51 protein-coding genes and 1 tRNA gene (2 of these 52 running past the window's edge) are annotated in these 57671 nt (G+C 62.8%); 19 read left to right on the forward strand and 33 right to left on the reverse strand.

The genetic code is table 11. The features are described from left to right. Positions 1–750, reverse strand: partial view of an aldo/keto reductase family protein gene (locus QMK32_RS03390; protein WP_283472970.1) — the 5' portion only. The gene continues 252 nt to the left of window position 1, outside the view; the window shows 750 of its 1002 coding nt (coding positions 1–750); the start codon lies at positions 748–750; the stop codon falls past the left edge of the window. Between the two features lie 107 nt (positions 751–857). On the opposite strand from QMK32_RS03390, the gene QMK32_RS03395 reads away from it, so the two are divergent. Together QMK32_RS03395 and QMK32_RS03400 are read left to right on the forward strand one after the other, a co-directional pair. Further along, entirely contained in the window at positions 858–2474 is a 1617-nt protein-coding gene (locus QMK32_RS03395) for a sigma-54-dependent Fis family transcriptional regulator (RefSeq protein ID WP_283472971.1), read from the forward strand. 84 nt (positions 2475–2558) lie between these two features. Further along, a complete protein-coding gene (locus QMK32_RS03400; RefSeq protein ID WP_269302445.1) occupies positions 2559–3668 on the forward strand; it encodes an NDMA-dependent alcohol dehydrogenase in 1110 nt (369 codons plus the stop codon). A 76-nt stretch (positions 3669–3744) separates the two neighbouring features. Here the strand turns inward: QMK32_RS03400 and QMK32_RS03405 are convergent, their stop codons facing one another. After that, positions 3745–4890, reverse strand: coding sequence for an acyl-CoA dehydrogenase family protein (locus tag QMK32_RS03405; protein WP_502943525.1), 1146 nt, complete (start codon positions 4888–4890; stop codon positions 3745–3747). A 70-nt stretch (positions 4891–4960) separates the two neighbouring features. Further along, positions 4961–5782, reverse strand: a complete 822-nt coding sequence (locus tag QMK32_RS03410) for an SDR family oxidoreductase (RefSeq protein WP_283472973.1) — start codon at positions 5780–5782, stop codon at positions 4961–4963. 92 nt (positions 5783–5874) lie between these two features. On the opposite strand from QMK32_RS03410, the gene QMK32_RS03415 reads away from it, so the two are divergent. After that, the gene (locus tag QMK32_RS03415) at positions 5875–7005 is read left to right on the forward strand and encodes an NADH:flavin oxidoreductase (protein WP_502943526.1); all 1131 of its coding nucleotides are present in this window, start codon (positions 5875–5877) and stop codon (positions 7003–7005) included. A 24-nt stretch (positions 7006–7029) separates the two neighbouring features. Here the strand turns inward: QMK32_RS03415 and QMK32_RS03420 are convergent, their stop codons facing one another. After that, entirely contained in the window at positions 7030–7905 is an 876-nt protein-coding gene (locus tag QMK32_RS03420; protein ID WP_283472976.1) for a LysR family transcriptional regulator, read from the reverse strand. Between the two features lie 70 nt (positions 7906–7975). Between QMK32_RS03420 and QMK32_RS03425 the strand changes: the two genes are divergently transcribed. The 4 genes from QMK32_RS03425 to QMK32_RS03440 all read left to right on the forward strand — a co-directional run bounded on the left by QMK32_RS03425 (position 7976) and on the right by QMK32_RS03440 (position 11866). Next, entirely contained in the window at positions 7976–8335 is a 360-nt protein-coding gene (locus tag QMK32_RS03425) for a YybH family protein (protein WP_283472977.1), read from the forward strand. A 70-nt stretch (positions 8336–8405) separates the two neighbouring features. Beyond that, complete coding sequence (locus tag QMK32_RS03430; RefSeq protein ID WP_283472978.1) at positions 8406–10076, forward strand: phospholipase D family protein; 1671 nt, start codon at positions 8406–8408, stop codon at positions 10074–10076. A gap of 36 nt (positions 10077–10112) precedes the next feature. Further along, the gene (locus QMK32_RS03435; protein ID WP_283472979.1) at positions 10113–10574 is read left to right on the forward strand and encodes a hypothetical protein; all 462 of its coding nucleotides are present in this window, start codon (positions 10113–10115) and stop codon (positions 10572–10574) included. A gap of 272 nt (positions 10575–10846) precedes the next feature. Next, a complete protein-coding gene (locus tag QMK32_RS03440; protein ID WP_283472981.1) occupies positions 10847–11866 on the forward strand; it encodes an LLM class flavin-dependent oxidoreductase in 1020 nt (339 codons plus the stop codon). Between the two features lie 360 nt (positions 11867–12226). On the opposite strand, the gene QMK32_RS03445 is transcribed toward QMK32_RS03440, so the two are convergent. The 6 genes from QMK32_RS03445 to QMK32_RS03470 form a co-directional block, all read right to left on the reverse strand. Beyond that, a tRNA-Thr gene (locus tag QMK32_RS03445) sits at positions 12227–12299 on the reverse strand. Positions 12300–12444: 145 nt separating this feature from the next. Beyond that, a complete protein-coding gene (locus QMK32_RS03450) occupies positions 12445–13632 on the reverse strand; it encodes a DNA polymerase III subunit delta' (RefSeq protein ID WP_283472982.1) in 1188 nt (395 codons plus the stop codon). Between the two features lie 73 nt (positions 13633–13705). Then, complete coding sequence (locus QMK32_RS03455) at positions 13706–14221, reverse strand: DUF3558 domain-containing protein (RefSeq protein WP_283472983.1); 516 nt, start codon at positions 14219–14221, stop codon at positions 13706–13708. A 168-nt stretch (positions 14222–14389) separates the two neighbouring features. Further along, positions 14390–17389, reverse strand: a complete 3000-nt coding sequence (topA, locus tag QMK32_RS03460) for a type I DNA topoisomerase (RefSeq protein WP_283472985.1) — start codon at positions 17387–17389, stop codon at positions 14390–14392. 144 nt (positions 17390–17533) lie between these two features. Next, positions 17534–18121, reverse strand: a complete 588-nt coding sequence (locus QMK32_RS03465) for a hypothetical protein (protein WP_269302419.1) — start codon at positions 18119–18121, stop codon at positions 17534–17536. A gap of 177 nt (positions 18122–18298) precedes the next feature. Continuing rightward, positions 18299–18502: a cold-shock protein gene (locus QMK32_RS03470; RefSeq protein ID WP_084345600.1), complete on the reverse strand. Its 204-nt coding sequence runs from the start codon at positions 18500–18502 to the stop codon at positions 18299–18301. A 433-nt stretch (positions 18503–18935) separates the two neighbouring features. Here QMK32_RS03470 and QMK32_RS03475 point away from each other — a divergent pair, with 433 nt between their 5' ends. The 6 genes from QMK32_RS03475 (at position 18936) to QMK32_RS03500 (ending at position 26285) form a co-directional block, all read left to right on the forward strand. After that, positions 18936–21293, forward strand: coding sequence for a DEAD/DEAH box helicase (locus QMK32_RS03475; protein ID WP_283472987.1), 2358 nt, complete (start codon positions 18936–18938; stop codon positions 21291–21293). Positions 21294–21532: 239 nt separating this feature from the next. After that, a complete protein-coding gene (locus QMK32_RS03480) occupies positions 21533–22633 on the forward strand; it encodes an ABC transporter substrate-binding protein (RefSeq protein ID WP_283472989.1) in 1101 nt (366 codons plus the stop codon). Continuing rightward, the gene (locus tag QMK32_RS03485) at positions 22633–23541 is read left to right on the forward strand and encodes an ABC transporter permease (protein WP_283472991.1); all 909 of its coding nucleotides are present in this window, start codon (positions 22633–22635) and stop codon (positions 23539–23541) included. Before QMK32_RS03480 ends, QMK32_RS03485 begins: the two co-directional genes overlap by 1 nt. Then, the gene (locus QMK32_RS03490) at positions 23529–24425 is read left to right on the forward strand and encodes an ABC transporter permease (RefSeq protein ID WP_283472992.1); all 897 of its coding nucleotides are present in this window, start codon (positions 23529–23531) and stop codon (positions 24423–24425) included. The genes QMK32_RS03485 and QMK32_RS03490 overlap by 13 nt, the downstream gene beginning before the upstream one ends. Positions 24426–24427: 2 nt before the next feature. Next, a complete protein-coding gene (locus tag QMK32_RS03495) occupies positions 24428–25504 on the forward strand; it encodes an ABC transporter ATP-binding protein (protein WP_283472993.1) in 1077 nt (358 codons plus the stop codon). A 16-nt stretch (positions 25505–25520) separates the two neighbouring features. Beyond that, positions 25521–26285, forward strand: a complete 765-nt coding sequence (locus tag QMK32_RS03500; RefSeq protein ID WP_283472994.1) for a GntR family transcriptional regulator — start codon at positions 25521–25523, stop codon at positions 26283–26285. Positions 26286–26368: 83 nt separating this feature from the next. On the opposite strand, the gene QMK32_RS03505 is transcribed toward QMK32_RS03500, so the two are convergent. Further along, positions 26369–26926: an HD domain-containing protein gene (locus QMK32_RS03505; RefSeq protein WP_283472996.1), complete on the reverse strand. Its 558-nt coding sequence runs from the start codon at positions 26924–26926 to the stop codon at positions 26369–26371. Beyond that, complete coding sequence (gene tmpA / locus QMK32_RS03510; RefSeq protein ID WP_283472997.1) at positions 26926–28050, reverse strand: 2-trimethylaminoethylphosphonate dioxygenase; 1125 nt, start codon at positions 28048–28050, stop codon at positions 26926–26928. The genes QMK32_RS03505 and tmpA overlap by 1 nt, the downstream gene beginning before the upstream one ends. A gap of 447 nt (positions 28051–28497) precedes the next feature. Between tmpA and QMK32_RS03515 the strand changes: the two genes are divergently transcribed. Both QMK32_RS03515 and QMK32_RS03520 read left to right on the forward strand, forming a co-directional pair. Further along, positions 28498–30102 carry an ABC transporter substrate-binding protein gene (locus tag QMK32_RS03515; protein WP_283472999.1) on the forward strand — a complete coding sequence of 535 codons (1605 nt, stop codon included), beginning with the start codon at positions 28498–28500 and terminating at the stop codon, positions 30100–30102. A 488-nt stretch (positions 30103–30590) separates the two neighbouring features. Beyond that, on the forward strand, positions 30591–30872 hold the full coding sequence (locus tag QMK32_RS03520) for a hypothetical protein (RefSeq protein WP_283473001.1): 282 nt from the start codon (positions 30591–30593) through the stop codon (positions 30870–30872). 348 nt (positions 30873–31220) lie between these two features. Here QMK32_RS03520 and QMK32_RS03525 read toward each other — a convergent pair whose 3' ends face one another. The 12 genes from QMK32_RS03525 to ssd all read right to left on the reverse strand — a co-directional run bounded on the left by QMK32_RS03525 (position 31221) and on the right by ssd (position 42154). Beyond that, positions 31221–32843, reverse strand: a complete 1623-nt coding sequence (locus QMK32_RS03525; protein ID WP_283473003.1) for an ABC transporter substrate-binding protein — start codon at positions 32841–32843, stop codon at positions 31221–31223. 97 nt (positions 32844–32940) lie between these two features. Continuing rightward, positions 32941–33927, reverse strand: coding sequence for an ABC transporter ATP-binding protein (locus tag QMK32_RS03530; protein ID WP_283473005.1), 987 nt, complete (start codon positions 33925–33927; stop codon positions 32941–32943). After that, the gene (locus tag QMK32_RS03535) at positions 33927–35069 is read right to left on the reverse strand and encodes an ABC transporter ATP-binding protein (protein ID WP_283473006.1); all 1143 of its coding nucleotides are present in this window, start codon (positions 35067–35069) and stop codon (positions 33927–33929) included. The genes QMK32_RS03530 and QMK32_RS03535 overlap by 1 nt, the downstream gene beginning before the upstream one ends. Before the next feature lie 67 nt (positions 35070–35136). Continuing rightward, the gene (locus QMK32_RS03540; protein ID WP_283473008.1) at positions 35137–36279 is read right to left on the reverse strand and encodes an ABC transporter permease; all 1143 of its coding nucleotides are present in this window, start codon (positions 36277–36279) and stop codon (positions 35137–35139) included. Continuing rightward, positions 36272–37228 carry an ABC transporter permease gene (locus QMK32_RS03545; protein WP_283473011.1) on the reverse strand — a complete coding sequence of 319 codons (957 nt, stop codon included), beginning with the start codon at positions 37226–37228 and terminating at the stop codon, positions 36272–36274. Before QMK32_RS03545 ends, QMK32_RS03540 begins: the two co-directional genes overlap by 8 nt. 309 nt (positions 37229–37537) lie before the next feature. Then, entirely contained in the window at positions 37538–37885 is a 348-nt protein-coding gene (locus QMK32_RS03550) for an Rv3654c family TadE-like protein (protein WP_283473013.1), read from the reverse strand. Beyond that, positions 37882–38178, reverse strand: a complete 297-nt coding sequence (locus QMK32_RS03555) for a TadE family type IV pilus minor pilin (protein WP_269302877.1) — start codon at positions 38176–38178, stop codon at positions 37882–37884. Before QMK32_RS03555 ends, QMK32_RS03550 begins: the two co-directional genes overlap by 4 nt. 20 nt (positions 38179–38198) lie before the next feature. Then, on the reverse strand, positions 38199–38402 hold the full coding sequence (locus QMK32_RS03560; protein ID WP_283473015.1) for a DUF4244 domain-containing protein: 204 nt from the start codon (positions 38400–38402) through the stop codon (positions 38199–38201). An 80-nt stretch (positions 38403–38482) separates the two neighbouring features. Beyond that, the gene (locus QMK32_RS03565; RefSeq protein WP_502943514.1) at positions 38483–39058 is read right to left on the reverse strand and encodes a type II secretion system F family protein; all 576 of its coding nucleotides are present in this window, start codon (positions 39056–39058) and stop codon (positions 38483–38485) included. Next, positions 39055–39786 (reverse strand): type II secretion system F family protein, encoded by a 732-nt coding sequence (locus QMK32_RS03570; protein WP_349307544.1) that lies wholly within the window; start codon positions 39784–39786, stop codon positions 39055–39057. The genes QMK32_RS03565 and QMK32_RS03570 overlap by 4 nt, the downstream gene beginning before the upstream one ends. A 62-nt stretch (positions 39787–39848) precedes the next feature. Next, positions 39849–41030 carry a TadA family conjugal transfer-associated ATPase gene (locus tag QMK32_RS03575; RefSeq protein WP_283473019.1) on the reverse strand — a complete coding sequence of 394 codons (1182 nt, stop codon included), beginning with the start codon at positions 41028–41030 and terminating at the stop codon, positions 39849–39851. Then, positions 41027–42154 (reverse strand): septum site-determining protein Ssd, encoded by a 1128-nt coding sequence (gene ssd, locus QMK32_RS03580; RefSeq protein ID WP_283473020.1) that lies wholly within the window; start codon positions 42152–42154, stop codon positions 41027–41029. Before ssd ends, QMK32_RS03575 begins: the two co-directional genes overlap by 4 nt. 321 nt (positions 42155–42475) lie before the next feature. On the opposite strand from ssd, the gene QMK32_RS03585 reads away from it, so the two are divergent. Next, on the forward strand, positions 42476–43309 hold the full coding sequence (locus QMK32_RS03585) for an HAD-IB family hydrolase (RefSeq protein ID WP_283473021.1): 834 nt from the start codon (positions 42476–42478) through the stop codon (positions 43307–43309). Between the two features lie 394 nt (positions 43310–43703). Here the strand turns inward: QMK32_RS03585 and QMK32_RS03590 are convergent, their stop codons facing one another. The 5 genes from QMK32_RS03590 to QMK32_RS03610 all read right to left on the reverse strand — a co-directional run bounded on the left by QMK32_RS03590 (position 43704) and on the right by QMK32_RS03610 (position 49859). After that, positions 43704–44459: a Fic family protein gene (locus QMK32_RS03590; RefSeq protein ID WP_269302361.1), complete on the reverse strand. Its 756-nt coding sequence runs from the start codon at positions 44457–44459 to the stop codon at positions 43704–43706. A gap of 61 nt (positions 44460–44520) precedes the next feature. Continuing rightward, positions 44521–46257, reverse strand: coding sequence for an ABC transporter ATP-binding protein (locus QMK32_RS03595; RefSeq protein ID WP_283473022.1), 1737 nt, complete (start codon positions 46255–46257; stop codon positions 44521–44523). After that, positions 46254–47213: an ABC transporter permease gene (locus tag QMK32_RS03600; RefSeq protein ID WP_283473023.1), complete on the reverse strand. Its 960-nt coding sequence runs from the start codon at positions 47211–47213 to the stop codon at positions 46254–46256. The genes QMK32_RS03595 and QMK32_RS03600 overlap by 4 nt, the downstream gene beginning before the upstream one ends. Further along, positions 47206–48132 carry an ABC transporter permease gene (locus QMK32_RS03605; RefSeq protein ID WP_283473024.1) on the reverse strand — a complete coding sequence of 309 codons (927 nt, stop codon included), beginning with the start codon at positions 48130–48132 and terminating at the stop codon, positions 47206–47208. Before QMK32_RS03605 ends, QMK32_RS03600 begins: the two co-directional genes overlap by 8 nt. Before the next feature lie 98 nt (positions 48133–48230). Then, the gene (locus QMK32_RS03610) at positions 48231–49859 is read right to left on the reverse strand and encodes a peptide ABC transporter substrate-binding protein (RefSeq protein WP_283473025.1); all 1629 of its coding nucleotides are present in this window, start codon (positions 49857–49859) and stop codon (positions 48231–48233) included. A gap of 482 nt (positions 49860–50341) precedes the next feature. On the opposite strand from QMK32_RS03610, the gene acs reads away from it, so the two are divergent. Next, on the forward strand, positions 50342–52315 hold the full coding sequence (acs, locus tag QMK32_RS03615; RefSeq protein ID WP_283473027.1) for an acetate--CoA ligase: 1974 nt from the start codon (positions 50342–50344) through the stop codon (positions 52313–52315). Positions 52316–52366: 51 nt separating this feature from the next. Here acs and QMK32_RS03620 read toward each other — a convergent pair whose 3' ends face one another. After that, entirely contained in the window at positions 52367–53731 is a 1365-nt protein-coding gene (locus QMK32_RS03620) for an MFS transporter (RefSeq protein ID WP_283473179.1), read from the reverse strand. Between the two features lie 256 nt (positions 53732–53987). Between QMK32_RS03620 and QMK32_RS03625 the strand changes: the two genes are divergently transcribed. Both QMK32_RS03625 and QMK32_RS03630 read left to right on the forward strand, forming a co-directional pair. After that, on the forward strand, positions 53988–54491 hold the full coding sequence (locus tag QMK32_RS03625) for a phage holin family protein (RefSeq protein ID WP_269302348.1): 504 nt from the start codon (positions 53988–53990) through the stop codon (positions 54489–54491). A 26-nt stretch (positions 54492–54517) separates the two neighbouring features. Further along, positions 54518–55447: an alpha/beta fold hydrolase gene (locus tag QMK32_RS03630; protein WP_283473030.1), complete on the forward strand. Its 930-nt coding sequence runs from the start codon at positions 54518–54520 to the stop codon at positions 55445–55447. Positions 55448–55472: 25 nt separating this feature from the next. Here the strand turns inward: QMK32_RS03630 and QMK32_RS03635 are convergent, their stop codons facing one another. The 3 genes in view from QMK32_RS03635 to QMK32_RS03645 are tightly spaced (each overlapping or abutting the next) and all read right to left on the reverse strand, a layout consistent with a single transcriptional unit that may run on beyond the window. Continuing rightward, positions 55473–56663: a MarP family serine protease gene (locus QMK32_RS03635; RefSeq protein WP_283473032.1), complete on the reverse strand. Its 1191-nt coding sequence runs from the start codon at positions 56661–56663 to the stop codon at positions 55473–55475. After that, positions 56660–57373, reverse strand: a complete 714-nt coding sequence (locus QMK32_RS03640) for an NUDIX hydrolase (protein WP_283473035.1) — start codon at positions 57371–57373, stop codon at positions 56660–56662. Before QMK32_RS03640 ends, QMK32_RS03635 begins: the two co-directional genes overlap by 4 nt. Next, positions 57370–57671: the final stretch of a TlpA family protein disulfide reductase gene (locus QMK32_RS03645; protein ID WP_283473036.1), read on the reverse strand. 373 nt of this gene lie beyond the right edge of the window; only the last 302 of its 675 coding nucleotides appear in the window; its start codon lies beyond the right edge, outside the window; the stop codon is at positions 57370–57372. The genes QMK32_RS03640 and QMK32_RS03645 overlap by 4 nt, the downstream gene beginning before the upstream one ends.

The raw sequence follows: 57671 nt of genomic DNA on the forward strand, positions 1-57671 counted from the left end.
CCGGGTGAGCGTCTTGTCTTCGAGGTAGCGGGAGATCATCTTGTCTCCGCCCTTGTCGTCGGTCGCACGGGAGCCCTCCGGCAGCGGCTGCCCGGGCAGGTACTTGCCGGTGAGCACGCCCTGCGCGATGGGTGACCAAACGATCTGAGAGATACCTAGCTTCTTCGACGTCGGGACCACGTCTTTCTCGATGACCCGCCACAGTGCCGAGTACTGAGGCTGATTGGAGACGATGGAAAATCCGTTTTCCCTGGCCAGCGACTGGCCTCGCCGCAGCTGATCAGCGTCCCACTCCGAGACGCCGATGTACAGCGCCTTGCCCTGACGCACGATGTCGCCGAATGCGGCGATGGTCTCCTCGAGCGGGGTCTCGACGTCGTACCGATGTGCTTGATAGAGGTCGACGTAGTCGGTGCCCAGCCTGCGCAACGACGCGTCGATGCCTTCGAAGATGTGCTTGCGTGACAATCCGGTGTCGTTGGGGCCTTTCGGTCCGACCGGGAAGTAGACCTTGGTGAAGATCTCGAGCGATTCCCGACGTACCCCTTTCAGCGCCTCCCCGAGTACCGATTCTGCAGCGCCGTTGGCGTAGACGTCGGCGGTATCGAAGGTGGTGATGCCCGCGTCGAGAGCCGCGTGCACGCACTTGGTGGCGACGTCGTTCTCCACTTGCGAACCGTGTGTCAGCCAGTTTCCATAGGTGATCTCGGAAACTTTGAATCCGCTGTTGCCCAGAAATCTGTATGCCATGAGAAAAACGCTACCCGCGAACCCGGTTGGTTACAGGAAGAACCGAGTTTGCGCAGAAGCCCCCGGAGCTCGTATGCCTTCGATACCGTCAGGTGAGGGTGCACCGAGTGGAGAACACCGTGGAACTGGTTCGTGAACAGATCGCACAGTCGTGGAACCGAGCCCGGCTCAGCGGCCTCGACCCGTCGGACACGTTGGAGAACTTCAGCGTCTCCGAAGTGGACCGACGCTCACGCTTACTCTCCGCTGCCGACCCGGTCCTCGACCGCATGGACAGCGTCCTGCGCGGCAGCCGCTATTGCGTCATCCTCGCCGACCGAGAAGCCAAGCTCGTCGACATCAGATTCGGTACCGACGCCGTCCGCACTCTAGTGGAGTCGACGGGCACGGTGGTGGGTCGGACTTTCACCGAGAACACCTCCGGCACCAATTCGATCGCGACGGTGTACGAGCTCAGAAAGCCGGTATCGGTTCGTGGCGAAGAGCATTTCATGGAATCGATGAAGATGTTCAGCTGCTACGGATATCCGATCGTCCACCCCATCACCCGCCGAATCGAGGGCGTACTCGACATCACTTTCCTCGAACCGGACGACAATCCTCTGCTCGAGCCGATGCTCGGCAATGCTGTCTCGGATATCCAGGACCGGCTCTTCGAGGAAACCCGGTGGAGCGAACAACTTCTCTTCGGAGCGTTCCAGCGCGCGTCGGCACGCAGGCGCGGAGCACCGGCCGTCGCGATAGCCGACGAAATGTTTTTGGAGAACACCAGCGCGGGCACACTTCTCGATGCTGTCGATCACGCTGCCTTGCGGGCACTGACCGACGATCCCATGCACCGCCAAGGCGTCGTCCGATCGATGACGTTGAGTTCGGGGGTGCGTGCCACCGTGCGATGGGAACGTCCGGCTTCCGGTGCGGGCATCGTGATCGAGATCGATCCGCTACGCGAAGGGTCGTGCAGCAGACCCGCTGCACCGTTGATCCGCGCCGAAAAGAAGCGTGGAGCCACCGTCAGCGTCAGCGGCGAACCCGGCTCCGGGCGAACTACGGTGTTGTCCGATCTGGCCGCTGATGCGAAGTTCTTCGACGCCGTCGATCTGGTGACACGTGACACGACCGAGTGGATGACTCTTGTGGGCGCCGCACTCGCCGACCCTGACGGCGCAGTGGTGATCGAGCATGTCCATCTGCTCACGCCGATCATCGCGCGAAGTCTTTATGTACAGCTCGAGAGCGCGGCTGCGTGGTTTGCCCTGTCTTCGAGTCCCACGTCTGCAGCGTCAGCTGAGCACCGTCAACTCCTCACCGCATGTAGTTCGACGATCGAACTGTCCCCACTCCGAACGCGTAGGCACGAGATCCCCGGTCTGGTGCGCACTTTCCTGGCGCAAGTACCGGGCGGACCCGACCGTCGCATCACCGCAGCTGCGATGACTGCGCTTATGGGCTACGACTGGCCCGGCAATCTGACCGAGTTGAGGAGCGAGGTGACCGAGGTTGCCGCCACACGTTCGGTCGGTGACATCACGCCGCGGGATCTGATCAGGCCGACATCGGGAGCACCCTCCACATGTCTGGGAACCCTTGACGCCGCTATGCGTGAAGCGATCGTTCGCGAACTCGAACGCCACGGAGGTAACAAACGAACCACCGCGGAGAAGCTGGGCATCAGCCGAACGACGCTCTACAAGCGAATGAAAGACCTCGGGATCGTGGGCTGAGAAAAGGTTGTTCAATATCTGAACACTCACCGCGTGTGATCCAGGTCACGATGGTAAAGCGCCACCTACCGGTAGGAGACTTTCGTGAAAATCAAAGCAGCTGTTCTGTTCGAGGCCCATAAGCCGTTCGAGATCATCGAACTCGACATGGACGGCCCAGGCCCCGGTGAGGTACTCATCAAGTACGTCGCCGCTGGTCTGTGCCATTCGGATCTGCACCTCCTCGACGGCGACCTTCCCCCGCGCTTTCCGATCGTCGGCGGCCACGAAGGCTCAGGAATCATCGAAGAAGTGGGCCCCGGCGTCACCAAGGTCAAGCCCGGCGATCACGTCGTGTGCTCGTTCATCCCGAACTGCGGCACCTGCCGCTACTGTTCGACCGGCCGACAGAGCCTGTGCGACATGGGCGCCACCATCCTCGAAGGCAGCATGACCGACGGCAGCTTCCGCCGTCGTGACAGCAAGGGCACCGAGTTCGGCGCCATGTGCATGCTCGGCACCTTCGCCGATCGAGCGACCATTTCCCAGCACTCGGTCGTGAAGGTCGACGACTGGCTGCCATTGGAAATCGCAGTGCTCGTCGGCTGCGGCGTCCCCTCAGGCTGGGGAACCGCCGTCTACGCAGGTGGGGTCCGAGCGGGCGATTCGGTCATCATCTACGGCATCGGCGGCCTCGGCATCAACGCCGTGCAAGGCGCTGTTCACTCCGGCGCCAAGCACGTCATCGTCGTCGACCCACTCGAATTCAAACGAAACCAAGCACTGAAATTCGGTGCCACGCACGCTTTTGCGGACTACGCATCAGCACAGGAGAAGCTCACCGAGCTCACCTGGGGACAGGGTGCCGATCAAGCGCTGATCCTCGTTGGGACCGTCGACGAAGAAGTCGTCCAGGCTGCGACCGCCGCGATCGGCAAAGGCGGAACCGTCGTCATCACCGGTCTTGCCGATCCTGCGGCCCTGACCGTGCACGTCTCGGGCACCGATCTCACGCTCAACCAGAAGACGATCAAGGGCACTCTGTTCGGGTCGGCGAACCCGCAGTACGACATCGTTCGACTACTGCGCCTCTACGACGCCGGGCAGCTGAAGCTGGACGAGTTGATCACCACGACGTACAGCCTCGAGCAGGTCAACGAGGGATACCAGGACCTACGCGACGGCAAGAACATGCGAGGTGTCATCCACTTCTAGGCGCCCGAAGCACGTGAGCGGAAATACGTCCCCCAGGACGTATTTCCGCTCATGTGCGTCATCACTCGGATGCGGTTCACATGTATTGGCGTAACTCCATCTTCGCGATGGACATCTTGTGGACCTCGTCGGGACCGTCGGCGAGTCGCAGGGCACGAATGTGGGCGTACATCATGGCGAGTGGGAAGTCGTCGCTGACGCCGCCCCCACCGTGGACCTGGATGGCGCGGTCGATGATCTTCAGAGCCATCTCGGGCGCAGCAACCTTGATGGCTGCGATCTCGGTTCGCGCTTGCTTGTTGCCGACCGTGTCCATCAGGTATGCGGCCTTCAAAGTCAGTAGGCGCGTCATCTCGATATCGATGCGAGCCTCCGCGATCCAGTCCTGAATGTTGGCCCGCGTCGCAATCGGCTTTCCGAACGTGACTCGCGATACCGCACGACGACAAAGCAATTCGAGAGCACGCTCGGCCACACCGATGGTCCGCATCGCATGGTGGATGCGACCAGGCCCGAGACGCGCCTGGCTGATGGCGAAACCTTCACCCGGGCCTTTCAACACATCCTTCGACGGCACTCGAACATTCTCGAAGAGCACTTCGGCGTGACCTTCTCGGTCGATGTAGCCGAAGACCGGCAGATTGCGGACCACAGTGACGCCGGGAGCATCGATCGGGACGACCAACATCGACTGCTGGCGATGGGTGGCCGCATCCGGATCGGTCTTACCCATGACGATGAGCACCTTGCAATTCTTGTGCAACGCGTTGGACGTCCACCACTTGCGGCCGTTCAGGATGTAGTCGTCACCGTCGAGCACCATGCTCATCTCGATGTTGGTGGCATCGGAACTGGCAACTGCAGGTTCGGTCATGGCGAATGCGGACCGAATTGTGCCGTCCAGCAGTGGCTTCAAATATTTTTCCTGGTGCTCCTCGGTCCCGAAAAGCGTGAGGACCTCCATGTTGCCGGTATCGGGGGCGTTGCAATTGCATGCCTCCGGTGCGAGCAGGCTTCGACCCATGATCTCGGCGAGCGGTGCATATTCGAGGTTGGTGAGCCCTGACCCCCATTCAGGGTGCGGGTGAAAGAGATTCCAGAGTCCCCGTGACCGGGCTTCCTTCTTGAGGTCCTCGATGATCTGAGGCTGACCGTGTGGATCGCCGAGTTCTCGCATCTGTTCGCTGTACACGGCCTCCGCCGGGTAGATGTGCGAGTCCATGAACTCGAGCAGGTCGGTTTCGTACTTCTTGGCCCGGTCGGTAGTTTCGAAGAACGACACGTGTTTCCCCTCAGTTGTTTTCGCCCATGAGAGCGGTTTGGTAGCGGCGCATTCCGCGAAGCCACCGGTCGTAATCGGATCCTTTGTTGCGGTACATGTCCAACACGTTGGCGTGCGGGAGAATCAGGAACTGTTCTGCGTCCATCGCGGCGAGCACGATCTCGGCGACATCGGCCGGCTCGAGGACGTCACCGGCGGCCAACACTGCCTTGGTCGCAGCGGTACCCAAGGCACTCCCGGACTCTTGCCCCTCGTACAGCAACTTGGTGTTGACGCCCATGGGGCACAAGCAGCTGACTCTGACACCACGATCGCCGTAGGTAACATTGAGCCACTCCGAGAAGCCCACGGCCGCATGTTTGGTGACCGAGTATGTGGCAGAACCGATTTGAGTGAGCAGCCCTGCAGCAGAAGCAGTACTGACGAAGTATCCCTCACCGCGTTCGATCCACGTGGGAACCAGCAGCTGCGCAGCTCTGATGTGCGCACGAAGATTGACGTCGATGGACAGATCCCAGTCGGCCTCGCTGGCGTCCAATCCCGGCGCACCGCCGATCCCGGCGTTGGCAAAATAAAGGTCTACCGGTCCGAAAGTATCCTCGGCGAGCGCAATGAGTGCAGTGATGTCCTCGACGACGGATGCATCCCCGCCGAGGGACACCGCCGCGCCCGGACTTGTCTGCTCGATACGAGAGACAACCTCCGAAGCAGCCGTTGCGTTCAGATCGGACACGACCACGCGGGCACCTTCGGTGACCAGTCGCTCGGCGAGCGCTCCGCCGATTCCTCCGCCGCCACCGGTGACGATCGCGACCTTGCCTGTAACCTTCATCACCCAGGTATAGCACGCGCCCCGTCGCACATCGACTCGAAGGAATAGCGGCCACGCCCTATCAGTTGGACCGCTACGTGACCCAACCCGCAGTGAGCAACCTCGACCTCGACGCAGCCGGACTCTTCACCCCCATCGAGGTGAAGTCCTTGAAGTTGCGCAATCGTTTCGCGATGGCACCGATGACACGCGCGTTCTCTCCAGGTGGAGTGCCCCGCGAAAACGTCGCCGAGTACTACCGCAGGCGAGCCGCAGGTGGGACCTCGCTGATTATCACCGAGGGCACGCTGATCCCCGACCCGGCCGCAGGCCCGGACTCCCGAGTCCCCCACATCCACGGCGACGAAAGCCTCGAGGGCTGGAAGGGCGTCGTCGACGCGGTACACGCCGAGGGCAGCGCGATCATCCCTCAGCTATGGCATCTCGGTGTCGAACGTGGCGCGACGCCGAGGTTCAACCCCGACGTCGTCACCGTCAGCCCGTCGGGACTCGCTCTCGACGGCTCGCCGGTCGGCCGAGCGTTCACCGCCGCTGATCTGGAAGAACAGAAGCAATTCTGGGTCGATGCCGCAGTGAACGCCAAGAAGACCGGATTCGACGGCGTCGAACTGCACGGTGCGCACGGGTACCTTCTCGATGAGTTCCTGTGGGAGCAGACCAACACTCGCGAGGACGGATATGGCGGTTCGCTGGAGGCGCGTACCCGATTCCCTGCCGAGGTGGTCGCAGCCATTCGCGCTGCCGTCGGGCCGGAGTTCGCGATCGTGTACCGATTCTCGCAGTGGAAATCGGGCCACTACGACGCCCGCCTAGCCCAGACTCCGCAGCAACTCGAAGGCATCCTCGCTCCGCTGGCCGACGCGGGTGTCGATGTTCTGCACCCCTCGACGCGACGCCACTGGGAGCCCGCCTTCCCGGAGCTGTCCGGGGTGGAAGGCGAACGCGGACTTGCCGGTTGGACGAAGTCGATCACCGGATTGCCTACCATCACAGTCGGTTCGGTCGGCCTCGACCAGGTATTCACCGGCGCATGGGGCAAAGATTCCACCGCAGGTACAACCAGTCTCGACCCGCTGCTCGCGCAATTCGAGCGTGGAGAGTTCGACATCGTCGCCGTCGGCCGGGCATTGCTGTCCGACCCGGAATGGGTGAACAAGGTTCAGCAGGGACGTCTCGACGACCGCATCCCGTTCGCCCGCGAGCACATCACCTCGCTGAACTGAGTCAGGCTCGCGGCGCAACATCAGCTAAGCAAAGCGTCTTCGCATGCCCGCGAGAAGTTCCTTCACTGCGGCACTCGGCCTGTCCGACCACACCAGAGCGAGAACTGCGTCGATGGTGACACCGGATATCGGCACCGCAATCAACTGATCGGTGAAAGCGGTTGCCATCGATCGACTGAGTATTCCGACGCCCATGCCGCGCGCGGCCAAGTCCGCGACTGCGGCGGGGGCGCTCGCGGCGAAGGCAATGTCGGCGACGATGCCTTGGTCTGCGCAGGCGTCGTCGAAGACTGCTCTGATTCCGGTGCCCGGGGGCAGGCAGACGATTCGATACGCGCATACCTGGTTCAGGCTCACAGTGCTCTCGGATGCGAGTGGGTGTTGTGCGGGAACGCACGCTGCGAGTCCTTCGGCGATGATGACCATCGAATCAAGCCCCTCGGGTGGCGCCGAGGCGGTGCCGACGAGGGCCAGGTCGAGTGCACCCGATCGTATTCTTGCGATCAGATCGTCCGAATTGCCCTCGGCCAGTGAGATATCGACACCGGGATACTCGAAGTGGAAGTCGGCCAACGCGTCGAACATCGGGGTGACGGTGCATGCGGTGACCATGCCGACGCTGACGCGACCCCGCACGAGCGAATGGACTTCGTCGACGGAAACCTGAAGATCTGCAGCAGACCTCAGGGCAGTCCGGGCATGTTCGATCGCTGCCTTACCGGCGACCGTCAGCGTCGCGACACGACTGCTGCGATCGATCAGTTGTGCGCCCACCTCGCGCTCGAGTGCACGAATTTGGGCACTGATGCCGGATTGACTGACCTTCACCCGTTCCGCAGCACGGGTGAAGTTCGACTCTTCCGCTACTGCCACGAAGTATTCCAGTTGACGCAGCTCCATAAGCCGAGATTCTAGTTTCGATCGCTACAATCTGTTGGACTTCTGGTTCGTGCACTTGCAATCTGGAGACATGACACGAGAGAAAGCACTCACCCCAGAAGATATCACCCGACTTTTCGTCGAGCGGTCCAACACAGGCGATGCGGAAGGCGTCGCCGCGCTGTACGCCGAGGATGCAGTCATGGCCTATCCCACAGGAAAAACAACTGTCGGACGCGTCGCGATCGAAGAACTGTGGGCATCGGTTCTTGCACACGGTCCACGCTTCGAAGCGGAGGAAGTCCTCCCGACGCTCCTCCACGGTGACATTGCGCTGACGTCCACGGCGCCGAAGGACGACGCAGGCGCACGTGCGCAGGTCGTGCAGCGTCAGCCCGACGGGTCGTGGTTGCGCATCATCGATCAGCCCGAGTTCAACTCGACGACCTGAGCAAGACCAGCACGCGCATGCCATCTGGATGCGGCAGATCGTGCGGGACTCTGACAGAATCTCGTGCGTGATGACGCAGCGGGCACGCCGCATGATCGACGTGGTGGCGAAGCGACTCGGACGCAGCATCACCGCCCTTGACGACGAGGTTCGAGATTTCGATTCGGCCCATCCGTGGTTCCTGAGCGCCGAGGAACGCGATAATCCCGATACCCGGATCGCAGCGTGGACCGAGGGCAATCGCGTCACGCCGCTGGTGCACGGGAAGAAGTACTTCGCGCGGCTCGCAGAGGCCTTGTCCGAAGCTGGTCGTGACGACCTGGTCTTCTTCACCGATTGGCGCGGCGATCCGGATCAGCTCCTCACCGACGACGGCGAGACAGTCGACGACGCACTGTCCGGCGTCGCCGAGCGCGGCGGGATCGTCAAAGGCATGGTGTGGCGCTCGCACATGGAGACTCTCGGGTTCGCGGGACGGAAGAACCGCAAGCTCGCCGAGCGACTGGAAGAGTCGGGCGGCGAGGTCGTCCTCGACCAGCGAGTACTGATGCTGGGAAGCCATCATCAAAAATTCGTGGTCATTCGCTATGTCGGCAAAGACCTTCAGGACGTCGCGTTCGTCGGGGGCATCGATCTAGCACGCGCCCGCCGGGACGATGCCGATCACTTCGGCGACCCCATCAGTAGGCCCTTCCCCCCGGAGTACGGCGAGACTCCCGCGTGGCACGACATGCAGGTGCAACTAGAGGGCCCCGCAGTCCGCGACGTCGAGGATGTGTTTCGAGAACGGTGGGAGGACCCGGCTGCCTTGTCGCGGCTGCCCTGGCACGCTCTTCCGGACATTCTCCGGGGAGTGACGCGCGAGCCTTCGGAACTCCCGGAGTCACCTGCCGGCCCCGATCCGCTGGGATCGTGCTCGGTGCAGCTACTCCGGACGTACCCCCGCCGTCGACCGGCGTATCCGTTCGCCACCAAGGGTGAGCGCAGTGCCGCTCGCGCGTATGCGAAAGCTCTTCGTCGCGCTCGCCAGCTGGTGTATGTAGAAGATCAGTACCTGTGGTCCGTCGACGTCGCACGTGTCTTCGCCGCTGCACTACGACGTTCACCCGACCTTCGGCTCGTCATCGTCGTCCCGAAGCATCTCGACGACGACAGCGCGATCACCATCCCGTCGGCGCTGCTCGGTCACTCCGCGGCGCTCGATGTCATTCGAGAGGCCGGTGGCGACCGAGTGTTGGTGCTGGATATCGAAAACGACCGCGGCATACCGGTGTACGTGCATTCGAAGGTCTGCATCATCGACGACGTCTGGGCGGCCGTGGGCTCGGACAACTTCAATCGCCGCTCGTGGACACACGATTCGGAGTTGACGGCCGCGATCATCGACGAGGAGATCGATCGCCGTGAGCCGGTCGACCCGGGCGGTCACGGCGACCGTGCCCGGGTATTCGCACGTTCACTACGCCTCGAGCTGATGCGCGAGCACCTCGATCGCGCGCCGGGGGACGACGCGGATCTTCTCGATCCCGGCTCGTTCTTCGACGTCGTCGGTGCGAGCGCCGATCGGCTCGACGAGTGGCATCACGCACCGGGGGCGGCACCACGGCCTGCGGGAAGGTTGCGCGCACACAACATCGAGGTGCCGCCGGAATGGCAGCAACGGCTCGCATCGTTGGCATACCGGGTGTTCGTCGATCCGGACGGTCGCCCTTTCGGGATGCGGCTGCGCAAGCACTTCTGACTGGGTGTCAGTGCGACCCACTGGAAGCATGAGATCGTGGGGCATGACGAGTGTGTGGCATCAAACTTTACTAAAAACAACCTGATCGTGAAGGTGACACTGACGTACCTTTCGGCCCTGACGGTGCTCTGCACAATGTTGGTGTTGCTGTACTGCGTCCCTCAGCTAGTGGTCTCCGGTGTGATCGAACCGGGGCCGCTGTTCGAGCTGATGGTGGTATTTCCGACGGTGGTCGGTGTGATTGCTTCCCTAATCGGAGCGGTCACGGGGGCTATCGCCCTTCCGCGCGTGCTGCGCGCCGGACAATACGCAAGCGCAGCCATGGCTGCCGGGCAGATCATCACCTGGACAATCGCTTTCGCGATTGTTCTCTGGGCGGGATACTTCGCCACGACAGGGTGGGAGCTGTTGATGCTGCCTCTCGCGCTGTTCATCGGCCAAGTCGTCGTCGCCGGGGGGCTTGTGGCGCGATTCAGACAGACACGTCGTGCCGCTTAGCGCGAAAACTCCACTCGATACCTGCCGGTATTTCTGTTTCGAACATATGCACTAACAGGGTGTGGATGAAACTGTGGATAACTCGAGGACCAAGGCCTTCGGGCTGTGGATGGCTTGTGGATAGATCTAACGGCTATCACTATATTCGCAGGTAGGACAGCATATAATTGAATTACAAGGCTGTGAGTAACTTTTGGTTGAAGCTAGAACCTAAGCTGTGTATGTTGGGGCGTGCAGCCAACTTTTGCCGGACTTCGAGGAAGTAGACGCATATGAAGAACATCGGGTTCTTGTCCTTCGGCCATTGGACGCCAAATCCCCAGTCGCAGACTCGATCGGCCTCCGACGTCCTCCTACAATCCATCGATCTCGCAGTTGCTGCCGAGGAATTGGGTGCCGACGGCGCTTACTTTCGCGTCCACCATTTCGCCAACCAACTTTCCTCACCGTTCCCGCTCCTCGCCGCAGTCGGTGCCAAAACGAGCAAGATCGAGATCGGTACCGGCGTCATCGACATGCGGTACGAGAACCCGTTCTACATGACCGAGGACGCCGGTTCCGCGGATCTCATCTCGGGCGGCCGGCTTCAGCTCGGGATCAGTCGGGGATCGCCCGAGCAGGTCATCGAGGGATACCGCTATTTCGGGCACACACCGCCGGAGGGGTCGGACCACGCAGCGATGGCCCGCGAGCACACCCGACAGTTCCTCGAGCTACTGGAAGGCAAGGGATTCGCCGAGCCGAACCCGTCGCCGATGTTCCCCAATCCCCCCGGACTCTTGCGCCTCGAGCCGTACTCCGAGGGACTGCGCAACCGAATCTGGTGGGGTGCAGGCACCCGGCAGACCGCCGAATGGGCTGCCGAGCAGGGTATGAACCTGATGAGCTCGACCCTCCTCAGCGAAGACACCGGTGTGCCGTTCCATCAGCTCCAGGCCGAGCAGATCGTTCGATTCCGTAAAGCTTGGTCCGACGCAGGCCACTCGCACGAGCCCCGAGTCTCGGTCAGTCGCAGCATCTTTCCCATCGTCAGCGATCTCGACCGCGCCTACTTCGGCCGCGAAGGCACAGGCCGAGACCAGGTGGGCTACCTCGACGGAGGCAAAGCCCGCTTCGGCAAAACCTATGCCGGAGAGCCTGATCAGCTCATCGCGGACCTGGCAGAGGACGAGGCCATCGCCGCCGCCGATACCCTGCTACTGACCATCCCCAATCAACTGGGTGTCGATTACTGTGCCCACGTCCTCGACGCGCTACTCACCGAAGTTGCCCCAGCACTCGGGTGGCGGTAGCACGCCGATTCGCAGACGTTCCGGCGGCGACTTCGCCGTCAGGCGCGCAAGGGGTGGTATCGGTCTGCAGGATCGATGCGGACCGGTATCTGGCACACCACCGCTTCGGTGTTTGCGTAGTACACCGGCAATTTCGTCGGTGCGTTGACCAGGCAGGAACTTGTGCCATCTGTTGGCCGGGTCGATCGTGGCAGCCGCCCTCGGTCCCGCCTTGGCCAGCGGAGCCGCACACCGAATCGGAGGCCCGAATACGTGAGGCGACCGCGTCCCGACGTCGCCGGTCGATCCGACCGGTTGCCCGGATCATCACACGAAATAGCCCCTCACCGGTTCCTGCGGGTGAGGGGCTTTCCGTCTCTGAGCCGCCTAAGAGAATCGAACTCTTGACCTTTTCATTACGAGTGAAATGCTCTACCGACTGAGCTAAGGCGGCGTGCCTTTCGGCGTTCGTGAGTCTAACGGAGCATCCCGCTCAAATGAAAATCGCCTGCTTGAACGGCCACTTCACGCTATCTGTCAGCCTGAATGAACCGTTGAAGCGATGGGGGCAGCCTCGATGAAGCACCCAGGCGATGGGGTCAGCTCAGCGCCGAACCCAACGACGCCACCATGGCGTACACCGCAAACTTCGGTTTGGCGTTGAGGGCCAGAGACTCACGGCAGAGCAGAATGGCCTCGATACTCTTCAGCAGCGCCTCGGGTGAGGCACCTTTGGCCATTCGTTCGATCTGCTCGGCCATGTCGGGGTGATTGAGCACGGCCGTCGACCCGTACGAGCGGGCCAACGCATCGCGATACAGGCCGGCGAGATCGATCAGTGCTCGGTCGTACGAGTCGCGCACGTTGCGGGTGCGGCGCGACTTCTGCCGCGCTTCAAGTTCCTTGATGACCCCCGCAGACCCTCGTAGCGCGCCCGCGGCGCCCTTACCGGTACCGCCGGCACCCAATGCGGTGCGAAGCTCCTCCATCTCGGTCCCGTCGAGCGCAGCGCTGATCTCCGCCGCTTCTGTTTCGGCGGCCTTCACCATCTCCTCGGCTGCGAGATAAGCCTGTGTGGGGCGAGCGGCGGCCGATGCGAGCCCCAGCGCACGCGTCCGTCGAGCACGGGCGTCCTCGTCTTTGGCGAGACGTCGAGCGCGCCCGACATGACCGCCACTGATCGACGCGGCCCACTCCGCCGTCTTCTGGTCCAGCTTGTCGCGGGTCTGCAGCACTCCTGCGATAGCCGACGCAGTAGGCGTCACCAAGGGGATGTGCCGGCAGCGTGACCGCAGGGTCACCGACATGTCCTCCGGATCGGTCGACGGCGCACATAGCAGCATCACGGTCCGCGTCGGCGGTTCCTCGACAACTTTGAGCAGCGCGTTGGCGGCGGCCTCGCTGAGCCGGTCCGCGTCCTCGATCACGACGATCTGCCACCGGCCGGTGCTCGGACGTCTCGACGCTATCGAGACGATGTCACGCATTTCCTTGACGCTGATGCTCAAACCCTGCGGGATGACGCGTCGAACATCGCCGTGGGTTCCTGCCATCGTCGTCGAACAGGCATGGCACTCGCCGCAGCCCGGTGAGCCTTCCGCCGTGCATTGGAGGGCGGCGGCGAAACACAGTGCGGCCACCGAACGTCCTGAGCCGGGAGGCCCGGTGAAAAGCCAGGCGTGAGTCATGGCGGACCCGGTATCGCCGTTGCGTGCGCCGACGGCTGCAGTGGTCAGCTGCAACTCGACGTCCTCTTGGCCGATCAGCCGATCGAATACTCCTGCCATGGGTGGTGATCCTAGTCGTCGAGTACGACGCCGTAGACGGTCGCGGTACTGCCGGATGGACGGATCACCCGACCTAGATGTCTTCCACGAGCATTCTCGCCGCCACGCTCAATCTGATACAGAACGAGCTGAAGTCCTTCTCGATCATGACGAACTGAAGCGCTCGGCCGTCGATATCGACCACGGCCACACAAGAATCACCCATGTAAGCGAAGATTTGAACCCTTCGCGCACCTACGTCGATGTAGGTCAGGTCGGTGACACCGGAGGTTCCCTCGATCGAATCCAGCGGGAGGCCTGCCTTGATCGTGGCAGTGAACGCAACATCCTCACCCGTCCAGACGCACCCGCCCGACATCGGTACGACCGTCTTCGGATCCACACCTACCGCTATCGTCAGCGTGATTTCGTCGAAATCGCATGGGTCGAACTCCGCAGAAGTTACCGCCTCGGTCGACGGCGGCATCGCCGAACTCGATTGGCCTTGCCCATGCCACGGGTCCTCGACGACAGCTTTGCCCTCGACCGATCGAGCGCACCCCGACAACGCGAGAAGACAGCATGCAACTACGGCTAGTTTCTTCCTCACAACCACTTGGACGTAGCGAACGCCCCGCTGGTTCCAGCGTTACCCAGTCGTGCTCGGCCAGCACCCGTCATCTTGAATGGTCCATTCAAGATGACAGATAGCTTGAATTGCCAATTCACGTTGGCAGAGACCGTGAATGGACCATTCAAGCAAAAAAGGGTCGAGCGGCTAACCCTCAGCCGGCGGCGTCTTCTTCGCGACGGTCTTCTTCGCGGCAACCTTCTTCGCCGCGGGTTTCTTCGCAGGCGCCTTCTTGGCTGCAGCCTTCTTTGCCGGTGCCTTCTTGGCCGCAGTCTTTGTTGCGGTGGCCTTCTTGGTCGTCGCCTTCTTGGTGGCCTTCTTCTTCACCGGGCCACGAGCACGCCTGTCCGCCAGCAACTCCGACGCACGATCATCGGTGATGTCTGCGACATCGTCGTCCTTGCGCAGGCTGGCGTTGGTTTCACCGTCGGTCACGTACGGCCCGAATCGGCCGTCCTTGATGACCATCGGCGCTTCGCTGACCGGGTCGACCCCGAGCTCGCGGAGGGGCGGCTTCGCTTCACCCTGACGTCCGCGACGCTTCGGTTCGGCGTAGATCTCGAGAGCATCTTCCAACGTGACGGTGAACAGTTGTTCCTCGTCGGTGAGCGAACGAGAGTCGGTGCCCTTCTTCAGATATGGGCCGTAACGGCCGTTCTGAGCGGTGATCTCCTCTTTCGACTCGGGGTCCACGCCGACCACTCGCGGCAGCGACAGCAACTTGAGCGCGTCGTCGAGCGTGATGGTCGCGAGGTCCATCGACTTGAGTAGGGAGCCTGTACGCGGCTTCGGGCCGGTGGCCTTCTTCGCGGCCTTCTTGGCGGGCGCCTTTTTCGCAGCAGCCTTCTTGATTGCAGTTTTGGTACCGCCGCCACCGTCCTCACCCTGCGGGATGGGAACGATGTCTGGCTCGGGAGGCGTCGGTTCGGCAGGCGGCTCGGGCAGTATCTCCGTCACATAAGGACCGAAGCGGCCTTCTTTCGCGACGATGTCGTTGCCGGTGAGCGGGTCGGCGCCGAGCTTGCGGCCCTCCTGCGGGGTCGCGAACAGCTTTTCCGCGAACTCGAGCGTGAGTTCGTCAGGGGGAAGGTCGTCGGGCAGGTTGGCGCGCTGAGAAATCGGATCCCCATCGGGATCGTCGTCGTTGCGGACCAGCCGCTCGAGATATGGACCGTAGCGTCCGACGCGTACATGAACTTCGCGTCCCTCGCTGTCGTCGAACAGCCTGATCGAGTTGATTTCGCGAGCGTCGATGTCCTCGAGGTTGGTGCCGACCATCTTCTTCAGTCCGCCCGAACGTGCGACAGAACCTTCGGCACCGGTGTCGCCACCGAAGTAGAAGCTGTTGAGCCAATCACCCCGACGTTCGCGACCACCGGCGATGGCGTCGAGATCGTCTTCCATCCCGGCAGTGAAGTCGAAGTCCACGAGTCGACCGAAGTGCGTCTCGAGGAGTGCGACGACCGAGAACGCCACCCACGCCGGCACCAACGCGCTGCCACGTTTGTAGACGTATCCGCGGTCGAGAATGGTCTTGATGATCGAGGCGTACGTCGACGGTCGACCGATCCCCAACTCTTCGAGGGTCTTGATCAGTGAGGCCTCGGTGTACCGAGCGGGTGGGTTGGTCGTGTGCCCATCCGGATCGAGCGCGGTAGCGGTCACCGCATGCCCGGCCTTCAGCGCAGGGAGTCTGGATTCTGCGTCGTCGGACTGGCCGCCTGCCTCGTCGTCGACACTCTCGACATAGGCCTTCAAGAAGCCTGCGAAAGTGATGGTGCGACCCGCCGCGGAGAACGTGCACTCTTCGCCGGTGCCTGCTGTTCCGGTGATGCGCAAAGTAAGAGTCGTGCCGCGAAGGTCCGCCATCTGCGATGCGACCGTGCGCTGCCAGATCAGCTCGTACAGACGGAACTCGTCGGTCTGCAGCGCCGAATGGAGCTGGCCGGGCGTTTGGAACACGTCACCCGCAGGCCTGATGGCCTCGTGTGCCTCCTGCGCGTTCTTGACCTTGCGTGTGTACTGCCTCGGCGACGGATGGACGTATTCTGCACCGTACAGATCGGTTGCCTGGGCCCGTGCGGCTGTAATCGCGGACTCCGACAGGTTCGTGGAGTCGGTACGCATGTAGGTGATGTAGCCGTTTTCGTACAACCGCTGCGCAACGCGCATGGTTCGTTCCGAGCTGAAACGCAGTTTGCGGCCGGCTTCCTGCTGGAGCGTCGACGTCATGAACGGTGGGTACGGTTTGCGGGTGTACGGCTTGTCCTCGGCAGACGCGACGGTCAGGTCGACGCCTTGAAGTGCGTCGGCGAGCCTGCGCGCACGTGGTTCGTCGATAACGGTCACGGCGTCGGTCTTGAGCTTGCCGTCGGCTCCGAAGTCTCGACCCGACGCGACACGATTGCCATCGACGTTGACCAGACGGGCACCGAAACTGCGCGGTGCCGCATCGGCTCCGGCGTCGAGTGTCGCCGAGATGTCCCAGTACTCGGCTGTGCGGAACGCCATCCGGTCACGCTCACGCTGCACGATGATGCGAGTAGCGACGGACTGGACACGGCCCGCCGAGAGCTTCGGCATGACCTTCTTCCACAGGACCGGACTGACCTCGTAGCCGTATAGACGATCGAGGATTCGGCGGGTTTCCTGCGCGTCGACAAGATCTTGGTCGAGTTCGCGGGTGTCGGCGGCCGCTGCCAGAATGGCCGGTTTGGTGATCTCGTTGAACACCATGCGTCGAACTGGGATCTTCGGGTTCAGGGTCTCGAGGAGGTGCCATGCAATGGCTTCACCCTCGCGGTCAGGGTCAGTGGCCAGGTAAAGTTCGTCGGCGTCCTTGAGCAGACTCTTGAGCTCGGCGACCTTGCTCCGCTTCTCCGGCGACACTACGTACAGAGCTTCGAAGTCGTGATCGACATTGACGCCGAGCCTGGCCCACGGTTCACCCTTGTATTTGGCAGGCACGTCGGCTGCTCCACGTGGGAGGTCTCTGATGTGCCCGACGGATGCCTCGACCACGTAGTTCGGACCGAGGTACGGGGCAATCTTCTTCGCCTTGGTCGGGGACTCGACGATGACAAGACGGCGCGGCTCAACAGAGCTGCCGGTGGACCCGTCCCCCGTGCCGTTATTCCGTGTTGCCACCTTGTTGCCGAACCTTTCCTATTGCGTTGACTCGAGACACTCCGTGTGCATTTTTACCGGTCGAATCCGACATTTTCTTTCGGTCCGCCTGATAACAGAGTGACATACGCCGTCGAAATTCTCGCAGATCGGCTTCTGAACGCCCTAGTCGGCGTGTGGCCAACCGGCACGAGCCTCCGCGTTCTCCGGAGGGGGTCCGACGTTCTCCACCAGCCTCATCATGCGCCTACGTCCGGTAATTCTCAGGCCTGGCATCGGACCGCGAGTACCGATCTGGGTCGGCGCGATTCCGGCACGCATCAACGCCTGCGCGAGCGGTGCATGCGTTTCCGGAGCGTGCGGATCGAGGCCGAGGACGTAACGTTCGCCCTCTGCCTCCGGCCTGCCAGAGGCCAGAACCCAGGCCCGTAACTCACGGGATCCAGGAACCCAGCCGGGTGGCATCGCCTTCACCGCGCCCTTGGTCCACAGCGAGGCCAGCGGTGCCAGGTCCGCGACCGAGGCCGTTCGAACCAGCGGGCGATTTTCTTCCGACCGGCCCAATTCGGAGACCAACCCACATTCGGCGATCAGATCTGCGATCGCCTCGGCCCGCCATTCACTGTCGACGACGACAGAGATACGCGCCCCCGCCGCTGACACGACGACCTGTCCGGTCGACGCCAGCAGCCCGCTCAAGTCGGTCACCGATGGGGGCAACGACTCGGCGGAGAAGAAGGACAGCTGGTTCACAGTGTGGACAGTAGGACATAGTCGGTCGAACCGACGCCTCATGTGCGCGTTTCGCCCGACCGGATGACACGCCACCCTCGAAAACAACTCATCCCCCTCTTGTCGTTCGCAGAAAGCGCGAACGTAAGAGGGGGATGACGATTGTCGATTCGAACCCGCAGTGCGGGCGATTGTCGATCAGACCGCGTGGACTCCGGTTGCCTGGGGCCCCTTGGTGCCCTGGCCGACCTCGAACTCGACGCGCTGGTTCTCCTCGAGGGTACGGAATCCGTTGCCCTGAATCTCGGAGTAGTGAACGAAGACGTCAGCGGACCCGTCTTCTGGTGCGATGAATCCAAAGCCTTTTTCGGCGTTGAACCACTTCACAGTTCCCTGTGCCATGCTGTTCCTTCTCTTTCTAACACCGGATGCGGCGGACAGCGCATACAGTCCACCGGGCCGGTTCCGACCGTTGTACTTCCTGAATTCCCCCTCGCGAGGAACCCCTGCAAAGAACAGAGATCCCTTCAGGAAACGCTCTGAAAAGCACACCGTTCGCAACATTAGTTCCTGCGAACGTGAACGAACACAGAAGCTGCGACCAAGGCAAGTGAACCATGTTCCCAGCAATCGCAACAGTCGGAATCCGCACTTTCCGAACATTTTGTCGATCTTGATGACCACGGAGCTGACCGACGACACCGTCGCGCGCCTTCACCAGCGGCGACACCGTCCCACTGCAGGTGACCAACCGGCTGACCGATAGCATGAAAACCGCAGGTCGTGACCCTCGCCGCTGTATGCACTTCGTTCGATTTTCAAGTATGGAGAGTACGTGACCCAACCGGTTCCACAGCAGAGCTACGGTCGCGCACTACTGGACCGAGTGCTCGCCGGCACCCCCTCCGGGGAGGATCCGTTGACCCACATCGCGGAGTTGCCGGGGCGGGCATCACAATTCGTCGACTGGCCGTCATGGCTGAAGCCTGAAGTGAGCCGCACGCTGATTTCCCGAGGAATCACCCGACCGTGGAGTCATCAGGCTCACGCCGCGACGCTCGCCATCGATGGTCAGCACGTCGTCTTGTCCACCGGTACGGCGTCGGGAAAGTCACTGGCATACCAGATGCCGATCTTGTCGACACTTCTCGACGAACCCCGCGCGACGGCACTGTATCTGGCACCGACGAAGGCACTGGGCGCAGACCAACTCCGCAGCACCATCTCCCTCACCGACGAGTTACGCACCGAAGCACCGGAATTGGGCGAGGTCTTCCCGAGCTCGTACGACGGCGACACGCCCATCGAAACCCGACAGTGGGCCCGCGCCAATGCACGCTGGATTTTCACGAACCCGGACATGGTGCACATCGGAATTCTCGGCGCGCACGAGCGGTGGGCAAGATTCTTGCGGAACTTGAAATTCGTCGTCGTCGACGAATGCCACTACTACCGTGGTGTGTTCGGTTCAAATGTGGCACTGATACTTCGGCGCCTTCGACGCATCTGCGCGCGTTACGGTGCCTCACCCACCTTCGTTCTGGCGAGTGCCACGACGGCTGATCCCGGAGCGGCGGCAACCCGTCTCGTCGGCGCTCCCTGCGCGCAGGTCACCGAGGACGGATCTCCGCACGGCCCCCGCACAGTGGCACTGTGGGAACCGCCGCTGCTGAAAGCAATCACGGGCGAGAACGGGGCGCCGGTTCGCCGGTCGGCAGGCGCCGAAGCGTCGCGCATCATGGCCGACCTCATGATAGAGGGCGCTCGCACACTGACATTCGTCCGATCCAGACGAGGAGCCGAGGTCACCGCTCTCGGCACTCGACGACTGCTTGCCGACGTCGATCGAGACCTACCCGCTCGGGTTGCCGCCTACCGTGCGGGATATCTCGCGGATGATCGACGGAAATTGGAGTCGGATCTTTCCGATGGCACATTACTCGGTGTCGCCACGACCAACGCTCTCGAATTGGGCGTCGACATCGCCGGTCTCGACGCTGTCATCGTCGCAGGATTCCCCGGGACCGTCGCCTCGTTCTGGCAGCAGGCCGGCCGCTCGGGAAGGCGAGGAGAAGGATCTCTCGTCGTCCTCGTCGGCCGCGACGATCCACTCGACACCTACCTGGTTCACCATCCCGCAGCATTGTTGGACAAGCCCATCGAGGCAACGGTCACCGATCCGACCAACCCGTACATCCTCCGCCCGCAAATACTGTGCGCTGCAGCAGAATTACCGATCACTGCCGACGAGGCAGCGGAGCTTCAGGCCGAGTCGGTGCTCACCGCTCTGGCTGCCGACGGGCTAGTTCGCAAACGCCCGCACGGATGGTTCATCACACCTGAGGGCCAGAATATGACTCCGCATGCCGCCGTGAACATCCGCGGCGGCATCGGCGTTCAGGTCGCCATCGTCGACGGCGGATCGGGTCGCATGCTCGGGACCGTCGATGGCGGCCGAGCCCCTGCTACAGCGCATCCCGGTGCCGTACACATTCACCAGGGTGAATCGTTCGTCGTCGACGAGCTGGATCTCGAGGACGGACTCGCGCTCGTCCATCCGGAGCAGCCGGACTGGAGTACCTCTGCCCGCGAGAGAACCGACATCGTGGTCACGGCCGTGCACTCACAACAGGATTTCGGCGAGGTGACCACGGCACTCGTTCAGGTGAACGTCACCCATCAGGTCGTCGGCTATCTTCGACGTCTGCACTCCGGCGAGGTCCTCGATTCCATCGATCTCGACATGCCCGAACAGACATTGGACACCCGCGCGGTGATGTACACGATCACACCGGAGCTACTCGAGGCCAGAGGGATACCGGCGGAACGATTCCCGGGATCACTCCACGCCGCCGAACACGCTGCCATCGGCCTACTTCCGCTCATCGCAACATGTGATCGTTGGGATATCGGCGGCGTGTCGACGGCACTGCACTCGGACACCGGGCTGCCCACGGTCTTCGTCTACGACGGTTACGACGGCGGTGCAGGATTCGCCGACCGGGGACACAGCGCGCTCCGAGAATGGCTGGCCGCGACGAAAGATGCCATCGAATCATGTGAGTGTCCGACCGGCTGTCCGTCCTGCATTCAGTCACCGAAATGTGGCAACGGTAACGATCCGCTGGACAAGCCTGGCGCGGTCGTGGTGTTGGAAACGGTACTCGGTGCCCTACGGGCGGGCCCCCGCTGAGGTAACTCCTGCCGCGGGTCCCACAGACGACTGGGCAAGCGCTGCAGTGTCAACGCGCGCCAGTTCGGTTGGCTGGTGGACTCGATACGTTCAGTCCTCGTTCACCTTGCAGACTCGATAAGTATCTTGGCTATACAACTTGCGCCCGCAAAGTCTGATTCGCGTGGTTGCCACATGGCAGCGAATGCGAATTCAGATTGGAGTCCACCGTGCGTCGTACAACGATTCGAAGAGCGGGAATGATTATTTTGGCAGGCACCGTGGCCCTCACCGGAACTGCCTGCACCAAGAAGAGTGATGCGCCCGCTGCGGCGTCGGCGACGTCGGCTGCCGATCTCGGCGGGATGGACGCCCTGATCGCGGCCGCACAGGAGGAGGGCTCGCTGAATCTTATCGGCCTGCCCCGCGATTGGGCCGGCTACGGCAACCTGATGGACAACTTCAGCGCCAAGTACGGCATCACGGTCACGGTCGACAACCCGGAGGCCAGCAGCGCCGACTTGGTCAACGCAATCAAGTCCCTCGCCGGCCAAGACCGCGCGCCAGATGCAGTGGACGTCGGTACTGCGTTCGCCATCAGCGGAGCTGAAGAGGGCCTGTACGCCCCGTACAAAGTTGAGACCTGGGGCAGCATTCCCGAGTCGCAGAAAGCCGCCACCGGCGACTGGTACGCGGACTACGGGGGCTATATCTCGATCGGCTGCGACGCGGCCGAGATCGAGGCGTGCCCGGAGTCGTTCGCGGATCTCGCCAAGCCCGAGTACAAGGGCAAGGTCGCACTGACCGGCGACCCCCTCAAGAGCAATTCAGCCCTGATGGCCGTCTGGTCCGCCGCCCTGGCCAACGGTGGCTCCGTCGATGACATTGCGCCCGGCATCGAATACTTCGGCAAACTCAAGGCCGCCGGAAACTACGTCCCGGTCAAGGCGACCGCCGCGACGATCGAATCCGGCGAGACTCCCATCGTCGTCGACTGGGACTACCTGAACGCCGCGAAGACCGAGGATCTGGCGAGCTCCGGTGTGCAGTGGACCGTCGCAGTCTCGGGTGACGCGACCATCGGTTCGTACTACGCGCAGGCCGTCAACGCGACAGCCCCGCACCCCGCCGCCGCGCGCCTGTGGCAGGAATACCTCTACAGCGACGAGGGCCAGAACGGCTACCTCGCCGGATACGCACGCCCGGCGCGTCTCCCGGCTATGGAAGAAGCCGGAACCGTCGACCCGGCACTCGCCGGCAACCTGCCCGCCGTCACTGTGAAAGCCGAATTCCCCACGGACGCACAGTCTACCGCTGCGAAGAACACGATGACGCAGACCTGGGCCGGCGCGGTCGAGTAATGAGAACTACGAGCCCACCGTCGACCCGGATCAAGACGAAGAGCAGTTCGACTCAACTGTGGAGCCGACTCGGACTGGTGCCGTTCTTCGGCTACGTCGCGATCTTCTTCATCCTTCCTACCGCAGTAATTGCCTACTCTGCCTTCCGAGTCAAGGGCGACGGCGGTGTCAGCACCTTTAGCGGCGCGAATATGACTGCGGCGCTTAGCGGTCCGTATCTGGACGCTCTGTGGAACAGTACGAAGATGTCGCTGATCAGCGCTGTAATCGCGGCAGCGCTCGGCCTCGTCCTCGCGTACGCGGTAGTCACCAGTCGCGGCGGCGTGTTGCAGCGGATGGTCTCCACCAGTGCTGCTGTCCTCGCCAACTTCGGCGGACTGCCCCTGGCTTTCCTCTTCGTCGCGGCGATAGGCAACGCCGGCGTACTCACCTCCTTCGTCCGGGAGCACCTAGGGTTGTCGCTGCGCGAGGACCTGGGGCTGGACCTGTACTCGCAGAACGGCGTGCAGTTCGTCTATCTGTACTTCCTGATCCCGCTGATGGTCCTGACCATCACACCGGCTCTCGAGGGCCTGCGCCCCGAGTGGCGAGAGGCGGCTGAGGGCCTCGGCGCGAAGGGCTGGCACTACTGGCGCTATGTCGCCGGCCCGGCCCTGCTGCCCCACTTCCTCGGCAGCCTCGCGCTGCTGTTCTGCACCGCATTCTCCTCGTTCGCAACGGCGGAGGCGCTCACGAACGGCACCTTGTCGATCACGCCGCTGCGCATCGACAGTGCCCTGTCTGGGAATGTTCTTGCTGGACAGGAGAATCTGGGCTCCGCCCTGGCACTGTCGATGATCGTGGTCGTAGTTCCCCTGACCCTGCTCTACCAGCTGATGCAGCGAAGGAGTTCACGATGGTTGCAGTGATCGACGCACCCAAGTCCAACATCGCCGATAGTGGCGTCGCATCCGGAAAAGTCCGTCGCACAAGCACAAACGGCCCACCCGTGCGGTATTGGCGCGGTATCGTCCTCGCCATCGCGGCCATCTACTTCCTCGGTCCGGCGCTGGTTGCCTTCTGGTTCACGGTGGATGGCGCCAACGGCCTCAACCTGGCGGCATACACCCGAATCTTCTCCGCACCCGGCTTCACCGACTCGATGACGAGTTCCCTACTACTCGGCGTGATCGCGGTGACGATCACGCTGGGGATCATGGTGCCCACAATGCTGATCGTGCACCTCAGGCTGCCGAAGATGCGCAGCTACGTCGAGGCGTTCTCTCTGCTGCCGCTGGTGATCCCTCCGGTGGCCCTGGTGGTCGGTGTGCGCGGCGTACTCGGCTGGGGCAACGGCAGCGAGTACGTCGAAATCTCGTCGTTCTTCACTGCACTGCAAGACAAGTCGCTTCCACTGGTGCTCGCACTGATGTATGTCGTCGTCGCCCTGCCGTTCACCTTCCGTAGCCTCGACGCGGGACTTCGCGGCTCGAAGGTGACAGTCCTGGTGGAGGCCGCCCAGAACCTCGGTGCGCGGTGGCCGACGGTGCTCTGGCGAGTCGTACTCCCAGCTCTGCGCACGTCGATCCTCAACGGCGCTTTCCTCGCCTTCGCTCTGGTGATGGGCGAGTACACGATCGCGAAGATCCTGATCTTCCCGACCTTCCCGGTCTGGCTCGCCCAGTCCGGTGCCACCGACGGCCAGCTGCAAGTCGCACTGTCCCTGCTCAGCTTGGTCTTCACGTGGGCGCTGCTGCTTATTGCGGTGGCGGTTGCCGGCAGAACATCCAAAGCACGTCTACGAAAGGAATGATGATGACGAACCCCCACGCTCGCCTCGCGACCGAGGGCACAACCGTCAGCTTCGTCGGCGTGCGCCGCACCTTCGGCAGCGTCAATGCGCTCGACGGACTCGATCTCAACCTCGAGCCCGGCGAACTGGTGGCGCTGCTCGGACCGTCGGGCTGCGGCAAGACGACCGCGCTGCGGATCCTTGCCGGCTTCGACCGACCCGACGGCGGACAGGTCCTCGTCGACGGCGTCGACGCGTCGGCTCTCCCGGTCAATCGCCGGGACATGGGCATGGTCTTCCAGTCCTACAGCCTCTTTCCCACCATGACCGCCCAGGACAATGTCGCATTCGGGCTCAGCCTGCGCGGGCGCAGCGAACGCGGCAACGGCCGCTTGGCCCGCGCCCGCGAGCTCCTCGACCTGGTAGGTCTCGCCGACCACATGCATAAGTATCCGCACCAGATGTCGGGCGGGCAGCAGCAGCGAGTCGCGCTGGCGCGCGCCCTCGCGATCTCACCGCGTGTCCTCCTGCTCGACGAGCCGCTGTCCGCGCTCGACGCCAAGGTCCGCTACCAACTGCGCGAGGAGATCCGCCGCATCCAGCTGGACCTGGGCGTGACCACTCTCCTAGTCACCCACGACCAGGAGGAAGCTCTGGCAATCGCCGACCGCGTCGCGGTCATGCGTGCCGGCAAGCTCGAGCAGTGCGCGCCGCCCAACGAGGTCTACCAGCGCCCGTCGACGCCGTTCGTAGCCGAGTTCGTCGGCACGATGAATCACGTCCCCGGAGTTGCCGTCGAACGAGGCACGGTGCAGGTGGGTGAACAAATCCTGACCTGTGACGGCGAATGGCCTGGCATGGGCCCCGTCACCGTGCTGACGCGTCCCGAGGCTGTATTGGTCGACGAGGCCCCCGGCGGCGACACGATCATCACGACAGCAACCTTCTACGGCGCGACGACGCGACTGCGGTTGACTCAGCCGACCGGAAAGGTGTTACTCGCTGACGTCGCAAGCCATCGCGCGGCAACATTGACGCCCGGATCACGGGTCCGAGTGTCGCTGCTCAACCGTCCGGTACTACTGGCGCCGGCCGGATGATCGGTACGGTGTGACGATGACCAAGGGCGAGAACAGCCTGCCGCTGTACCGCTCGATTGCCGCGGACATCCAGAATGCAATCGAACGCGGGGACTTCGCTGACGGATCGACAATGCCCTCGGAGAACGAATTGACGGCGACGTACCGAGTTTCGCGTGGGACGATCCGGCAGGCCTTCGCATTCTTGCGGTCCACCGGGGTCGTGTCGTCGCGCCGCGGTGCGCGCAGACAAATCCGGAGCGGCCCGCGCGTACAGTCGATGAGCGAGCTGGTCAGCTTCTCCCTGTGGGCTTGCAGCCTCGGTGAGACACCGAGTAGCCGAACACTGAGCGTCGGAGTGGTGCCGGCGTCCGACGCTGTTGCGGACAAGCTCGGAGTTCCCGAGGGCGCGAACGTTTTTCACACCCACCGCGTTCGACTGTTGAGCGACGTGCCGACAATGATCGAGAGCACCTACTACCCGGAGTCCCTCGCGCCGTTGATCGCAGCGATCGACCTCGATACCCAGTCGATCACCGATCGGCTGGGTGATCACGGCATCGTGTTCGCCGACGCGGAACATGCAATCGCCGCGGTCGCAGCAACTCCCGGGGAGGCTCAATTGCTCGGCCTTGCCCCCGGAGCGCCGCTGCTGCGCACGATCAGGCGGACGACGAACCCGCTCGGCGAGGTCCTCGAATGCTCGATCGACCTGTACGCCGCTGAATCCGTTGCCTTTGTGGTCCGCAATTCACTGGCCGCCGGAGGGACCAGTCGGGTCGGTTCGCGGCGCGACACTTAGCCTGGTATTCGACTGACAAAAGGATCCGTTGCCCGAGTTCGCCTCGGGGTAACGGATCCTTCTTGGTGTGGAAACCCTTGCCACTACGCCTGAAGAGTGCGGTCCAACGCCTCGATGTCCGCACGGAAGTCTGCGAGCGTGACCACGGGCGCGTCCGGGTCCTTGCCGAGGTCGTCGAACCTGCGCAGTTGGCACGCAGCCTCCGCGAAGGGTTCGACTGCGAACGCCGCCACCTCCTCGTCAGTCATCGATCCGCCTTGTACGGACATGGTGAATTTCGAAGCGTCGGAAAGCTTGTCGTGATAGGTCGGATCTGTGGCGCACAGGTAGCGTTTGGCGGCGACATGGAGACGCACCGGCTCGGTCACCTCAGGAGCGAACCATGTCGACAGCCACTCGGAGGCGACCAAGTCGTGATGGTTATCGTTGCCCGACATCAGGTCTCGTCCGCTGATCGCGCCGGAGAAGTGGCCGACGTCGTGCAGTACCGCCGCCACAACAAGTACGGCGGGAGCGCCGGATTCGCGGGCAGCTCGTCCGGTCTGGAGCATGTGCTGCGCCATCGACACTTGCTCACCGAGGTACTCTTGCCCGCCTTCACCGTCGAACAGTTTGGTCAGGGTGTCGTACGCGTGCGTCATCAGTTCTCCTCGAAGGCGTGCAGGGTGCTGAGCAGCCCGTCCAGGTCTGCGTAGGTTCCCTGGAGATGGCGTCCGCCGGTCGCGGCAAATGCGCTACGGGCGTGCAGAAGTCGTGTGTTGTCGAAGATCAGGCAATCTCCGGCGTCGAGCTGGAAGTTGAGCTGAGCCTCCGGGTGGTACAGCAGTTCGGCGAAAGATCGGTAGGCGCTGTAGAACTCACGGGCCGTTCCGGACTTCAGGCGCGGCGCAACCATCGAACGGTTGTTGAATCGAATCTCGCGAATCCGGCCGGCCTGGTCGAGGCCGATCATCGGCACCGTCGCACTCAAGTGCGCGTCGGCGCTATCGAAGCGGAAGGTCACCGCGGTACTGGTGAGGATGTCGAATGCACGAGCGTTTTTCTCACGCAACATCTTCGCAGCAGCAAATCCGTCAACGAGACCGGATTCACCACCGGTGGCTGCATTGTGGATGCAATGCAGCAACTGGAGCGTGGGCACCGGATCCCGGTAAGGGTTGTCGGTGTGCGGACTGATCGCGAGTCCGGTGAAGGCGAGGTTGACCGGATTCTCCTCGACGCGGACGTCGAAGATTATCCCGTAGTTGGTCTTCCGGACGAAACCGAAGGTCTCGGCGACAACGACAACCTGACCTGAATCGGTTGGCACACCGCGCAACAAGGCAAAACCGTCGTCAATCACCGCACGCAACGCCGCTGCCGGATCGACGAGATACTCGGACCAGTCGTTCCATACCGTCGGAGATGCTTCTTCAGCGAAGCGCCACAAGCGCTTTGCATCCTCATTGCGCGTATCGGCCAACCGCGGGGGCGCATCGGCCGCGATCAGAGCCTCGACATCGAACACCCCCCGGTGACCGTCCGGAGCGAACTCGACCTCGAGACTGCGGCCCACGACCCGAGCACGCTCCACCCGAGTATCCGCAGGCAGGTCGACGATGTTGAACAACTTCTGTCCGTTGACGGCGCGGCTTTCCGGGCACGGGCAACTGTCCCGCAGCCAGATTGCCGCGATCTCGACCTGGGTGTCCCCCACCCTCAGGTACAGGTCTCCGCCCTCGACCAATGCGGATATGCCTAGACTTTCACCAACGTGGCTATACATGTTGGATATCGTGCACGGCTTTCGCCACCAATCGACAAAGCTGCGGTGAACGTCGAGTGTCCGGCACGTGCCTATTCGAAGTGCCGATCGACCACTGGGAAGTTCGCGCGGGGGACGGCGGTCAGAATCTTCAGCGCCACCGGAACTACTTCGATCATGACGGGCAGGGGGCCGACCCGATCACCATCGGGGTGCACCCAACCCAGGCGGACGCATCAGCAGTAAGAAGGATCGAGGCCATAAGCATCCTCCAGCCTCTACAACCGCCCCGCCGGGTCGGTGTCCGCGATCCAGGGAGTGGTGCTATCGACTTCCGAAAGCCTTCGTCTCAGTGACAGAGACTGTGGTCTTATTACCGTGATTCAAGTCATATGGTGGTTCGCCTATGGCGAGCGCGACACGTTCCACCGAGACCGTTCGTCTCGACACAATCCAGGAGGTTCTTAGGTGACACTTTCAAGGCAACGCCGGCGCGGTGCGGTGGCTTTTGCCGTCTTGACCAGCGGCCTACTGTTGGCGGGCTGTGCGAGCGGTGGTGGTGGTAGCAGTTCCAGCCCACAGACCGACCCTGGCGCTGTCGGCGTGATCGGGGATCAGGCCGAGGGCGGCACCCCCGTGGAGGGTGGCACGTTGAGCTTTGCCGGTTATTCACCGGTGGCGAGCCTCGACCCGACCAAGACCCAGCCCACTGGCTCAACCGGTGGCACCGAGATGGCAGCGGTCTACGATCTCCTCGTACGCTACGATTCCGCCTCCGATTCCTACGAGCCTCAACTGGCGAAAGCGCTCACCTCGAGCGACGACTTCAAGACGTGGACCCTGGAGTTGCGCGACGGCGTCACCTTCAGTGACGGCACACCACTCGACGCCAAGGCCGTTGTCGCCAGTACCAATCGCTTCAACGAACGCAAGGGCGGCGGCAGTCAAGCATTCACCGCCGGCGTGAAGTCCGTGGAGGCCACCAACGACTCCACCGTGGTCTACACCATGAATCAGTCGTGGTCCGAGTTCCCCTCGCTTCTCGTCTACGGCCACGGCATGGTCGTCGCACCTAGCTCGGATCAGCCCGACGGCACCTTCAAGCCGATCGGCGCAGGTGCTTTCACATTGGAGAGCCTGACCCCCGGCGCAGACGTTGTAATGAAGGCCCGGCCGGACTACTTCAACGGCAAGCCGAACCTGGACACACTGAAGTTCGTCACGATCAGCGACGAACAGCCCAAGGTCGACGCCCTCAACTCGGGCGGCCTCAACATGGCATACCTACGCGACGCCGCAGTCGTCGACGAGGCGTCAGCCAACCTTCCGGGTTACTACGAGACGAGCAGTCTCTCCGCAGTGGTCAGTATCAACCAGCGTGAAGGCCGTCCCGCTGCCGACGTGCGGGTACGGAAGGCGATGCAGCTGGCCGTCGACCCCGTGGCAATCGATCAGCGTGCACGTGGCGGCAAGGGCATGCCCGGCACCGAGATTTTCCAGCCTTGGTCCAAGTGGCACAACGATATTGCGCCCGTGGAGATGAATACGGAAGAGGCCAAGGCTCTCGTCGAGGCCGCGAAGGCAGACGGCTTCAGCGGCAATATGACCTACTTCACCCCTCAGACGCAGGCGGCCCAGGCCACCGCACTGACAATCCAGGCGATGCTGGCACCGATCGGTATCAACGTCGACATCGAGTACGCGGCATCGGTCACGGACATCGTCAAGCGCCTGTACATCGACAAGGACTTCGACATCGCCACCGGCGCGCTCAGCATCCAGGACACGGCGCCGTTCCAGCGCCTGTACGGGGCGTTGAACTCCACATCGACGAACAACATCGGCGGCGTCAACGACCCGAAGATGGACGAGATCGTCGCCAGTGTCCAAACCGCAACCAATGACGAGGCGAAGCTCGAGGCTTTGAGCAATCTACAGGTGGAGGTCAACGAGAACGTCCCGTTCCTGGCCCTTGCCTCCGGTGCCAACTTCTTGGCGTGGACCGACAACGTGCACGGCGCAGTGCCGAGCCTGGACGCGATGGTGCTTCTGGACAAGGCCTGGATCGAGTAGTCACCGCTCGACCGTGTCACCTGAACAGTAAGGTGGCATGACCTGGAAAACTGCATGTAGAAGGCCGCCTGCCCGGTACGTCAACGCCAGTTGTCGTACCGGGCAGTTTGCTGTCCCCGCTGTTTGCAGATGGGCGCGCGGGTTCACTTTTCAAAACCGCTCCAGCGTTGTGAAACCATGGCCGCATGACAGTTCGACCGTGCACCGATGCTTCGCCCGCTCGGTGGCTACTCACTGCGGACCGCGACTGGTCGGACCTAGCTGTCCGCGGGCCGCTCGGATTCGAGGCATACGCGCGCCTGCGTTTCATCCCTGACCCGACCCACCCAAGCTAACGCGCGCAGGAATCTGACACGAGCCGGCACTTCCTGCCAGAGATCACACAACTCTCCATCGCAGTTTCGCACCTCGCCAACCACACCACCACACCAGACAACTGCTACATCGCCATCTGGGAAGGATGGGGCGGACTCGAACTCGTCGGACCGGTGCAAGTCCCGTTCATCAATCGTGAAGCAGTCTTGCTCAACGGTGCCGCCGACGATCTCTCGACCTGGGTCGACTCGCGCGATCACACCAGCCCCGACAACTTGCCGATTCCGGCATTCGTATGGCCCGCCGACCAGGCTTGGTGTATCGCCAACGACGTCGACTCCCACTTCGCCACCATCGGCGCGAGCTCCCATGCAATCGGAGAACTTCTCGGTGACACCACCATCGATGTCACCGAAGACGATCCCAGCCGTCCTCAACCCTGGTACATCGACTAAAGAACACACAACCGCTGACGACGAAAACCATCCGAGGGCGGGACTGTCAGGAATACTGCGCATCCCCCGGTCCCGAGGCGTTGACATTCGGGACAGGGCGCACCGATCTGCGTTCAGCGGAGAACGAAGTCGGTGAGGTCCAGTCAACAGATCGACTATGACCGAGACGAGTGCCACTCTCTTCGGGGAGAACAAGGCATCAGCGATAAGCAACGAGGGCCTCTCGTTCATCGGGGTACGTAGTACGCACACCGGAACCGGAGGCCCTCGTCATCCACAATTATCCCGGGAGCTACACCTCGTTGGCGCGCTTACCTCTCCCCGGATTTTCGAACTGTCTGTGCGCGCTCAGGACTCGATCCACGCTTTGTCGAACAGCATGATGCCAGTCGCACTGGGCACGACTTCGTGCACGTCCGTCTGCCACGCCCAGAATGCGGCAAGCCCGCTGATGGGCACCGATGGCACAGTGTCGTTCCAGAGGGTCTGAACCTGTGCGATCACATCGCGCGCAGCATCGTCGTCGGGGGCCGCCTGCAGCTCCTTCAACAAGCTATCCATCTCCGGATTCGCATACCCGGCTGTGTTCCTCAACGATGTGCTGGAGAGGACGGACTGCAAACTCGCGTCTGGAATCGACTCGTACAGACCGATCCCGGCATGGGCCAGATCGAACTCATGTTTGACATAGACGCTGTTCAGTAGATCCCCAGCATTGTTTGCAAAGGCAATGTCCACAGTGAAACCGACGGCCTGCAACAACGACTGAACGGCTAGGCCGATCGCTTGATCCTTGGGTTCGTTGAGAACGGTGTACTTCAGACGCCCGTCATAGCCGTCGGCCTTTGCCTCGTTCAGCAACTCGGTGGCCTTGTCCGGATCGTAGACAGGGCCGGCAACATCGGTATGCCACTGCGACGTCTCTCCGAACAACTCGGATCCGGGAAGGCCCTGACCCTCTTCGGCTCGCTGGTCTATGAGGTCAGGGTCGATGGCCTGCGCAATCGCTTGTCGTACCCGCATATCTGCGCCTGGATAACCCTCGCGGTTGTTGATCAGCTCGGCTCCACCGGCGTTGAGGACATCGACGAATCCGGGGTAGCCGGCTTCTTTCGCCGAGTTGATTGCTGATCCCAGACCACGGATGTAGGCAACGTCGAGTTGACCGGCTTCCAGCGACTCGAAGTTTGCTTGCGGGCCGTTCAACGCCACCATGCGCAAAGTGTCCAGATGAGGGCGCCCGCCGTAATATTCAGGGTTCGCCGTGAACGTGCGCTCCTCCCCGGGGAGAAATCCTGCCTCGACGAAGGGGCCGGCCCCGACAGCAGTGAACTTCTCGCCTTGCTGTGCACCTGGGGCGACGATCATGCCGTGGCCGAACGCCAGCATCGACGGAAACCTGGGCCACGAATTTTCGAGACGGAAGATAACGGTCGAACTGTCCTGAGCCTCCGTCGATTTCACCGACTGTTTCCATAGATCTGCGCCATTGCCGCCGCCGGAGTTGAAACGCTCGATACTCGCGACGACCGCTGCAGCATCCAACGGCGTGCCGTCGCTGAAGCGCACTCCCTCACGTAGACGCAGAGTCCATGTCGTGTTGTCTGTGCTTTCCAATGATTCGGCGAGCTGGGGTGAGAACTCCCCGGAGTCGGTGTCGTACTTCATGAGCACGTCGTATACGGCGGCGAGTGCCTCGCCGCCCTGGCCGCCGCGGGCTGTGGCTCGGAGAGGGTCCAGCGTCGTGGTGAGAAGTTGTACACCGTAGGTGAGGGTGCCACCGTCCACCGGATCGCCGTCTTCGGATTGGACGTTCACCAGGCCGGTCTCGTACGTGCCACTACCGGAACCGCCACCCTCACCGTCGGCCCCGCCCGAGCACGCTGCGAGTACAACGCTGGCTCCGACCAGAGCGACCGCGAAGCGGCCGGGTCGTCTGATGGCCCGCTGTCGATAATTCACTGAGATCATATGGGTTCCTTATATGTGCGGGCGGTTCGACGGTTGAGGACACCAGACAACGACTCTCTGGGACAGTTCGCCGCGAGGGTGCCGGTGAAAGCTGGGGTTACACGTTGTGACAGGCCACGAAGTGGTCTTTGCCAATCTCCCGCAACAGTGGTTCTTCAGCTGCGCACTGATCGGTCGCGAGTGGACACCGGGTCCGAAAACGGCAACCCGACGGTGGGTTCAGGGGGGAGGGCAGGTCGCCCTCGATGATCTCGATCTCGTCCTCCCCATCCCGCGATCGGTTCGGATCCGGGATCGAGTCGAGCAGCAACCGGGTGTACGGATGTTTGGCGGTATCTTGGACATTTTCGGTGGACGCGACCTCGCACACCTTGCCCAGGTACATCACCATTATCCGGTCGCTGATGTTCTTCACCACGGCCATGTTGTGGGCGATGAAGATCATCGAGAACTCGAATTCCTTCTTGGTTTTCTCCAGAAGGTTCAAGATCTGTGCCTGCACAGACACGTCGAGGCTCGAGACCGGCTCGTCACAGATCAGCAGCTTCGGCCGGAGCATCAAAGCGCGTGCGATACACACACGCTGGCATTGGCCGCCCGACAGTTCGCCCGCCGTCTTCTCCATCACCGCATCTGGATCCAGGCCCACTGCGGTCAACAGATCACGGGTCATGGCTTCGAGCTTGGCCTTGTTCTTGGTCCCCCAGATGCGAGGTCCCTCGGTGACAAGATGTTTGACCTTGCGCCGCGGGTTCAGCGATGAGATCGGGTCCTGCATGATCATCTGCATCTGGTTGCGGGTGATCCGCAGACTCGACGCGGACATGTCCCCGAGGACCATGTCATCGAGCGTCACCTTGCCGGACGTGGGCTTGGGCAACTGTAAGACCGCGCGCCCGGCGGTGGACTTCCCGCAGCCCGACTCCCCGACGATGCCCAGTGTCTCCCCTGGGACGAGGTCGAAGCTGATGCCGGAGACCGCGTGCACGGTCTGCTTGCCTGCGGGGAATTCCACCAGCAGGTTCTCGACGGTCAAGACCCGCTTCTCGTCTTCGCGCATGTGTGCGGTTCCGCTGCCAGCCATTACACAGTCTCCAAGTCCAGCTTGCGTCCGGCCGCGGTGCGCCCGGCCTTCTCGTTGGCGGCCAACGCCGCTGCACCCTCGGCTGTGCCGACGGGGAAGTGACATGCGGCCTCGTGCGGATGCACCGCCGCGGCAGAGTCTTCAGTGGCGACCAGTTCCGGCGGCACCGTAAGACACTTATCCTGTGCGTACCGGCACCGAGTCGCGAATGAACAACCCTCAGCTGGCTTCGTCATATCCGGCAACCCGCCTTCGATGGCCTCGAGGACCGTGTGCGGTGCATCCTCGATTCGCGGGATCGCGGACAGCAGCGCCTCGGTGTACGGATGACGCGGCTGCGCGAACAACTGCCGTGTTGGTGCGGTCTCCACTATTCGGCCCGCGTACATTACGGCGACGCGATCCGTCTGGCCGGCGACGACGCCCAGGTCGTGGCTGATCAAGATCCCCGCCATCCCCGTTTCCTTGCGGAGCGAGTCGAGCAACTCGAGAATTTGCTTTTGCACCGTCACATCGAGCGCCGTCGTCGGCTCGTCTGCGATGGTCAGGATGGGGTCGCACGCTAGCGCCATCGCGATGACTACACGCTGGCGCATACCTCCCGAGAGCTCATGTGGGTATTGGTCCACCCGTCGGGTCGGCTCAGGAATCCGCACCTTACGCAGCAACTCGATCGCCCGCTCTCGGGCCTGCTTCTTGTCCAGGCCCAGATGAGCTCGGATCGACTCGGTAAGGTGCGTGCCGATGTGCTTGAACGGGTTGAGCGCCGTCATCGGGTCCTGGAACACCATCGCGATGTCCTTACCCCACAGACCCTGCTGTTCCTTGCGGGTAAGCGCCTGCATATCGCGGCCCTGGAACCGAATCTCGCCGGCGACGGTGGTCGCGCCACCGTTGGAGACCAGTCCCATGATGGTCTGCCCGAGCACCGATTTACCGGAACCGGACTCGCCGACCAGGCCCAGGGTCTCGCCCGCGGCGAGCGTCAAGCTCACACGGTCGACGGCGCGCAACTGGCCCCGCTTGGTGCGAAAGTGCGTGGACACATTCTCCACTGTCAGCAGCGGTCCCGCCGCCGCATGGTCTGGCGTTCCGGCGGATGCCGTCGTAGCGCCCGTGCCAGGCTTTTCGTGCTTATTCATCGGTGAACTCCCGCTTTGCCATGTAGGGCCAGGACTGAGGCGATACGGACACTGTCCGCTCTCGCCGTCACAGCTTTGCCTGGCGTGAGCCGCCGGTGACCTTCTGCGCCTTTTCGCCGACAATGTTGAACGAGAACACTGTCAAGAACAGGAACATGCCCGGGACCAGTACGACGAACGCGTGCTTCTCGAACACCCCGCCCTGGCCCTCGGCGATCATGTTTCCCCATGTCGGGATCGGCGGCTGGATGCCGAGGCCCAAGAAGCTCAGCGATGCCTCGGCGACAATCATCACCGAGATCATCACCATGCCGAGCGAGGCCAGCGGAAGCGCCACGTTCGGCGCCAGCTCGCGCACCATCACCCGCCAGCGGCTCGCGCCCATCGCGCGGGCTGCGAGGACGAATTCACGTTGGGCGAATGTCAACGTGTTCGCCCGCGCTATTCGAATCATCGACGGCACCGCAAGCACCGCCAGTGCGAACGCGATGTTGCGCAGGTTCGGTTTGAGCACCGACGCCAACGCGATCAGCAGGATCAACGCGGGTACTGCGAGCAGCGAGTTCGTGAAGATCCCGACGATCGAGTCGACTTTCCCGCCGAAGTAGCCGGCGAGGATGCCGATCGCGCCACCGACAATCACGCCGATCAGCACAGCGCCGACCGCCACGACGAGCGAGGACCGTGCACCGTAGATGGACCTCGCAAACAGGTCCAGGCCGAAGTTGTTCGTCCCCAGCGGGTGGCTGGAGAACAGATCCGGCGGGGCGTACCCCTTGGATCCGAGAGTCTTGGAGGTGTCCACGTACTCAGCAAACGGCAACAGCGGCGCGATGATCGCTACGCCGATGATTAACGCCAGCCAGACGCACGAGATTACGAACGTCAGATCGAAATCCGGCCCGAATCGGGCGAGTCCGATCCGACGCGCACCCATGTAGATGCCGGCTAGCCCGATGAGACCGACTACGAGGCGCACGGCCATCACGACGGGTCCAGCGCCGAGCGCGAAGCCGAACGCGATCACACCGATCGCCAGCAGAATACCGCCGCGGACGTACAGCTTTCGGCGTCCGCTCTTGTCTCCGTCGGCAAACGTGACTGCGGAGTCCTTCACGACCGGATCGGCGACGACCACCGCAGCGCCCTGCGCCATCGCGGGCAAGACCTGTTCGGGGTCGTTGAGGTCAGGGTGGGAGAGATTAGACATGGGCTCGTCGGCTCCTCGGGTCGAGATATCCATAGGAGATATCGATGATGCCGTTAGCCACCACGTAGATGAGCGCGATCACCAATACAGCTCCCTGCACCATCGGCATATCGCCCTGCTGAGCGGCCCGCACGATCAGCGAGCCCATTCCCGGCAGTGAGAACAACGTCTCGATGATGACGGTGGAGCCGATCATCGAACCCAGCACCAGGCCGAGCATCGTGATCAGGGAAAACGAGGATGGACGGAACGCATCGGAGATCAGCAGCCTCAGGTTCGAGGTGCCCTTCGCCTTCGATACCAGGATGAAGTTCTCCTGCAGGGTCGTGATCAGGTCGCTACGCAAGATACGCAGGAACATCGCCATCTCCAGCAGGCTGATCGTGACGGCCGGCAGGATCGCGTGGTACAGGTTGTCGGCAAGTCCCCCCTCGGACACCCGTACCCACTGCGAGCGCGGAAACCAGCCGAGGTTGTTGACGAAAAGCATGATCAGCAGCAAGCCGGACAGGAAGGTTGGGATCGACAAGACGCCGAATGTAGTGGCACTGATGATCCGGTCGATCAGGCCACCGCTATGACGCGCGGACCACATCGCCAACGGGATCGACACCGCCAGTGCAATGATCAGCCCCATGGCCGCCAACTGCACACTTACCGGCAGTGCTGCGACGATGCGCTCCGTCACGTCCGACTGCGGCGGCACCAGTGAACGGCCCAGATCGCCCTGCAAAGCGGACGAGAGCCAATCCCAGTAGCGGCTGAGGAACGAATTGTCCAAGCCCATTTCGAAGCGTGCCTGGGCGTACTCCTCAGGGGTACGGCCTTCGCCCAGTGCCGCCACCGACGGGTCACCGGGAATCAGCGACACAAGTCCGAACGTGCCGAGACTGACGACGAACAGCACAACAATCAGCTCGCCAATTTTTTTGAACACAATCTTGGTCATTGCTGGCGTTGCCTCCTTCCTGTGTTCATCCGTGCATCCTCACTTCAATACGATTACTCAGCTGGCCGCGCTTGCGGCAACAAAGTCTTGGGTGGGTATTCGACGGCACCGAGTTGGTACAGCGCCGAACCGTGGAACGACAGCATTCACTGTTCCGTGCGTCTCATTATGACTGCTGTCACACATCACGAAGGCTCAGTCTCACTGTTCGGGACTGCCCACGATCGGTTAGGTCACGAAGGGAACCGAGTCAAGCCAGGCGTCGTCACCGGGCACACCCTCTACGTGATTGCGGCCCCATCGACACCTTCACGCCGGCCCAGCTCGTGCCGACGCGACCGCGTCGGCGATCCCGAATCGCCCGAGCGGGAGGGTGATCGTCACGGTGACCACGACGTCCCAGCCTTCTACGACGCAATCCGTCACCTCACCCTTCGAGCGGCCTACGATCTCCCGCGCCGTCGCACACGCACCCCCGACGCCTCGGTTCAACTCCCCGGCTGCCGCGAGAGCAGACAGGTCCGCAGCCGACTGGGCCTGATGCCGGGCGCCGACCGCCGAGCCGACGTGAACGATCGCCACGACGACTACCAGCAATGCGGCCAGTGCACCTGCAGCTAGAACCGTTACTCCGCCTTCCTCGCTGGACCCCGTCATTCCACAGCGTCCGGTTCGATCGCGGCGACCGCTTCGGCACTGACCGTCAAACCCGGCAGCGGAGTATCGGACTGCACGCGGACTGTCACGTACCCGTCGTGCTCGGTGACGGTGATCTGCGCCCCGCCCGGCGCCACCGACTGGGCAACCGAGACCGCATCACCCCTGGCCGCCAATCGCGCCGCCTCCCGCGCCGCATCCACACACTGGACATGCATCGACACAGCAAGTATCGCGCCGATACAGGTCACGACGACCGCGACGATGGACGCGACGGCGATAGCCGCCTCCACCGTCACGGCACCGTCGTCGGCTACACAGCTGTATTGAGTGCTCGGTCGATGATTCCGGTCAACGAACCTACGATCGAATCGCCCGTCACCACGGTGTAGAGAATCGCTCCGAACGCGGCAGCGGCGATCGTGCCGATTGCGTACTCTGCCGTCGACATTCCATCGTCCTCGGCCGCGACCAAGATCAATCTCATCTGAAACTCTCGCATCATCCTGTGCACCATGCCAATTCCCTCCCTCGACCTCCGAGACGGCGGTTCCGCCTCGGAATCCTCTGTGTCTCGTCACAGCGATCCTCGTGTGCTCACAGCAGTCCCCCACCCAGTACGTTCCCGGCGAGTCCGATGACGACGGGGACGATCCCGAGGCACACGAACGCCGGCAGAAAGCACAGGCCGAGCGGCCCACTGATCAACACCCCTGCACGTTCGGCCGCGGCTGCCGACGAATCCTCGGTCTGTGCACGCCGCGCCTCTGCGAGCTCGGAAATCCCCTGCGCCAAAGAGGCTCCCGATCTCGCGGATCTCCGCGCCATTCGCGCCAGCGACTCGATGTCGGGCCTAGCGGCTACGGGCTCCCACGCTGCAACCGGATCCGCGCCCAGCGCGAGCAGGTCTGCGGTGGTCCGCAATGCCCGCGCGAAGGGCTCCTTCGTCGAGTCGGAAACCGCAGCAGCTGCGACGCCCACCGGAAGTCCACCGCGCAAACATGCCGCCAACAGATCGAACGTGGTCGCAACCGAATGGGGGTCGGCAATGTCGGCGTCGTCTCCGCTCGTCTCGCCGTTAGGCTCTTTGGACGCAATACGAAAGACGTAGGAGGGTGCTGCCGGAATCACGACGAGAGACGCCGCCGCGCACGCCGCCGCCACCCACATCACCGGCATACCTTTTCGGTGATCGCATCGGTCCACATCAGCCCGGCGCACGCCAACATCGAGCCGAGTACCAGGAGAACTCCGCCCAGGCCCCCACCGAACAGCACACCGATCGGCGACGCCCCCATGAATTGACCAAGGATGACCCCGAGGACCGGCAGACCCGACAACACCGTTCCCGTCGCACGGGCACCCGCCAAGCTCGCCTCGGTTCGATCGCGAAACCGACTCCTGCCCAACAGGTCCTGCCGCGCTGCGCCGAGCAGGTCGGCAAGCCCCAATCCGCGGGTGTCCGCAATGTGCCAGGCTGCGGACAATCGCGAGAGTTCCACGCGCACCGGCGAATCCTCGACGAGCAAGCCCGCACACGCATCACCGCCGAGACGCGCACGCCCGGCCGCGGTTCCGAAGGCGAGTGCCACGCTTCCGGTGCAATCGGCGGCAGCACTCGCACAGGCCAGCGCAGGATGCGACCCGACTCGGAGCTCACCGATGACGACGTCGAGTCCAGCGACGAGCGAGTCGAGTTCTCTGCGATGAGATCTACGCCGCTGAGCCTTCTTCCTCCGACGGACCACCGTTGCGCCGACGACAATGGCGGCGCAGAGCGCATGTAGGCCACCCGCCAACACGGCAAGGGCGAGCCCCACCGCTACCGTCGACGCGAGACCCATTGCCCGAGAGCGCGTTCGATCTACACGGTCGGTTTTGCCGACCAGTAACGAAGGCACTCGGACTCGTGGGCGCGGTAGCACCAGAAGTGCTGCCGCACAGGCGAGAGCACCCAGCGCGGTCACAATCGCGCCAACCGTTGCTCGAGGAGTGCGTCCAGCCGTTCTCGGCCGCGGTGCACACTGCCGTCCACACTCCACGCGGACACTATCTGCACGCGACCGGAATCATCGGGAACGACGACGGCGATCTCCCGCAACCGACGCCGGCCATCGAACGAGCGATGCACATGCAGGACCACTTGTACCGCGGCCGCGAGTTGACTGTGCAGAGCTGCACGATCCAAACCACCCAGTGCAGCAAGAGCTTCCAGGCGCGCGGGCACCTCGGCGGGAGAGTTGGCGTGAATCGTGCCCGCTCCGCCGTCGTGACCGGTGTTGAGCGCAGTGAGCAGGTCGACGACCTCTGCGCCGCGGACCTCTCCGACAACGAGCCTGTCCGGCCGCATGCGCAGCGCTTGACGGACAAGCTGCCGAACGGTGACCTCACCGACGCCCTCGACGTTGGGCGCCCGAGCAACCATGCGTACGACATGCGGATGCGACGGCGCCAACTCGGCAGCATCCTCGACGCACACGATGCGTTCGCTGCGCGCGACCTCGCCCAGCATGGCAGCCAACAACGTGGTCTTTCCCGCGCCGGTGCCGCCGATGACCAGAAATGCCAAGCGCGCCTCGATGATCCGCTTCACCAGATCGAGAGCACTCGGTTCGAGTGCGCCGCGGTCCGCCAAAGCTCCGAGCCCCTGGGTGGTCGGACGCAACACGCGCAGCGACAGACAGGTACCGCCTCGCGCGACGGGCGACAGCACCGCGTGCAGTCGGACACCGAAGGTGCCGTCGCCCACTCCGGGTAGCTGCCCGTCGACCCACGGTTGAGCGTCGTCGAGCCGTCGGCCCGCGGACAGTGCCAGCCGCTGCGCGAGACGTCGTACCGCGGCCTCGTCGGCGAAACGGATGTCGGTGCGCTCGAGTCCCGCGCCGCGGTCGACCCACACTTCGTCCGGTGCCGTGACCAAGACGTCGGCGACACTGGCGTCGAGTAGCAGCGTCTCCAGCGGCCCGGCACCGGTCAACTCGGTCTGCAGGACTCGGAGCGCCGCCAAGAGATCGGTATCGCTCAGTACCCCGCCCGCTTCGATTCTGATGGCTGCAGCGACCAACGCGGGTGTCGGTTCACCCGCTGTGTGGACGAGACGGTCGCGAACACGGTCCAACAACTCCGGCGTGACGACGGCGCTCATGCCGCCCACCTCCTCGGCGCCGGCTTGCGAGCGAACGTCGCGAGGATCGACTCCGCGGCATCGGCGAGAGGCGATCGGCGTCCGAGCCCCAGCCCTCCACGTTCGATGCGCTGCGCCAATCCCGGTTCCGGTCGCATCGAGGCCAGCAGAGGCAACCGGAGGGCGTCGGCGATGTCGGTGCCGCGCAATCCCCCGGGCGCGGGCCCTCGCACGACGAGTCCGACATTCGAGTTACGGCCGCGGAGGTAGCCGAGAAGGTTCTCGGCGCCCGCGATGGCTCCGATCTCGGCGGGGACGACCAACACCACCAGGTCCGCGGCGTCGTGAAAGACGTCGGTGTGCGGACCGGGGTGCCGTGGAACGTCGCACACGACCAGATCTCCGGATCGGCGTCCGGCATCGACCACCGCGGCGCATGCTGTCGCGTCCAGGCCCGAAGATCCCGAGTCCGCCCGGCCGGCCGACAGGACGGCCAGCGAATCGCTCGACGGCAACGCACTATGTAAGGCGTCGCCGGAAATTCGGCCTGCCTCGACGACGAGTCCGGACCATCGCAGGCCAGCCCGATCCTCCCAGCCGAGCAGGAGATCGAGTCCTGGCCCGTAGCTGTCACCGTCGACCAAGAGCGTTCGAGATCCTGCCGCGGACGCCGACAGCGCCAACGCCACGGCGAGCGTCGACGTTCCAGCACCGCCCCGGCCGCCGACGACAGCGATGACTCCGCCGTCGCCCTCGGCCCGGTCGTGTTCCCTTCCGAGGAGACCGATCAACGTCGCTTCGTCGTGCGGAAGTCCCAGGACGTGCGAAGCTCCGATGGCCGTGGCGGCACGCCATTGGTCGACGCCCGGTTCTCCCCGGCCCAACACAAAAATCGCGTCGCGGCGGGGCAGTCTTCGGGACGACGCCTCGCGGGCGTGGTCGACGTCGAGGAGTATCGCGTCGGCTTCATCCCACTCGATCCTGCTCGGCGGAGTCCCCGATCCAGCGTTACCGACTGGTAAGTTCCTTTCCAGCACAGCGCATTCGGCTGCCGCTGCGATCCTGAGTACTTCGTCGCGCAGTACCGGGTCGCCGGTGGACAACACGATCGGGCGCCGAGCCGGCGACTTGTCCTGAAATTCCATGGGTGCGAGCCTGCAGCGAATTGCGCTCGGAGAACACAGCGTTCATGCCGAATGGGGATAACTCGCAAGGTGTGGATGCAATTCTGCACACCCGTACCAATTCGCGACTTTCCCCTACAACGAGGACGACCCTCGCCAGGGGGGAGGAGGCGAGGGTCGTCGAGTTCAGCCCCGGGGGGTCGGGCTGAACTTGCCCGGACGAATCCGGACAGGTCGATACTACACCTGGCGAAGACGGTGTTTGCAAGTTCAACATTCGTTCTTACTCAGTGAGACAAACCGGGAAATCGCCGAAAAGTCGAACGCTCTATTCTTGAGACCGTGACCACCAGCGCCGGCATCGACAACGCCGAAACCCACCGCCCAGTTGGAAAAATCGCCGCGTTCTTCGACCTGGACAAGACGATCATCGCCAAGTCGAGCACGCTCGCCTTCAGTAAACCGTTTTTCGATCAGGGACTGATAAACAGGCGAGCCGTACTCAAAAGCAGCTATGCGCAATTCTTGTTCCTGTTATCCGGTGCCGATCATGACCAAATGGAGCGAATGCGCGCCCATATCGCCGCAATGTCCGCCGGTTGGGATGTCGAACAAATTCGGTCGATCGTTGCAGAAACATTGCACGACATAGTGGATCCGTTGGTATTCGCCGAAGCGGCGGACTTGATCGCAGACCACAAACTCCGCGGACACGACATCGTGATCGTCTCCGCATCCGGTGAAGAGATCGTCGGTCCGATCGCCGAAGCACTCGGCGCAGACTTCAGCACCGCCACGCAGATGGAGGTCGAGAACGGCCGATACAACGGAACCGTCGCGTTCTACTGCTACGGTGAGGGCAAGGTCGAAGCGATGAATGCACTCGCGGAGTCCCGAAATTACGACCTGTCAAGGTGTTTCGCGTATTCGGACTCGATCACAGACCTCCCCATGCTGCATGCCGTGGGCAATCCGACTGCCGTCAATCCCGATCGCGCGCTTCGCAAGGAGGCCGCATCGCTCGGCTGGCCGATTCTGACTTTTTCCAATCCGGTCTCACTTCGATCACGTATCCAAGCACCATCGGGCACAACCGTGGCGGCAAGTGCCGCAGTCTTTTTCAGTGCACTGCTGGCCGGGACGGTTACTTACGGATTGTTGAAAAGAAAACGGTGACGCACCCCTTGCTGTGAGCGCCGTCACGGGGTACAAATGACTTACGGAAGAACGGAAGGCCAAGATCGAACCGGAAGAGAAGGTTCCCTCTCCCAACCGCGATTCCCAGCACGGACACCAGGCACCCACGCTGAGCTCGCCGCTGACATGGCAAAAGCGCTGTGGGTCTGCGAGATTCGGGAAGTAGCAGCAAGAACCCTGCACCGGTTGCAGGGATGACCTCCTACCTCACCGGACCATCGCCGAGGCCATGCGATCCTCGTGATCGTGACAGCCCACCAATGCACGCTTGGTTACCCGGCAGTCCGTGCTAACGGGCGGCGAAGTCGACTCAGGTCGGCGGCGCCGCCCTTTTGACTGCGCCGACACAGTCCTCCGTACGCCGGGCAAGGTGTTACTTGTTGGAGACTGCAGCCTCAGCGATCGACGTCGCTTCCATCGCCCCGGCCTCGAGTGCACCGCAGCAGAGAATGACCCAGCTGCCGACACCGGTGGCAGTACCGGAGGCGAACCCTGCCGCTCCGTCTCGGTAGGCCTGCGATCGGCGCAGCCAACTCACTTCGGGTACTCCCAGATTGTGCGGGTCCAAACCCGAAGACGCGGCCACGAGCCGAGACGCTGCCCGGGCGACGACACCATCGGCCGACTCGAACGGCTTCAACGTCAACAGCTCACCGTGCACGATCGCCGCGATGACCGGCGCCGGGGCGGAAGATCCACCGGTGACCAGCTGGGCCAGGAAGTCCAGACGCTCACCGATCCCGCCGTCCGAACGTGGTCGCCCGAGTGCGGACTGGTCCTCGACCAGGTCTGCCGCGGCAAGCAGATGGAGTCGAGCGAGCGCCTGAAGCGGCGCGCTCTTCCACGTCGTCAGCATGATCGACAGCGCATCCCCGTCGAGCGCCGCGCCTACCCGCAAAGCACCTGCCAGAATCGGGTCGCCGTCCTCACCTTCGCGCGGGAAATCCATCGATCCGCCTTCGAGGGCGGACGACGATCGAGCAGCGCGCACCGCGGCTTCTGCGGCTGTGGCAGGCCAGCCCCGGCGGTTCGTCTTGTGCCGATGTACTGCTCCGAGTGCGTCGCGGGCTCGCTCGGCGGCGTCGATGACACCGGGGAGTTCGAGCAGCGGGGCGAGAGGGTCCGTCACGATAGGCGACGGTACCCCCTCGCAGGCAGGAGCGGACTCGCCGGACTGCCCCAGCCGACCGTCATACGCCGAGCTGGACCGAACCGCCGGGGATGGCGGCGAGCAGGCGCTGCGTGTACTCCTGCTGCGGGTTGTCGAACACCTCGTCGGTCGTGGCCGCCTCGACGATCTCTCCCGATCGCATGACGAGCACGTCATCGGCGATCTGTCGCACCACGGCAAGGTCGTGCGTGATGAAGAGATATGTCAGACCGAGCTCAGCCTGCAGATCGTTCAACAAGGAGAGAATCTGCGCCTGAACGAGAACGTCGAGAGCCGACACGGCCTCGTCGCAGATCACCATCTCCGGCGAGAGAGCCAGCGCGCGCGCAATAGCTACGCGTTGGCGCTGGCCACCGGAAAGCTCGTTCGGGAATCGGCGCATGACCGAAGTCGGCAACGCCACCTTGTCCAACAGGTCACGGACCCGAGCTTCGCGCTCTTTCTTGCTGCCGACCTTGTGAGTCCGCAGCGGCTCCTCGATAGTGCGGTAGATCGAGTACATCGGATCCAGCGACCCATAGGGGTTCTGGAAGATCGGCTGTACACGACGTCGGAACGCGAAGGCATCCTTGTTGTTCAAGCCCGCGACGTCACGTCCGTCGAACTCGACGGACCCGGCCGTCGGCTCCAAGAGACCCAGGACCATCTGTGCCACAGTCGATTTACCGGATCCTGATTCACCGACGATGGCGGTCGTCGTGCCTCTTGCAACGGTGAACGCGACGTCCTTGACGGCAGTGAACACCGTCGACTTGAAGGGACTGCCACCACGAAGCTTGAACTCCTTGGTCAGCTTGTCGACCACGAGCACAGTATCTTTTGCTGGTTCGAAATCGCCTTCACCGTGGACAGTTTTCTCGGCGGCGACCTCCTCGGCAGCTTGCTTCGCATGCGCGACGATGTCCCCACGCACCACCGAGGACTTCAGCCGTTGCGACGCAAGCGATGGCGCCGCAGCGACCAACTTCTGGGTGTACGGATGCTGCGGATTCTGCAGAATCTCGAGCGCCGGGCCGGATTCCACGATTCGGCCCTTGCTCATGACGACCAGATGAGACGCCCGCTCAGCCGCGAGGCCGAGGTCGTGAGTGATGAGCAGTACCGCTGTGCCCAGTTCCTTCGTCAGCCCCTCGAGGTGATCGAGGATCTGACGCTGGACCGTGACATCGAGAGCGGAGGTGGGCTCGTCGGCAATCAGCAGTTTGGGTCGCGCGGACAATCCGATTGCGATCAACGCCCGCTGGCGCATACCACCGGAGAATTCGTGCGGGTACTGATTGACACGCTTCTCCGAGTCCGTCAACCCAGCCTCGTCGAGGAGTTCGACGGCACGGGCTCGTGCCACTTTCCCCTTGGCGATTCCGTTGGCCGCCAACGCTTCTTCGATCTGGTAGCCAATTTTCCACACCGGGTTCAGGTTCGACATCGGATCCTGCGGAACCAACCCGATCTGGCTTCCGCGGATCGCGACGAAGTCCTTCTCCTTCGGGTTCGTCAGATTCTTTCCGTCGAACCAGATCTCGCCCGCAGTCACCTTGCCGGTGCCCGGTAGGAGATTGATGATCGCGTGCGCGGTCGTGGATTTGCCACTGCCGGACTCGCCCACGATCGCTACCGTCTGGCCGGGATAGACCGTCAGGCTGACGCCGCGAACAGCTGGTACCGCACCGGAATTGGACTGGAACGACACCTCGAGGTCCTTGATGTCGAGCAACGGCTGCTCACTCATCGCAACTTCTCCTTCGTGTTCGCTCATCGCTTCCGTGCCTTGGGATCGAGGGCGTCGCGCAACGCATCACCCATCATGATGAAGCCCAACACGGTGATCGCCAGCGCGGCAGCGGGGTAGAACAGAATCGTCGATCCCTGACGAAGAGTGACCTGGGCTGCACTGATGTCGCCACCCCAGGACACTTCGGTCGGCGGTAGACCGATACCGAGGAACGACAGGGTGGCCTCGGCAACGATGAACGTGCCGAGCGAAATCGTCGTGATGACGATGATCGGCGCCATCGAGTTCGGCAGTACATGCCGAATCAAGGTGCGCACCTTCGATACACCGAGCGCACGGGATGCCATGACGTAATCGTAGCTCTTGGCCGACAGTACCGCTCCGCGAGTGATACGAGCCATCTGCGGCCAGCCGAACAACGCCAGCACGACGATGACGGTGAAAATCGTCCGGTCGGTGAACAACTGCATGAGCACGATTGCGGCGAGGATGAGCGGGACACCGAAGAAGATATCCGTCAACCGTGACAGCAGAGCGTCGGCCCAGCCCCCGTAGAAGCCTGCGAAGGCACCGAAGAGAACTCCGACCATGACCACCAGGAACGTGACACCCACTCCGGTGACCACCGACGCCCGCGCGCCGAAGATAACTCGGGAGTAGATATCACAGCCTTGACGGTCGAACCCGAAAATGTGACCGGATCCGGGGCCCTGCATGCTGAACGCCAGGTCGCAATAGCGCGGATCGGTATTGGTGAACAGGCTCGGAAACGCTGCGACCAAGATGACCACGAAGATGATGATGGCCGAGATGATGAAGAGCGGGCGCTTGCGCAGACTGTGCCAAGCATCCTTCCAGATACTCGTGGGAGCCTCGTCGATGTTCACGACGTCGGTCTGGCTGACGTCGACAACTTCGTCGGATTCCACGAAGCGTGCTTGACGGACCTCACGTCCGCCTTCGGGAGTCGTGTTAGGCATAGCGGATCCTTGGGTCGAGCGCGGCGTACAGGAGGTCGACGACGAGATTCGCGATGAGGTAGACCACGATCAGGACCGTCACGAACGAGACGACCGTGGGCGCCTCGCCCCTGATGACCGCCTGGTAGATGGTGCCACCGACGCCGTTGATGTTGAAGATGCCCTCGGTGATGATCGCGCCACCCATGAGGGCAGCAAGATCGGCACCGAGGAACGTGACGACGGGGATCAACGAGTTGCGTAGCACGTGAACGTTGACGACTCGCCTGCGTGAAAGGCCTTTGGCTGTCGCTGTTCTGACGAAGTCGGCACTCAGGTTTTCTGCCACCGAGGTATGGGTCAGCCGGACCACGTAGGCGAACGACACCGAACCGAGCACGAACGCCGGCAGCAGCAGGTTCTTGAAACTTGTGTTGCCACCGACTGTGGGAGGCACTATGCCCCATTTGATCCCGATGAAGAACTGCGCGAGGAAGCCGATGACGAAAATCGGGACGGCGATGATGACGAGGCTGACGAGGAGGACCGAGCTGTCGAAGAGCTTGCCCTTACGTAGACCGGCGATGAGACCGAAGCCGATACCGAAGACGCCTTCGATCACGAGTGCCATGGCAGCAAGTTTCGCGGTGATCGGGAACGCTTGCAGCAGAACTTCACTGACCGGGCGGCCCGAGAACGACATACCGAAATCGAAGGTGAAGATGCCCTTGAGATACAGCAGATACTGCACGATGAACGGCTCATCGAGGTTGTAGCGTGCGCGCAGCTGGTCGGCCACCGCGGGGCTGATCGCCTTGTCTCCGGCGAGCGCAGCAATCGGGTCCCCTGGGAGCAGGAAGACCATTGCGTAGATCAGGAATGTGGCCCCGATGAAAACGGGAACCATCTGAAGTATTCGGCGTCCGATGTACCAGAGCACCGGATCACCTCCTTAGGAGGAAGGAGGACGTCACAGCGGTATTCAGCGTGGGCGTCGTACGAGGCGAGCGAGGCTGAATCAAGAGCCGTGAGAAAAGATCAGTTCTTCTCGATCTGGCTGTAGATCGGGACTCCGTCCCAACCGATCTTGACGTTGGTGACATTCTCCGACCAGCCACTGGCCGCGTTGCGGTACCAGGTCGGTACCGCAGGCAGATCGTTCAGAAGGATCTCCTGTGCCTGGTTGATCAGGTCCTGCGCCTTGTCCTTGTCGGTCTCGCCTGCCGACTCACGCAGCAGACGATCGAACTCGGGGTTGGAGTACTCGCCGTCGTTGGAGCTGCCACCGGTCTGGTAGTTCTGGGCAAGGAAGCCGTACTGCTGCGGGTAGTCACCCTGCCAGCCCGAACGGAACGCCGTCGGGATGGTGCGGTTGGTGGCTTCGGTCCGCAACTGCGCGAACGTCGGGTAGGGAGCGCCCTGTGCCTCGATACCGAGGGTGTTGCGGATGCTGTTGCTGACTGCGTCGACCCATTCCTGGTGTCCGCCATCGGAGTTGTAGGCGATGGCGAAGCTACCGGACCACGGCGCGATGGCGTCGGCCTGCGCCCACAGCGCCTTGGCGCCGTCCTTGTCGTAGTCGACGTTGTCGACGTCACTGAGATCCCCGGTCCAGCCTGCGATGGCGGGGCTGGTGAAATCCTGTGCAGGCGTACGGGTGTTGTTGAAGATCTGCTTGGTGATCTGATCGCGATCGATCGCCTTGGAGATCGCCTGACGACGCAGCACACCCTCTTCGCCACCGAAGTGCGGCAGACGGCCCGGGATGGTGAAGGTTTCGATGCTCGCGGACGGCTGATTGACCGTACGGCCGGGCAGATCCGACTCGAACGTCGTCACTGCACTGGACGGGACCTGGTCGAGGACGTCGACGTTGTTCGACAAAAGATCCGTGTACGCGGTGTCGAGGTTGCTGTAGAGCATGAAGTTGATGCCGCCGTTGGCGGGCTTGCGATTGCCTTCGTAGTCCGGATTGGTCACCAGATCGATGCGGACGTTGTGCTGCCACGCACCTTCCTGCGCAAACTTGTACGGTCCGTTGCCGATCGGGTTCTCCCCGAACGCTGCTATGTCGGCGTATGCGACCTCGGGCAGCAGGTAGTACGCGGCGAAGCCGAGGCGATCGGGGAACGCTGCCTCGGGCTGCTCGAGCTCGATGGTGAACGTCTTGTCGTCGACGACCTTCAGGCCGGACATCGTCTGGACCGTCGGGTTCTCGGCAGCGACCTCGTCGTAGCCGAGAATCGGGTCGAAGAACGAGCCTTGCAGCTGCGCATTGGTGGACAGCGCGCCGTAGTTCCAGGCGTCGACGAAGGATTTCGCTGTCACCGGCGTGCCGTTGGTGAACTCCCAGCCGTCCTTCAACGTCACGGTGTAGTTCTGGCCGTCGGCGGAGTCGATCGAGTCGACGACCTCGTTCTCGATACCGCCCTCGGGGGTGTACGAAACCAGTCCGGCGAAGGCCGAGTCCACGACTCGCCCACCGGTGTTTTCACTCGTATTGGTGGGAACCAGCGGATTCTGCGGCTCCCCACTCCACGCGTTGATGATTGCAGCGCCGTCACCGGACCCACCGCCGCTGGTCGAATCACTCGATGAGCACGCCGTCACCAGCGCCGCTCCCACGACCACTGCAACCGCAGCTGTCGCGATGCGTGTTCTGCGCAAGACAAATCCTCCATCTTTGGTTTGACCACGGTGTCAACCGTGATCGACCCCGGGGCGTCACGCCCACGGGGGTATGTGGGGCGACCGCCGGCCACAGCTCGAGGAGCCGAAGCAACGATCCAATAATCGAAACTTCAACCACACCCTGAAACGAACCTGTGAACTCCCCCAGAAACAGGAGACGCTCGCACAGGCTCGCAACATGTTCGAAACGATTCGGCAACCGATTTCCCACGTGGTGAGAGCGATCTCCCGACAACCTCTCCGACTGAACCGCACTCTGGACCGTCCATCGCTCGAAACCTACCGATTACCGCAGATCAGAGGGTTGCAAGCGAATGCAACGGTGCGACAGCCCTCACATGTGACTACCCTCACAAGGGCTCGCGCGGAGGCTGCAGAGCGACTGTTCAGCTCGTTCGTGATGGCATAGGTAGCCGCCCGAGCGCGAAGAGAACCACGACGAAAGAGAGCCATTCGAGATGACGACCAGCACCTCCGGTGACCACGACACTGCCGCCGAGGAGACCTACCCGCCGTCGGCGGAATTCGCCGCGCAGGCGAATGCCACAGCAGATCTCTACGACGTCGCCGCGAAGGACCGCCTCGCGTTCTGGGCCGAGCAGGCACGCCGACTGCACTGGCATACCCCGTTCACCGAGGTGCTCGACTGGTCCGACGCTCCCGTCGCCAAATGGTTCGCCGATGGAAAGCTCAACGTCGCCTACAACTGCGTCGATCGACACGTCCTCGACGGCCATGGCGAGCAGGTTGCCATTCACTGGGAAGGCGAACCCGGTGACAGCCGCGACCTCACCTACGCCGACCTGCTCGCAGAGGTCAGTCAAGCGGCCAACACCCTGACCGACCTCGGACTGGTCTGCGGCGACCGCGTCGCCATCTACATGCCGATGATCCCCGAAGCCATCATCTCGATCCTCGCCTGCGCCCGCCTGGGCTTGACGCATTCGGTCGTCTTCGCCGGCTTCTCCGCCACGGCACTGCGTTCACGCATCGACGACGCCGAAGCCAAACTCGTCATCACCACGGACGGGCAGTGGCGCCGCGGTAAGCCCGCACCGATCAAGGACACCGTCGACACCGCCGTCGACGGCGCACAAGGCAGTGCCTTCGAGAACGCTGCCGCGTCAGTCGAACACGTGCTGGTCGTCAAGCGGACCGACTCCGAGGTCGCCTGGACCGAAGGCCGCGACATCTGGTGGCACGAGAGCGTCGCTCAGGCTTCGAAAGAGCATGAGGCTCAGCCGTTCCCGGCCGAGCACCCACTGTTCATTCTCTATACCTCCGGCACGACGGGTAAGCCGAAGGGCATCGTGCACACTTCCGGTGGCTACCTGACTCAGACCTCGTACACGCACCACAATGTGTTCGACCACAAGCCAGGCAAGGATGTCTACTGGTGCACCGCCGACGTCGGTTGGGTTACCGGCCACTCGTACATCGTCTACGGTCCGCTCTCGAACCGCGCGACGCAGGTCGTCTACGAGGGCACCCCGAATTCCCCTGACGAGCACCGGCATTGGAATGTCATCGAGAAGTACAAGGTCTCGATCTACTACACCTCCCCCACTCTCGTGCGTACATTCATGAAGTGGGGCAAAGAGATTCCCGAGGCACACGACCTGACGTCGATCCGGCTGCTCGGCTCCGTCGGTGAACCGATCAACCCGGAGGCGTGGCGTTGGTTCCGCGACGTCGTAGGCGGCGGTACCGCACCCATCGTCGACACCTGGTGGCAGACCGAGACCGGTGCGATCATGATTTCACCGCTGCCCGGCGTGACATCCACCAAGCCCGGCTCCGCGATGGCCCCGCTTCCAGGGATCTCCGCCAAGATCGTCGACGACGACGCAAAGCCACTGGGCAATGGCGGCAACGGATATCTGATCCTCGACGAGCCGTGGCCGGCGATGCTCCGCGGCATCTGGGGTGACATGGAGCGATACAAGGACACGTACTGGTCCCGCTACGCCGAAGAAGGCTGGTACTTCGCGGGCGACGGCGCCAAGTACGACGAGGACGGCGCATTGTGGGTCCTCGGACGCGTCGACGATGTCATGAACGTCTCGGGCCACCGGATCTCCACCTCCGAGGTGGAATCAGCGCTCGTGAGCCATCACGGCGTCGCCGAGGCGGCAGTTGTCGGTGCTGCCGACGAGACCACCGGTCAGGGCATCGTCGCGTTCGTGATTCTGCGCGCAGGCATCGAGAACACCGGTGACGACCTGATCGCGGAGCTCAAAGCTCAGGTATCGAAGGAGATTTCGCCGATCGCCCGCCCCCGCGAGATCTCGATTGTTCCGGAACTACCCAAGACTCGCTCCGGCAAGATCATGCGACGCCTGCTGCGCGATGTTGCCGAAGGCCGCGAACTCGGTGACGTCTCGACTCTCGTCGATCCGAAGGTCTTCGATTCGATCAAGAAGGGTCGCTAGCGACCGGTGAATGGGCATACGCCCCGCGAGGGATGTATGCCCATTCACGCCCTAGTCCGTCAGTGACTGATCGCGGGTTTCCTTCATCAGGATCAACGCGATCAACGTCAGCACCGCGGCGACGGCAAGGTAGACCCCGACCCATCCGACGCCGTAGCTGCTCACCAGCCAGGTCGCGATGAACGGCGCCACTGCCGCACCGAGGATCGACGCGGTGTTGTACGAGATTCCCGAGCCCGTGTAGCGCACGTTGGTCGGGAAGAGTTCGGGCAGCACGGCACTCATCGGACCGAAGGTCAGACCCATCAATCCGAGTCCGATGCACATGAACACGAGCATCCGACCGGCTGTCGCGCTTTCCGGTGCGGCGAACCAGTGAAACGACAGACCGAACGCAATGATCGCAATCGTGACGATGATGAGGGTCGGGCGCCGACCGTATTTGTCGGCGAGCAAACCTGCCACCGGAATCAGTGCCGCGAAGAAGAGCACTGCGATCAGCTGAAGCTCGAGGAAATCGGTATACGCGATGGTGATCTTCGGGCCACCTGCGTCGGAGACTTTGCCGGTGCCGTAACTGACCACCCAGGTCGTCATGATGTAGAAGAGCGTGTAAGTGGCGAGCATGATGAACGTGCCGAGGATCAGCTGGCGCCAGCTCGTACGGAAGACCTGGGCCAGCGGAGTCTTCACCTTCTGCCCACGCGCGACGGCCAGCTTGAACACAGGCGTCTCTTCCAGTTTGAGTCGCACGTACAGACCGATGATGACGATGACGGCGCTCAGCAGGAACGGCACACGCCATCCCCACGTGAGGAATGCGTGGTCCGTTGCGGAGTTTGCGGAGTCGTAGCCGGTGGTGACGACCAAAAGCAGAAAGATCCCGTTGGCGAAGAAGAAACCGATCGGTGCACCCAACTGCGGATACATCGCGGCCCAGGCTCGCTTGCCGGGCTTGGCTGTTTCGGTCGCGAGCAATGCTGCGCCGCTCCACTCGCCGCCGAGTCCCACACCCTGCGTGAACCGCATGATCGCGAGCAGTGCGGGCGCCCACAGGCCTGCCGCTGCATAGGTGGGCAGCAATCCGATCGCGAAGGTCGCCGCGCCCATCGTCAGCAGTGAACCCACGAGCGTCGCTTTACGCCCGATGCGGTCGCCGAAATGGCCGAACAGAACCGATCCGATGGGGCGTGCGACGAAAGCGAGTCCGAACGTCGCGAACGATGCCAGCAGCGCGGTCGTCTCGTTACCCGCGGGGAAGAACAACTTGGGGAAGACCAATACTGCGGCAGTCGCGTAGATGTAGAAGTCGAAGAATTCGATCGACGTGCCGACCATGGATGCGACGACGATGCGAGACCGCGGTACCTCCGGGGCAGCAGCGGTGGCGTCGCTTGGGACGGCCGAGGTAGTGATCACGGTTAGGACTCCTGAAGAGGGGGGTATGTAGAGCGCAAATTACCTGATGAAAACCTGAGAATTACAGCCGATGCCCGAATACACCGCCGAAGCATTCACCGTTAATCTGAGAGCGCCATCACAGGGCGAGTTCCGACTGTGAGGCAGAGTGCGTCGGGTCGGCACTAGTGTTAACCGAAGAATGCCGTCGAGACGGAGTCGCAAGACGACATCTCGGAATCAATCAGCACCAGCAAGTGGAGGGGTCGAGAAGTTGAGCGTGACCAATCGCGGTAATGGCAGTGCTTATCCGGACGGGGTGCCGAACACGATTTCGTCCATTCCACTGACGGAAGTAGACCACCGCGCACCAGGTACCGGCAGCATCGGGAACCTTGTCAAGGATGCGACGACGCAGGTGTCGACGCTGGTCCGCGCCGAGGTCGCACTGGCCAAGGCCGAGGTCACAGGCGAGATCAAGAAGGGCCTACAGGGCAGCCTCTTCTTCATCCTTGCTCTGGCAGTCGTCGTCTTCAGCGCGTTTTTCTTCTTCTTCTTCTTGGCCGAGACACTCGATATCTGGTTGCCGCGGTGGGCCGCCTTCCTCATCGTGTTCGTTTTCATGCTGCTCGTGGCTGCCCTGCTCGGGTTCCTCGGCTACCGGCGCGTCAAGAAGCTCCGTAAGCCGGAGAAGACGATCGAATCGCTCAAGCAGGCCTCGACTGTCCTGCCGCACCAGCACGGGTCGACACCGGCAATTCCCGGGTACAAGCAATAGCGACGTCGGTAGCGGGGCAAGAAAGAATGACTCGGCCTGATCCGTCCACTGTTCGGTTCGCCGGTCCGTGGACACACCGCGACATTCATGCCAACGGCATCCGGTTCCACGTCGTCGAGGCCGACGACGCGCCTGCCGATGCCCCGCTCGTAGTTCTCCTGCACGGCTTCGCAGATTTCTGGTGGTCGTGGCGTCACCAACTGACCTCGCTGACCGAGGCAGGGTTCCGCGCTGTGGCTGTCGACCTCCGTGGATACGGAGACACCGACAAGCCACCGCGTGGATACGACGGGTGGACGCTGGCCGGCGATGTCGTCGGCTTGATCCGAGCGCTGGGATACGGCGAGGCGACTCTCGTCGGGCACGCCGATGGCGGTCTGGTGTGCTGGGCTACTGCCGCGCTGCATCCCCGAATGGTCCGGTCGATCGGGTTGGTCGGGTCCCCGCATCCCATCGCGTTGCGCCGGGCAGTCCTGCGCAACAAGTCCCAACGAGCTGCACTGCTCCCGCAGTTCTTGCGATACCAGGTGCCGCTGGTGCCCGAACGCACGCTGACCAAACACAACGGTGCCGCCGTCGAGCAGCTCCTCCGAGCGCGGTCGGGAGCCGGCTGGCAGGACTCGGACGAGTTCGTCGAGGCAGCGACGCAGATGCGCTCGGCGATGTGCATTCCAGGAGCGGCACACAGCGCCTTGGAGTACCAACGATGGGCATTTCGAAGTCAATTTCGTTCCGACGGACGGAAGTTCATGCAGGCCATGGGCACCCGGTTGCGTATTCCGGTATTCCAGATCAGAGGCGAACTCGATCCGTACGTGCTACCTCGATCGGTAGCCACCGAGACCCGCTGGGCCCCTGATCAGCGCTTACACACGGTGCTCGGGGCCGGTCATTACGCGCATCAGGAAGCTCCTGCCGAAGTCACCGCACAGTTGTTGGCCTTGTTGGCGCTCTAGGTTCGACGCGTACCCCGCATCCGACCTAGAGAATGCAGTTGCCTGTTCCGACTGCGACCGGGCTCTCGAGGCTCTGCTCGAGCTCGTCGGATACTTCGGGTGCGGTGAGCACGAATCCGGTGTCGGGATCGTCGACGGCAGCACCGAAGACGAGCCCGAGGACCTGTCCGTCTTCCGCGACGAGTGGGCCACCCGAATTGCCCTGCCGCACGCTGCCTCGCACGGTGTAGACCTGGCGTTGAACCGTTCCGGTTCGGTAGATGTCCGGGCCCTTCAAGTTCAAAGTTTCTCTGATGCGGGCGGCGCTTGCCGTGTACGGCCCGCCGCCCGGGTATCCCAGGACCAGTGCACTGTCTCCGGTGACGGCCGGGTCGGGCGCGAAGTTCAACACCGGAGCGCGAAGACCCGGTACCCGCAGGATCGCCACGTCTTCCTGGGGATCGAAGAGCACGACCTCGGCGTCGAACACCGTGCCCACCGAGTCGACGGTGACGCCTTCGGTGCCGGCGACGACATGCGCATTGGTCATCACAAGCTCGGGGGCTACGACGAATCCGGAGCCCTCCAACGCCTTCTGGCAGCTCGGAGCCAGGCCGCTGACCTTGAGGACGCTGGCACGCATCTGATCCACCAGGGGGTTCGTCTGCAGCGCCGGGTCCGGGTCGGATACTTCCGCTACCGGGGTTTTGCCGAACGGTCCGATGACGTCGGGAAGACCCGAGGTGTCGAGCAGCGCCGAGAATTCCTTGGGTACTTCACGAAGCCATTGTGGGGCCACTTCGTCGACCTTGCCCAACACCTTGGAGCCACGAACCGCGCCGGCAACTTCGGGCTGCGAGGACGACGTCAACGGAATAGCGAGCAACCATGCGGCAGCGAGAACGGCCATGGCTTGCAGGCCGGCGCCGACGACGCTGTCGGCCGAGCGAGCGCCGCGCGAATGTATTCCACTGCGCAACGCACGGCCGAGCACCATGCCCGATACCTCACCGACGATCACCAACACCACGATCAGCGCGATTCCGACGAATACTCGCATTCGAGCGCCGTCGACGTGCAACAGAACATGCGGCGCGATCAGAATTCCCGCGACGGCACCGAGCACCACACCGAGAAATGCCAACGCCGACGCCACTGCACCTTGTCGCCATCCCGACATCGCTGCCAGCAGCGCCACCGCGAGGACGACGAGATCTACCCATCCGGACCCGCTCACTGATCGAGCCCCGCTCCTACAGCTGCCAAGCTGGCCTCCAGATCACGAATGTCGCCGGTATCCCACTCCGTCTCCCAACCGGACACTGCGAGCAGGCCCGCCAGGATACCGCCGGTGAATCCCCACACCAGCATTCCGTCGACGGCGAATGCCGGACCCTGATAACCCGCCGGGTGGCGGACCTGGAAACGGTTGTCGGGATCGAGCAGTGCGCGGATCGGTACCCGAACCACTCGGGCGGACTCGCCGGTGTCGACAACACGAACTTCGCTCGGCCTTCGCCAGTATGCAAGCACTGGGACGACGTCGAATCGTGACGGCGGGACATAGATGCCCGGCATCGTCGCGAGCGGTTGCACACCTGCAGGATCCAAACCGGTTTCTTCTTCGGCTTCGCGCAGAGCTGTTGCGACCGGTGAGACGTCGCCGGGGTCCGTAGCGCCACCGGGGAACGCGATCTGTCCGCTGTGCTGGCGCAGCGTCGACGCTCGCTGGGTCAGCAGCACATCCGCGTCGGCGGGGAGTCCGCCCCGCGAGGTGTGGTCCGGCTCGGGCGAGCCACCGAACAGTACGAGGACCGATGCCGGACGCGTCGACTCACCGGCCGCGGCAGTGCGCTGCAGTACCGGGTTGATGCCTGTCGTGTCCAGCAAGCCGCGTTCACCGCCGACCGCCTCGACGACACCGCGAAGCCACTCCGGGGCGCTCATCGCGCGAGTCCGAGATCGTTCTCGACTGCATCTGCTATCTCTTCGACACTTCGAAACGGTTGCGGCAGCACCTTGGCGACATTGCCATCCGCGTCGATCAGAATCGATACCGGGAGGACGGGCGGAGCGCCGACGGCTGCTGCTATGCGGCCGGCTTCGTCCTGGACACCGGGCAGCGATACGCCGTAGTCGGCGAGCTTGGCGAGGCCGTTGCCTTCGTTGCGGTCCTGGTGCACGGTCAGGACGGTCAGACGGTCGGCCACACTGTCGGCGTACTGCTGAAGATAAGGGAGTTCCT

It is taken from the genome of Rhodococcus sp. H29-C3 (assembly GCF_030063405.1).
In the GTDB taxonomy this organism is placed as follows: Bacteria; Actinomycetota; Actinomycetes; order Mycobacteriales; family Mycobacteriaceae; genus Rhodococcoides.

What these genes read in the sequence shown, in the direction of transcription:
- QMK32_RS03405 (WP_502943525.1), bottom strand. Translation starts at nt 4,890, where the DNA reads ATGGACTCGCACATCTACCCGGCGGAGGCCGTGTACAGCGAACAGATG.
- QMK32_RS03410 (WP_283472973.1), bottom strand. Translation starts at nt 5,782, where the DNA reads ATGAAGGTTACAGGCAAGGTCGCGATCGTCACCGGTGGCGGCGGAGGA.
- QMK32_RS03420 (WP_283472976.1), bottom strand. Translation starts at nt 7,905, where the DNA reads ATGGAGCTGCGTCAACTGGAATACTTCGTGGCAGTAGCGGAAGAGTCG.
- QMK32_RS03425 (WP_283472977.1), top strand. Translation starts at nt 7,976, where the DNA reads ATGACACGAGAGAAAGCACTCACCCCAGAAGATATCACCCGACTTTTC.
- QMK32_RS03430 (WP_283472978.1), top strand. Translation starts at nt 8,406, where the DNA reads ATGACGCAGCGGGCACGCCGCATGATCGACGTGGTGGCGAAGCGACTC.
- QMK32_RS03440 (WP_283472981.1), top strand. Translation starts at nt 10,847, where the DNA reads ATGAAGAACATCGGGTTCTTGTCCTTCGGCCATTGGACGCCAAATCCC.
- QMK32_RS03450 (WP_283472982.1), bottom strand. Translation starts at nt 13,632, where the DNA reads ATGGCAGGAGTATTCGATCGGCTGATCGGCCAAGAGGACGTCGAGTTG.
- QMK32_RS03470 (WP_084345600.1), bottom strand. Translation starts at nt 18,502, where the DNA reads ATGGCACAGGGAACTGTGAAGTGGTTCAACGCCGAAAAAGGCTTTGGA.
- QMK32_RS03480 (WP_283472989.1), top strand. Translation starts at nt 21,533, where the DNA reads ATGATTATTTTGGCAGGCACCGTGGCCCTCACCGGAACTGCCTGCACC.
- QMK32_RS03485 (WP_283472991.1), top strand. Translation starts at nt 22,633, where the DNA reads ATGAGAACTACGAGCCCACCGTCGACCCGGATCAAGACGAAGAGCAGT.
- QMK32_RS03490 (WP_283472992.1), top strand. Translation starts at nt 23,529, where the DNA reads ATGGTTGCAGTGATCGACGCACCCAAGTCCAACATCGCCGATAGTGGC.
- QMK32_RS03495 (WP_283472993.1), top strand. Translation starts at nt 24,428, where the DNA reads ATGACGAACCCCCACGCTCGCCTCGCGACCGAGGGCACAACCGTCAGC.
- QMK32_RS03500 (WP_283472994.1), top strand. Translation starts at nt 25,521, where the DNA reads ATGACCAAGGGCGAGAACAGCCTGCCGCTGTACCGCTCGATTGCCGCG.
- QMK32_RS03505 (WP_283472996.1), bottom strand. Translation starts at nt 26,926, where the DNA reads ATGACGCACGCGTACGACACCCTGACCAAACTGTTCGACGGTGAAGGC.
- tmpA (WP_283472997.1), bottom strand. Translation starts at nt 28,050, where the DNA reads ATGTATAGCCACGTTGGTGAAAGTCTAGGCATATCCGCATTGGTCGAG.
- QMK32_RS03525 (WP_283473003.1), bottom strand. Translation starts at nt 32,843, where the DNA reads ATGATCTCAGTGAATTATCGACAGCGGGCCATCAGACGACCCGGCCGC.
- QMK32_RS03530 (WP_283473005.1), bottom strand. Translation starts at nt 33,927, where the DNA reads ATGGCTGGCAGCGGAACCGCACACATGCGCGAAGACGAGAAGCGGGTC.
- QMK32_RS03535 (WP_283473006.1), bottom strand. Translation starts at nt 35,069, where the DNA reads ATGAATAAGCACGAAAAGCCTGGCACGGGCGCTACGACGGCATCCGCC.
- QMK32_RS03540 (WP_283473008.1), bottom strand. Translation starts at nt 36,279, where the DNA reads ATGTCTAATCTCTCCCACCCTGACCTCAACGACCCCGAACAGGTCTTG.
- QMK32_RS03545 (WP_283473011.1), bottom strand. Translation starts at nt 37,228, where the DNA reads ATGACCAAGATTGTGTTCAAAAAAATTGGCGAGCTGATTGTTGTGCTG.
- QMK32_RS03550 (WP_283473013.1), bottom strand. Translation starts at nt 37,885, where the DNA reads ATGACGGGGTCCAGCGAGGAAGGCGGAGTAACGGTTCTAGCTGCAGGT.
- QMK32_RS03560 (WP_283473015.1), bottom strand. Translation starts at nt 38,402, where the DNA reads ATGGTGCACAGGATGATGCGAGAGTTTCAGATGAGATTGATCTTGGTC.
- QMK32_RS03575 (WP_283473019.1), bottom strand. Translation starts at nt 41,030, where the DNA reads ATGAGCGCCGTCGTCACGCCGGAGTTGTTGGACCGTGTTCGCGACCGT.
- ssd (WP_283473020.1), bottom strand. Translation starts at nt 42,154, where the DNA reads ATGGAATTTCAGGACAAGTCGCCGGCTCGGCGCCCGATCGTGTTGTCC.
- QMK32_RS03595 (WP_283473022.1), bottom strand. Translation starts at nt 46,257, where the DNA reads ATGAGCGAACACGAAGGAGAAGTTGCGATGAGTGAGCAGCCGTTGCTC.
- QMK32_RS03600 (WP_283473023.1), bottom strand. Translation starts at nt 47,213, where the DNA reads ATGCCTAACACGACTCCCGAAGGCGGACGTGAGGTCCGTCAAGCACGC.
- acs (WP_283473027.1), top strand. Translation starts at nt 50,342, where the DNA reads ATGACGACCAGCACCTCCGGTGACCACGACACTGCCGCCGAGGAGACC.
- QMK32_RS03630 (WP_283473030.1), top strand. Translation starts at nt 54,518, where the DNA reads ATGACTCGGCCTGATCCGTCCACTGTTCGGTTCGCCGGTCCGTGGACA.
- QMK32_RS03640 (WP_283473035.1), bottom strand. Translation starts at nt 57,373, where the DNA reads ATGAGCGCCCCGGAGTGGCTTCGCGGTGTCGTCGAGGCGGTCGGCGGT.